This window comes from Donghicola eburneus (assembly GCF_900115865.1).
Taxonomy (GTDB): domain Bacteria; phylum Pseudomonadota; class Alphaproteobacteria; order Rhodobacterales; family Rhodobacteraceae; genus Donghicola; species Donghicola eburneus.
Window position 1 is genome coordinate 1 of sequence record NZ_FOXY01000011.1, and the last position, 57,671, is coordinate 57,671.

Genomic DNA, 57,671 nt, shown 5'->3' on the forward strand with positions numbered 1-57,671 from the left:
TACTTCCACATTCTCTTCGACCGGCACGAAATCGTATTTTCCAACGGGGCCGCGACGGAGAGCTTGTTCACAGGCCCCGAAGCGTTGAAGGCCGTTTCAGAAGATGCCCGCGCCGAAATTCTGCAGCTCTTCCCCGACATTGCGCAGCAGACTGAACGGACGGCGGCGCGGTACATCCCGACCAAAGGCCAAAGGGTGCTGCGCCTGATCGCGCGCCATGCGAAAAACAACAAGGCCCTGGTGGATCGGTCGGTGGCATAACGCGCCAAGGAAAAGGCGGCCCCCAGAGGGCAAGGGCCGCCTTGGTGCTGTCGGGCGGTTGACGCTCGACAGTGCACTCACGTTATCGGAGCATTTCCAAATATTTCGTTTCGACCCAGCCGGTCGAGCAGGGGCCAATGTAGGGCTGAAACAAATCATCAGGGCGAAGCACACAGGCCGACACAACGCCTTGGGTCAGGGCCACGGCGCTGAAGGCGCCCATGCGGTCGATCACATCGACATCCCACCCGTCATAGAGCCGCGCCCATCGGGGCGTTGATGCATTGGGCTGGCTGCTGGCGTAGACGGCGATACCGTCGTCTGGCGCGGACACGCGGGCGCGGCCGACCAACGATGGTTCGGGCAGAATATTTTCGGTCGAATAGAACTGTCCCTTCGGCCCGCGATCCAAAGTCAGGTCGAACAGTACGTCAGGATCATACTGCACGGTGTTCGGACGGCACAGCACTTGGTCCACCTGCTGCTGGAAGTCGGGGCTTTGCACCAACATTTCCATGGGGCCGTTTATGTCCACGTCATCGGCCTCGTCATCCCATCCGGCGCGAAATTGTAGGATCGCAGCGGTGTCGCGGTTCGGATCCCAGAAGCCCATGGCAATCGATAGACCGGTGCCTTCGGTCACCTCCTCGACATAGTAATCGCGGGTCGGGTCCATGATCAGGGGCGGGTCATAATACATCGTGCCTGTGTCGCGGGTGTGCCGGCTGAGAAAGGCGATATCCCCATCGCGGCACACGGTGATCTGATCGGCCCCGTCAGGCGCGACGGCGCATTGAAAGACCATATCATTGCCGCTGGCGCAGATTGCCAAAGCGGGGACGGCCTGCAAAATCGCGAAGGCACAGACGAGCGCACCGCGTGATCGGCGTATCATAGAAATAAACATCTTGGTCAGAGCGTTATGGTGAAACCTGTGCGATCTCGACCGCCTCGATCAAGGTCGCCAAATTCTGCTCGACCGAGCCTGCATCGCAGGTCAGATCCGCCAAGACCGCGCCGTTTTGAGTGACGGTGATCCCGCCCTCGAGCATAGCGTCTTCGGTACGTTCTGTGGACCACCAGATCTCGTAGCCGTACTCGCCGGAATAGAAGGTGACGGCCTCCCAAATCGAACGGCCAACACCGCTCCATGGTGTGGCGATCAGGCTGGCTTTGTCAGTGATGATCTCTTTCTCGATCGCGCCGCCACGCTTGTAAAAGCCATAGGACGCGTTGTCGCCGTCGGCCCAGTAGTTGGTGTCACACACCTCGACCGCCTTGGCGCCGTTGTTGAACGTGCAGGTGAACATGACGCTTTCGTCGAGGGTACAGTATTCGCCCGCTTGGGCGGCGCTGGTCATGGCGCCAAGCAAAACGGCGGTCAGGGCAATGTGTGTCATTAGAAGTCCTTTATTTCAGAAAACTCGGGCGTTTTGCGGGTGTGTCTATCGGACGTCAGGTGCCGCTGCTCCGGCGCAGATCGCTTGTCCCGACTGCGGCCTCTGGCACACCAAGCCATTCGTTGATCAGCCGTGCGGTGATCATAGACTTACGGTTCGGTGAAAATCCGTGGCTGATGATCAGGCGCTCGTGGCTCTCATTCTGCTGCGCCACTAGCACAAGCCGATAGGTTGTGCCCTTGTTCTTGCCTTGGCGGATGTCCACGTCAGCCTGACGGATGTCGGAGAGGGACACGTCGTATCGATGTGCGCCGTGGAGCATGCGTTTGGACACAGACGCGGAATTGGCACCGCGATCCAGCGTCACCTCTGTCTGATGGAACAGAACCCAACAGGTCGCGGTGCCGAATACCAAAATCGTAGCTGATGCGATGTAGAAGCGGGGTGATAGCTTGATCCCCGCGTAGACGCTGATTGCAAATGCGAAAACAAAAATGGTCGCGATCAGCGCGGTCGCAAAACCGCTGGATCCATGCAGCCTGAAAAGCTGGCAAGAATTGGTATGAATATTCATCGCGCCATCAAAGATTTTTACTTGATGGTCAAAGGTCTAGGGAAGTTGACCTAGCGTGAGCAAGAAATTTGTTTCCATTTAGATGGGGAAGTCCGGTTTTCCGGACCATTTGATATTATTTTCTGAACATGAACCGAGCCGTTCGGAAAAGGTGCAATAAAGACAGCTATTTTAAATAGCTTTCTTCTTTCAGAGGCTTGCATGCGATCAAGAGCTATGCGCGCCGCTGATAACGCTTTTTGAACCTTATATAACAGAGGCGTGCGGACATATCCGAGGCATAAATCGTTTGATCTATTCTATGGCACAGGACTTCGCGGCCTGCGCGACACACCGCGCAATTTTCCGCGAATCCTCGAAAGTTTTGGAAAACAACGCCGCCTTTGCGTCTGCATGCCCACGAAGATACGCGCGTGCGATGGTCGAAATCCTAGCCTTCGCACAGCGGCGGCTCATGGAAAGGAGCGCTTACTCCCACTCCATCTGTTCATACACCATTTGTGCGTTTCGTTTTGCGAGCGCGTCGAATTGGTTCAGATAGGAAAACGCGGATTGGTCGACCTCGACCGACGAAATGATATCGCCGCCTTCGTCGATATGCGCGCCGATTTGCGTCCGCAAGTTCTGAAGGTAATCGTAGGTGTCCGCAGTGGCGCGATCGAGCGTGGTGAGTGGCCCGTGGCCAGGGATGACGGCGGTCGGGTTCAGAGCGGCGAGCGCCTCGAAGCTGTGAAGCCAGCTTGCGCTGTCCGAAAACTCCATCACGCCAAGGATGCGCCCCACATAGACGATGTCCCCAGTAAAGATTACGCCGCTGTCTTGCAGCCAGACAAAGCTATCTCCTGGCGTGTGGGCAGCGCCGGGGTGGCGCACCTCGATCTGCCGCGCACCGAGGGTCAGGCTGTACGTGTCGTCAAAGGTGATGTCGGCATAGGAGGGCGCAGTGCCCGTTAGACCGTCCGGCACCAGTTGCGCCAACATCGACAGCTGCATGGAGCCGCGGGCGGTTTGGTCGGCCACAGCGGCGGTCGAGGCGATGACTATCGCGCCTTGATCCTGCCAGTAGCCGTTGCCAAGCCAGCGGTGATCCTGTCCGCCGGTATTGATCACGTATTTGACGGGCTGATTGGTCAGTGTCTGGACCGTTTCGTCCAGCAGCTTCGCGCCCGCCCAAGTCCCGCCGGGATCGACCAGAATGGCGCCTTCTGACGTTTCGATCAGGCCAAAGGTCGCGTTGTTGGCCAAGTTCTCGGGGTTGCGCTGTTCTGCGGGCCCTTCGATGGCCCAAATGCCGGGCGCGGCGGAGTGAATGGTGAACAGCTCTGCCAAAGCGGGCAGAGGGAGCAGCGCAGCAACACAAGTTATCACGGCAAGAGGTGTTTTCATCAGCGGTGTCCTCGGCTCTCAGATGGCTTGCGCCGTTTGCCACCGACGCTTGATCGCACCGTCGTTCAGGAAGGTCCCGAATGGGATAAGCGAGGCGAGGCTGGCGCGAATGACATCGGCGTTGGTCCATGGGACCTTGCGCATCAGCACTGCCATCAGCGCGATGTAGAGCAGAAAGGCGTAGCCATGCAGCGGGCCAACGATCTGCACCCAGAGCGGATCGTGAAGCATGTATTTGATCGGCATGGCGACGAAGAACAGCGCGAGGGTGGTGATCCCTTCGACGATCGCGGCAATGCGAAATGCGGTGAATAGCATGCGGTCGGCCATATCTTATAGGTTCAGAAATTTGAATGTGTCCGGCAGGAATAGAGGGTGCTTGGCGAAAGCTCAACGCTTTTGCGGCAGAGCGAGAGGTTTTGTCGCAAAGCGCGTTGGGTCAGTCATCGGTCAAAACAGGCGCAACCGTCTGTGCGATCAGGGCAGAGCCTTTGGCAGAGGGATGCATGCGATCGCTGGCAAAAAGCGACAGGTCGCCCGAGCGAAAGGTCCGGTCCAAGTCCACAAGCGTCACCCCGGCGTCCCGTGCCGCCATGCGGGACAGGCGCGTTTCCAGCATGTCATAAGGGGCCTCGCAGGTGGTGCCTGCATAGCGCGGTGCGGTGTAGTAATCGACCCAAGCGACCTTGGTGCCCTTAGCCCGCAGGCTGGACACCAGATCAGGGATAGCGCCAGAGGTGCCATCAGGCGACACCAACCGATCCAGCACAGGCGCACAGTCCGAACACCCGCAATTCCGGCTCAGGTCATTGGCCCCGCCGTTCAGGACGACCCATTCGGGCGCGTAGCCGTCGATCTGTTCGGGAATGTTCAGCGGGCCGATGCCGCCGTCCACCTGCGCCAGCGACAGGGACACATCACCTACCGGCTCGTCCAAGATACGCTGTAGCTGCGCCGCGACATTCTGTTCACTGCCATTCCATGCCATCACGGAGTCGCCCGCGACAATGATCCGCGCGTTTCGGGGAACCTCGGCGGTGCAGGCGGCCAAGAGCAATAGCAGGGGAATGATGAGAATACGCATATCTCATAGCTAGATGGCGTTGCGTCTGCGGCAAACTAACTTAGACGTGAAGGGCGAACTGACTGAGACCAAGGATAGGACTGGAATGGCAGGCAAAGCGCTGAACAAGGCAAATCTGATGGCGCTGGGGACCGAAACCTTGGCAGAGCTGCTGCTCGAAACGGTCAAGGGCGATGCGGCCCGCCAGCGCCGTGTTCGGCTCGTTCTGGCGGCAGGGCAGGGGGCCGAAGCGGTTGCCGTTGATGTGCGCAAACGCTTTGCTACGATCCGCAAGGCGCGCAGTTATATCTCTCGGAAAAGGCAAAGAACTCTGGCCAAGGAGCTGTCCGAACTGACCGAGCTGATCGAAACGCGGATTGCCGAGTCCGCGCCGGATCCGGCGTTTGACCTTTTGTGGGAACAGTTGCATCTGGCACGCGGTATTCTGGAGCGCACCGATGACGCGTGGAGCGCGATTGGCGACGTGATGCACCAAGCGATGGAGGCTGTGGCGCGGCTGTCGGCAAAACTGACGAAACCCCCCGAGGATTTGGCCGAAGACGTGTTTGATGCGGTGGTCGGGGATGTTTTTGGAACGTTCGAACATGCGGTGCGGGCAACGTCAGACGCGTTGGGGGCATCGGGTATGGCGCGCCTGAAAACGCTGGCGCGAGAAGCGGCCGAAGCCCCTGCACTCGAGGCAGAGATCGCGCTCTATGCTGTGCTGACAGGCGCATCGCGATCCGAGGCACGGGCCAAGGCCGCCCGCCAGCGCCGTATCCATCTGCTTCTACAGGATCTTGCTGATCTAGAGGGGGACGTGGACGCATGGCTCGCCCAATACACGCCGCAGCAATTGACGGCCGAGACAGTCGCGCCCGCCGCTGCCGACCGCTTGCTGCAGGCAGTACGGGCAGAAGAGGCGCTGGCGCTGGTCGAGGCCGCGCTGGAACGGCGCGAGGGCAGCACGCGGGATCGCCCCGATCTGGACGAGGCACATTTTGCGTGTCTCGAAGCATTGGGGCGCAAGGATGACCTGATCGCCGCGCTTTGGGAGCGGTTCGAAACCCGCCTGTGTCCGGCAGCGTTGCAACGGCACCTGAAACTCCTGCCTGATTTTGAGGATATCGAGGCCGAAGACCGCGCACGTGCGCACATTCTGGGCTATCACCCGATCCAGTCCGCGTTGCTGTATTGCCAACGGGCGCCCGACCTGTCTCTCGCTGCGCAGCTGGTGCTGGCGCGCTATGACGAAATCGACGGAGAGGCCTACGAGCTGCTCTCTCCGCTCGCCGACGCCCTATCAGCGCATCACCCACTGCCAGCGGTTCTACTTTGGCGTGCGATGATTGACTTTGCCCTGCGCCGCGGCCGTACGGGGCGCTACGGCCATGCCGCGCGCCACCTAATGGCGTGCACCACCGCCGACATGAGCATCGAAGACTACGCGGGCCACCCGTCGCACTACGCCTATGTCGAGGGCCTGCGCAGAAATTACGGGCGCAAGGCGGCGTTCTGGGAAAGGTTGGACGACGGGCATTAATTTCTAAATACTGTCCTTTACCCGATCCCATGTGTTCCGAATGTGCGTCGCCATCGCCTCTCCTAGGGCTTTGCCATCCCGCTTCTTCAAAGCGGCAACCATAGTCTCGTGATCGGCAACCGCACCGGCCCAGTATTCGGGCTTTTCATTTCCGATGTAGCGGATTCGCTTGAGCCGTGCTTGAAGGTTGGATTGCATTTCCTGCAAGGATCCGTTCTTAGATAGGGCTGTCAGACGAGAGTGAAACTCTTGGTTCAACTTGTAATAAGGCATCCGATCGCGCGCTAGGTAATGCTTCATCATCTGGTTGTGTAGATCGACGAGTGCTGCGACCTCGTCTTCACTGGCGCGGGCACAGGCGAGCTCTCCCGCCAGTTGTTCAAGGTGTCCCAGAACTTCTAGCATCGACTTTACGTCTTCTCGGGTCAGCTTGCGCACTGTGCTCCCGCGCGAGGGGCGGACAATTACCAGTCCTTCAGCTGCGAGAGTGCGCAGTGCTTCGCGGAATGGAGTGCGGGAAACACCCAACCTCTGGATTAAATCAGCCTCATCGATTCGCGCGCCTGGTTCCAGTGCGCCCTCAATAATCAGATCTCTTACTCTGCTGACGACCTGATCATGCAGCGATCGATTTTCGATTTCCAGTGACGTTCCCATGGTAACTCGTTGTTTTTATTGTTCGTTGGTTGTTCTCAGTCAATTTATCAAGAAATCAATTGCTCGTCGATACTTTATACTTGTATACAAAATACATGATGAGGATATCCGAAAGGGCACCTCGTCTCTGGAGGAGGAAAATCATGAAATATACTCGCACCCGCCTGACCGCGGGCATTTTGGCCTGCACTGTCTCAGCCTTGGCTCTGCCGGCGATGGCGGAAACCTACATCGTCGCGGTGGGAGCAGCGTCAAACAGTCTGCAAGGCCGCAGCGCTGCAAAGTTCGCTGAAGATTTGCAGGCGGAGCTAGGCGACGCACACACGGTCGAGTTCTATGCAGATGGTCAGCTTGGCGATGAAAAGGAACTGATGCAGAAGCTCCGGCTTGGCACGGTCCAGTTCACATTGATCTCTTCGATCATGACCAATGTTGCGCCGGAATTTGCTCTGTTCGATATGCCTTTCTTGGTGCAAGACCGTGCGCATCTCAAAGCAATCAACGCAGAGATCGTTCAAACCGATCTTGCCCCCAAAGCCGAAGAAGCTGGTCTCAAAGTTCTGTCGACTTGGGAGAATGGGTTCCGCCAGATCACCAACAACACACGGCCGATCAACACGCCCGCCGATCTGGAAGGGCTAAAAATCCGCACACCCTCGTCCGAATGGCGCGTCGCGATGTTCAAGGAGTGGGGCGCAAATCCGACACCGATGGCGTTCTCCGAGGTTTTTGTCGCGCTTCAAACCGGAACCATGGACGGCCAGGAAAATCCGCTGACCAACATCACGGGCGCGAACTTCCAAGAGGTTCAGAAATACCTGAGCCTGACCGGCCACGTCTATTCGCCCACCTATCTGACCACCGGCCTTGGTACGTGGAATGACCTGCCCGAGGACGTTCAAGCTGCCGCCACCACTGTCGCCGCATCCGTTCAGAATTGGTCTCTGGCACAGGGCGAAGCCGCGGATAACGAATTGGTCGACAAGGTCAAGGCGGCGGGCATGGAAGTAAACACCGCTGACAAGGTGGCTTTTATCGAAGCTTCTGCTCCGATCTACGCCAGCTTTGCGGACTCCGTAAATGGCGGCGATGAGCTTGTCAGCCGCGCTCAGGCTCTGGCCGAGTAATCCACCCTACAGACGCCTCGGGCAGCGCTGCGTTGCCCGAGGCTCTCTAGAAGGAGACCGGGATTTGGTCGCAACATTTGAAAAATTGCTCTTGTGGGTGATCGAAACGATCTGCCTTGTGCTGCTGGTGACGCTGGCGGTCGCGGTGATCTACTCGACGACCATGCGCTACCTTGGCGCCTCGCCGTCTTGGTATGACGAAATCGCCAGCGTGCTCTTGGCCTGGCTGACCTATTTTGGCGCGACCTACGCGCTGTTCCTGCGCCAGCACATGAGCTTTGGTGGTCTCGTGACAGCCCTGCCGCGCCAAGCCGCCGTTGCTTTGGCCCTGTTTTCCGAACTGCTGGTGATCGCGTTTTTCGCGGTCGTGGCGTGGTACGGCAATGCAATTCTGGCCGTGGCCAAATGGGACTCGCTGCTCAGTATCCGCTGGATGACGCTAGATATCGTGCAGTCGATCATCCCGATCAGCGCAGTTCTGATGATTGTTGGAACTATCCTGACCATGCCGCGCGCCCTGCGTAATGCCGCCGAAGGCATCGACGCCGACCACGCCGAAATTGAGCACGCAATTGCGGAAGCAGAACGCGAGAACGCGGCCCAAAAGGACGATCGGACATGATCCTATTACTGACAACCGTCGTGTTGATCGGGTTGATCCTGATTAACGTGCCCATCGCTGTGGCGATCGGGATCGTCGCTCTTGGCGGACTGGTTCTGACGCCGGGCGGCGCGACACTCTATGATATGGCGATTGCGCTTTATTCGGGTGCGACCTCGTTCCCGCTCATTGCGATCCCACTGTTCATTCTGGCCGGTAATCTGATGAACACCTCTGGGATTTCAGTGCGCCTAATTAACTTTGTTTCTGCGCTGATCGGCTTTGTCCGTGGCGGCTTGGGGATGGTGAACATCGGTGTCTCGATGGTCTTTGCCGAGATTTCGGGATCTGCCGTGGCAGACGTCGCAGCCACAGGCACCGTTCTAATTCCCGAGATGAAGAAACGTGGCTATTCCCGCACCTTGGCGGCGGCGATCACATCGTCCTCTGCGTCGCTGGCGATCATAATCCCGCCGTCTATCCCGATGATCCTGTACGGCGCGATTGCCGAGGTGTCGGTGTTGAAGCTCTTCGTCGCAGGCATCGTTCCCGGCATCATGGGTGGCGGTCTGCTGATGCTGATCACCTACCTGCTGGCCGTGCGCTATGACCTGCCGCGCGCCGAAGGGTTCGACCTCTGCCATGTTTGGCGCAGCTTCAAACAAGCGTTCTGGGCTTTGACCATGCCTGTGATCATCCTTGGCGGCATCTTCTCCGGCATCGTGACCGCGACCGAGGGGGCAGGACTGGCCGTGCTGGCCGCGCTTGTCATCGGGATCTTCATTTACCGTGATCTTGATGTCTCGAAGCTGCGCAAAGTCATGCTCGAAGGCGTCAGCCAGACCGGCGTTGTGATGCTACTGGTGGCCACGTCCGCTGCGCTGGGTCTCTTTCTGACCCAAGCCCAAGTACCGCAACAACTGGCGCAACAGATCACCGAACTGACCACTAATCCGCTGATTGTTCTGGCGCTATTGAACCTGCTGCTCTTGGTGCTTGGGATGTTCCTGCACGGGGCCGCAGCGATCATTCTGGTGGTACCCGTCGTCATGCCGCTGGTGAACGCAGTTGGCATCGACCCGATCCATTTCGGGATCATGGTGACGCTCAACCTTGCCATCGGTCAGCAGACGCCGCCTGTCGCGTCGGTTCTGATCACATCCTGCTCGATCGCGAAGTCGGGCATCTGGGAAACCTCTCGCACGAACCTGCCGTTCATCGGCGTCCTCGCCTTCATCCTGCTACTGGTGACCTATGTCCCGCAGGTGTCGCTCGCTCTGACTGGGTACCTTCAATGACACACGAAAAACCACGCATCGCCATCATCCCCGGAGACCCGTCGGGGATCGGACCGGAGCTGATCGCCAAGCTTCTGAATGCCGAAGGCGTGACGGAAAGCGCAAATATTGTCCTGATTGGTGACGAGCATGTCTGGCAACAAGGCGCCACCCAAGCGGATTTGCCGATCGCTCTGGAAGAGATTGCCGAGGCCGACATCGCGACCCAACAGGGCCTGTCATGGCTGCCCATGTCGACCATCGCGCCAGAGGATGTGAAGGTCGCCGAAGTCACGGTTGCGGGTGGCACCTGCAGCCTAAGGTGCCTCGACAAAGCCTTGGATCTTGCGACCGCAGGGTTGGTGGATGGCGTGCTCTTTGGCCCGTTCAACAAGGTCGCGCTGACGTCTGCCGGTCTGAATGCCGAGGATGAGCACCGCTATATGGCCCGCTATCTAGGGTTCACAGGCTATCACAGCGAAATCAACGTCTTGGACGATCTGATGACCACACGCGTAACCAGCCACATTGGTCTGAAAGAGGTTGCTGAACGCATCACGCCAGAGGCCGTGAACAAAGCAATCTCTTTGGCCGAAGGTACCTTAAAGCGCGCAGGCAAACAGCGGCCACATATCGCCGTGGCAGCCTTGAACCCTCACGCAGGGGACAATGGCAAGTTTGGCCGAGAAGAGATCGACATCCTCGAACCGGTGGTCAGAGCAGCGCAGGACAAGCAGATGAATGTTACTGGTCCCTGGCCGTCGGACACCGTGTTCCTCAAGGCCAAGCGGGGCGAGGTTGATGCCGTCGTGACCATGTATCACGATCAAGGCCAGATCGCGATCAAGCTCATGGGCTTTGAACGCGGCGTGACCGTTGCGGGCGGCTTGCCGATCCCTGTTGCGACGCCGGCCCACGGCACAGCCTTTGACATTGCGGGACAGAACAATGCCAATGTCGGGGCGACGCTCCAAGCGTTCAACTTGCTCGTGCGGATGGCTACCAATCATCGGGCCAATCGCGCAGAGTCCTAAAATCATAAAACGATCTGAGTTGCGACCGAGTGAGAAGGGTAGGGGGCCTAAGGCCCGTCGCCTTTGGGAGCGCAACTGGGGTCGAGAGGAGAATTACCGAATGAGAGTATTGATTATCGGTGCCGCTGGCATGGTCGGGCGCAAGCTGTTGGACAAAATTGCCTTGGAACCCGCCATTTTGGGATCAGAGGTTACCGCGCTGACGCTCGTCGACGTGATTGAACCCACAGCGCCCGCCGCACTGGCCAGCATCGCGACTTGCAAAGCCTTGGACCTGTCGACCTCAGGCGCGGCAGACGAATTGATCGCGGACCGTCCCGACATGATCTACAATCTTGCCGCCGTGGTGTCGGGCGAGGCGGAGGCCGACTTCGACAAAGGCTACCGCGTTAACCTTGACGGTGGCCGCGCTCTTTTGGATGCCATCCGCGCCGAAGGCCTGAAAGAGCCGTACCGCCCCCGGTTTATCTTTGCGTCGTCGGTCGCCGTATTTGGCGCTCCCTTCCCCGAGAAGATCGGGGACGAGTTCTTTACCACTCCGCTTACCAGCTACGGCACGCAAAAGGCGATTATCGAGCTGCTTATAGCGGATTACTCGCGCCGCGGCATCTTTGACGGGATCAGCATTCGCTTGCCGACTATCTGCGTCCGTCCGGGCAAACCGAACGCGGCGGCCTCGGGCTTCTTCTCGAACATCATTCGCGAGCCTTTGGTCGGCCTGGAGGCTGTGCTGCCTGTCGATGAGAGCGTGCGCCACTGGTTCGCCAGCCCTCGCGCCGCCGTCGGGTTCTTTACCCACGCTGCGACACTTGATCTGGAGCAGGTCGGCCCCCGTCGCAGCCTGATGATGCCAGGTCTGTCGGTCACCGTAGCAGAGCAGATTGCTGCGCTAGAGAAGATTGCAGGACCGAAGGCTGTGGCCCTGATCCGCAACGAACCGGACCATGTGATCAAGGAGATCGTCGACGGCTGGTCCCGCGATTTTGCCCCGAAGCGGGCGATCGCGTTGGGCTTCACCGCTGAAAGCGATTTCGAAGAGATCATTCGTATCCACATCGAAGACGAATTGGACGGAAAGATCGGAGTTTAACGGATGAAACAGCCTCTCTACACCCGCCACAACTGGCCAATCGCCGCAGCAATGATCAACTATCCTGGGATTCTGCCCGATGGCACCCGTGTCTTTGATCAATCCGCCGAAGATTGGGCCGAGACGCTCGAAGATATCGTGGACGCGGGGTTCACCGAACTCGACCCCACGGATTCATGGCTGCGCATCGCGGACCTGAGCGAAGAGCGCCTGCAGGAATTCATGGATGTTGTTCATGCCAAAGGCCTCACGATTCCTGCGATCTCGACCTCGCGCAACAATCTGATCTGCCCCGAGAATGGCGAGGGGAACCTCGCCTATGCGCACCGCGTGATCGACACCGCGGCGAAAATCGGCGCGACCTCGGTCTGCTTTGGCTTCTTTGGCCCACTGTCTGATGCGCAAAAGCAAGCACTGTGGTTCTGGACGGTGCCGAACCCTCCGATGTCCGAAGACCCCGAAGAGTGGAAGCTTGCTGTGGCTCGCACACAAGAGCTTGGGGACCACGCGGCCGAGCTTGGCATCGAAGTCGCGCTCGAAATGTACGAGGACAGTTTCCTTGGCACCGCTGATAGTTCCGTAAAGTTCGTCCAGGATGTGGCTCGCCCTAACGTGGGCATCTGTGCGGATATCGGGAACTTGGTTCGTCTGCACCGTCCGGTCGAGCATTGGGCGACTATGATCGACAAGATTGCGCCTTATGCCAAATACTGGCACGTCAAAAACTACGCTCGCACCGAGGACGCCCTGACCGGCGCGATTGTGACTGCCCCGACCGCGTTAGAATTCGGGATCATCAATTACCGTGCCGCGATCCGCAAAGCGATGGAATACGGGTTCAACAGCCCGTTCCTTTGCGAGCACTACGGCGGCGATGGCCTGAGCGTGTCTGCCACCAATATGCGGTACCTACGCCGCATCCTGCCGCGAGAACGCAAGCAGGGTTAAGCCGTACCAGCCCTGCCAGAGCGCATCTGGCGGGGCTTTGTTTCCGGAAATTCAGGGGCACCCATGACCGACACCTACACCAAGAAGCTGATGAATGCGCCCGAGGCGATCATTCCTGAGATGATCGAAGGCATGATCTACGCCCATCCCAACATAGTCAAACTCGAAGGTGCAACGGGCCGCGCTGTTGTCGCCGTGGATGGTCCGCGGGACGGCAAGGTTGGGATCGTGATTGGCGGTGGGTCAGGGCATGAACCAGCCTTTGCAGGATATGTGGGCCGCGGGTTGGCGGATGCAGCAGCGGTCGGGAATGTCTTTGCTTCGCCCTCGCCAGAGCACATCAAAGAGGCTGCGATGGCTGTAGATGGCGGCGCGGGTGTGGTCCTGCTCTATGGGAATTACACTGGAGATGTCTTGAACTTCGACATGGCCGCCGAAGAATGCGCGGCAATCGGGATAGACGCCCGTTCCGTCGCGGTAATTGACGATGTGGCCAGTGCGCCGAAGGACCGTGCAGAAGAGAGGCGCGGGATAGCGGGCGACTTCTTTGTGTTCAAGGTCGCTGGGGCTGCTGCGGATATGGGGCTATCACTGGATCAGGTCGAAGCGGCCGCACAGAAAGCCAACCGCAACACGCTTTCAATGGGCGTGGCTCTGTCAGCCTGCTCTATGCCGCAAACCTTAAAGCCAAACTTCGAGATTGGATCCGACGAGATGGAAATCGGGATGGGACTGCATGGAGAACCCGGCATGCGCCGTACTAAAGTCGCGAGCGCGGATGCCGTCACGGACGAGATGATGGGGCTGATTTTGGATGAAATGGCTCTGGATGCTGGCGCCGAGGTGGGCGTACTAGTGAACGGGCTAGGGGCGACTGGGTTGATGGAGCTTTATCTGATCAATCGCCGCGTCGCACAAATTCTCGGGTCGCGCGGGGTCGAGGTTTGGCAAACGTGGGTTGGCGAATACTGTACTTCGATGGAGATGGCCGGAGCGTCGATCACGCTGATAAAGCTGGATGATGAGTTGAAGCAGTTCCTTGCACATCCGTGCCGGACTCCTGCTTTGATGGTCGGGTCTGCGCCCGAACCGATCGCTGGCGCGATGCTGACAAAGCGTGACTATGTGCAAACGTCTAAGGGCAATGGCGTCGACCGTTCTGCGCTGGCGACCGATGGCGCGATCACGCCCGCTATGTTCAGAGCTATGATGCTGGCCGCCGGTGCCGCGATTGCACGGGACAGGGACTATCTGTCCGAACTCGACGGAGTTATTGGCGACGGCGATCATGGTGTCACCATGAGTATTGGCTGGAACGCAGTGGCTAAAGCGCTCGAAGCGGCCCCTGAAAGTGACACCATCACAGAGACTTGTGAAAAGGCGGCCAAAGCATTTCTGGATGCCGTCGGCGCGTCCTCGGGTCCGCTCTATGCAGGCGCTTTCACCAGTGCGGGGCGGGCGGTTGCGGATCGCTTGAACCTGAACGCAGAGGCGATGTCGGCATGGGTCGGCGGGATGCTTGACGGGATCCTTAGCCGTGGCGGCGCGAGTGTCGGTGACAAAACCATGATTGATGCCTGGCACCCTGCCGCAACGGCGGCCCGGGAGGCCGCCTTCTCTGGGGATGCAATTGTCGTGCTGGCCGCAGCGGCTGAAGGGGCGCGTTTGGGTGTCGAAGCGACGCGCGATATGGAAAGTCGCCGTGGGCGGTCAAAGAAGTTGGGGGAGCGCTCGGTCGGTCATGTTGATCCGGGGGCGGCATCGGCCCATGTGATCCTTCAGGCGATGCTCGACGTGTTGCGGTCCTAAGCCCGTCCCGCTTGCCACTGCTCGAAATCGCGCTCTGCGGTTTCGAGCGTCTCGACGTTCAAGGTCCGTGTCACCAAAGCACGGTTTAAAGCGCGGACTCGTTTATTGATCGGGGTGTCGCCGTCCGTCGCGTCTTCGACCCCAAGCTTGTCATAGAGCGACAGGAGCCGGTTTTGCACGGTTCGCAAAGACATCCCGCGCCGCTCTGCGATCATGCGATCTTGCAGGCCAAGCCCCAAATCCACCAGCACGGCAAATTCGCTGTCATCGAGTGTATTCCGCGGCGATGCTGTGCGGCGCTGCAGACGGTGAATTTCGCGGTCCACCATGATCTGACCTTCGACCAGCACAGCGCGCAGGGCTAATTTCAAGCGGTCGCGGGGCGCCGTTTTTAGCAGATAACCATAGGCGCTGTCCTCGGGGACGATGGCGCTGATCCCGCGCAGGTAGGCTTCGTCCGCGTAGTTCGACCAGAACAGGATGCGGGTGTCTGCGCGCTCTTGCCAAAGGGTTTGCGCTGCCTCTATCCCGTTGCGTTGTGACATGCGCAAGTCCATCACCACGGCGTCAATCGCCATGACGCGGGCCTCGCGTTCAGCCTCTAGCCCGTTTACCGCGTGAAATATCTGGGTGACCTCGGGCAGGGACTCGACCAAAACATCCTCCATATAGGAAGCGTGAAACTGGTCATCTTCGACGAGGAGAACTTTCATCGTCTATCCTTTGGCTCTTGGGAGCGCGTGGGGATGCGCAAGGTCGCGCGGACAGTGGTGCCTTGGTCCGGCAGAATTTCCAGATCGGCCGAGATCAGGCGCGCACGGGTCCGCATGTGCAGCAGCCCGGACTGACGCGAAGGCGCAGCGGGAATGCCGCAGCCATTGTCGGATACGGTAATAGCCAAGGTCGCCTGGGTGGGTTGGTTGATGCGCACCGTGATCCGGCTTGCGCCAGCATGGCGCGTTGCGTTGTTGATTGCCTCTTGGGTAATGTGAAAGAGGGCACTTCTGACGGTGGGGCCAAGAGTATCGGGCAGCCCATGGGTCAGGTCCTGTACGTCGAGAATCGTACTGTCCTCGTGACAAGCGCGCTCCAGATGCACTCGCACTGCATGGGTGAAGCCGAAGAGGTCGAGCAAGGTCGGCACCGCCATGTCGATGATCCGCCGCAGGCCCGTGATCGTCTCTCGTAAATGATCGGCGAGGGCCTCGCGAGGCAGGGGCGTTTCAGCGGTCACTTCTCGCAGGAGCCGAGACAGATCGGCGAGGGTCTGGTCATGCAAGTCCATCCCGATCCGTTGTCGCTCCAACTCCATCGCTTGGGTCAATTCGAGCGCGCCGCGGCGCAGCCCTTCTTCGCTACCAAGGCCAGATGCTGGGGTGCGATTCCGGCGTTCGGCCTGTTCGGCAAGGTGCAGGATGTGAAACCATGGGGCCAAAACGTCGGCGATCTGCTGCGCCTGTGCCACAGTCTGAAGGGAGTAGCGCGCAACCTTCGTGTCAGACAGGTTCAAAGAGCCAATCAACCTGCCCTTGCATCGTAAGGGCACGTGAACGCGGCTGCGTAAGCCGTGGTTCAAGATCGGTTCGCACGCCGCACCGGGGTAGGTGAAGCGGGCGTCGTTGATTGCGTCATCGGTTAGCATGTAGGGGCATTGTTCATACAGCACCTCGCGGATCGGCGCATGGTCTATCCGGCCCGATGCGCGGGACCAGCGTGTGCGAATGCCGACCTCATGACTGATCACCCAGCCGGGGCGGTCCAACAGGCAAACATCACAATGAACAAAGGGGATGACCGCTGCGATATCGTCTTTGATCAACGGCAGCGCCTCTGAGATATCAGTCTGGTCGGCCAGTCGCCCGGACATGCGCGCCAGAACGGTGTCGCAGCTGGTTTCTTGCGCGGTGTGCAAAGTCATGTGTCTCCCCCGTCGCGCAGGCATCTCTCCCCAGAGCATTGCGCGATCCCGCAAGTGTGCGCCGCCAAAGATTAAAAGGAAATACCCAAACCCGCAGGTCTGTTGCGGGTTCCCGCAACAACTCTGCGGCTGGCTGCCTTTACAACTATTGGGCGCAATCGCAGGGTTGAGGCAGGTTTCGGCACAAGGCGGGGGAGACGCCAGCAGGGACCGACAGAGCGCTGCGGCGCAAGGGAGGAAAATCTATGACATCCATTTTGATGGGGGCGGCAACGCTCGCCCTGATGGCGGGTGCTGTGCATGCCGACAGCCACAGCGCGGCCACTGCGGACAAACGTATTGCCTTGTCCAACAACTACGCGGGAAATTCGTGGCGTCAGGCCATGCTGCAAACCTACGAAGAGACGGCAGAGGCAGCAGTCGCTGACGGTGTGGTTGCGGCGGCGGATGCATTTACCACGTCAGAAAACCAAACAACCGAGCAAGCGGCGCAGATTCAGAACATGATCTTGCAGGGCTATGACGCCATTCTGCTGAACGCTGCGTCGCCCACCGCCCTGAATGGCGCGGTCAAAGAAGCCTGCGACGCGGGTGTGAAAGTCATCAGCTTTGACAGCATCGTGACAGAGCCTTGTGCATGGCGGATCGCAGTTGATTTCGTTGAGATGGGTCGCCAAGAGGTGGATTATCTGGCCACCCGCCTGCCCGAGGGCGGCAACCTGCTGGAAATCCGCGGACTTGCGGGCGTATCTACGGATGATGCCATCAGCCAAGGCATCCACGAGGGCGTAGAAAAGCATTCGCAGTTCAAGATCGTCGGGTCTGTCCACGGGGATTGGGCGCAGGATGTGGCCCAAAAAGCCGTCGCGGGCATTCTGCCCTCCCTCCCCGAAGTGGTGGGTGTCGTGACCCAAGGCGGAGACGGGTACGGCGCAGCCGAAGCCTTTGCCGCCGCGGGCCGCCCCACGCCGCTCATCATCCTTGGCAATCGTCAGGACGAGCTGAAGTGGTGGGCTGAGCAGCGGGATGCGAATGGATACGAGACTTTGTCCCTGTCGATCGCCCCGGGTGTGGCCTCGCTCGCGTTTTGGGTCGGTCAGCAGATTTTGGCTGGTGAAGATGTGCCCAAGGATCTGACCGTGCCCTTCCTGACCATCACCCAAGATGATCTGGACAGTGCGCTGGAAACCACGCCCGAAGGGTCTGTCGCGAATGTCAGCTACACCCTTGAGGATGCTCAGGCTGTGATCGCAGGCGCGAAGTAAACGCCTTGAGGTGACTTGCCCTGCGTGCGAGCGGGGCAGGGGCCGCAATCGCGGACGATCGGAGAATTCATGTCAGATTTGGAACGGACCCCCGTCGTGGCCTTGCGCGACGCGGCAAAACACTTTGGCCCGGTCAAGGCGCTGAACGGCGTGTCCTTGTCAGTGGCCCCGGGCGAGTGCCTCGGGCTTGTGGGGCACAACGGCGCGGGGAAATCGACGCTGGTGAACTTGGTGAACGGGACGTTCCCCGCGTCTGCGGGTGAAGTTACATTCCCGGACGGTACCGAAGGCGTGCGCTCGGTATTTCAAGAGCTGTCGCTCTGTCCCAATTTGTCTGTGGCCGAGAACCTGTCGATTGCGCATCCCGATCTAAAGGGCTTTGGCTGGCGCGGTCCCGCGCGGGCTGAAATTCTGGCAAGCCTTGATCAGGTGTTCCCCAATCATGGAATTGACCCCGATACAGAAGTAGATCAGCTGACGATTGCAGAGCGACAAATGGTCGAGATCGCCATCGGCTTTGCTCCACGTGGTGGGGTGGCAAGGCTGGTTATTTTGGACGAACCCACGTCATCCTTGGACGAAGGAATCGCGCGCCAACTGCTGTCCCATGTCAAAGCGTTTTGTGCTGCTGGTGGGGCGGTAATCTTTATTTCCCACATGTTGGGTGAGATTTTTGATGTGTCCTCGCGGATCGTTGTTTTGAAAGACGGACTGGTCGTCGCGGACCGCCCTGCTGCGGAGTTTGACCGCCAAGGTTTGGTCGACGCGATGGGGCATGTCGCCGCCGAAGGCCCTCAGACAGAGACGACCCGCGCCGCCCTCGGCGAGGTTGTGATCCGCGCCGAAGGACTGGAAGCGCGGCGCGGCGAGATTGTGGGATTGTCAGGATTGGCAGGACACGGTCAAGCTGCCGCTTTGGCGCGGCTCTATCTGGCACAAACCTCGGATTGGCGGGCAGGGCGTGGAATTCGCGCTGTGTTTGTTGCCGGAGACCGCCCCCGCGACGGGGTGCTGCCGCTCTGGTCAATTCTGCGGAACATGTCGGTATCGGTACTCGGGCGCGATGCCAAAAGTGGTTTGGTCGATACAGGGGCCGAGAGACGCTTGGCCGAGGATTGGAAAAAGCGGATCGGTATTCGGACCAGCGATTTGACGAATCCGATCTTGTCCCTATCTGGCGGCAACCAGCAAAAGGTGCTCTTTGCACGCGCTTTGGCCTCTGATGCGACCGTTATCGTGATGGACGACCCCATGCGCGGCGTCGATGTGGGCACGAAACAGGATGTCTACGCCATTGTCCGAGCCGAAGCGGCCAAGGGCCGGACTTTTCTGTGGTACTCGACCGAGACCGAGGAAGTCTGCCAATGCGATCGCGTGTTCGTTTTCCGAAACGGCGAAATCAGCGCCGAACTGACCGGAGACGAGATCACTGAAGAAAAGATCCTCGAAGCATCCTTTGAAATGCAGGAGGCGTCGTGATGTTGGCGCGATACCGTATTCTGTTGCCCGTCATTTCTCTGGCGTTGCTGCTGTGTCTGACTTTCTGGATGCAGCCACGCGCCATGAGCTATTTCGGGCTAAATCTGCTGTTCAATCTGGCGGTGCCGATCGCACTGGCGACCATCGCGCAGATGATGATTATCATGGTGAACGACATCGACTTGTCGTTGGGGGCGTTTGTCAGTTTGGTCGCGTGCGTGACCGCGACGTGGCTGAACGATGCGCCGCTGATCGGGGTGTTGATCCTACTGGCGCTGATCGCGAGCTATGCCGCGATGGGTGCCGTCATCCATACGCTGGAACTCCCCGCGATTGTGGTGACGCTCGGGATGTCCTTTGTCTGGGGCGGGCTGGCGCTGTTTCTGCTGCCGACGCCGGGCGGAGCGTCTCCGGGATGGATCCGAGCCTTGATGACGGTCAAGCCACCACTGATCCCGATGGCTGTAGTCGCCGCGATCCTGATCGCCGCGCTGACCCATATTCTGGTGATCCGGTCCAAGATCGGCACGGTACTGCGCGGGATAGGCGGTAACACGCGCTCCATCGCGCGGGCGGGATGGAACGTGACCGCGTTAAAGGCGACGGCTTATGGCCTGTCAGGGCTGTTCGGTGTTCTAGCAGGAATGGCATTGGTCGGACTGACGACCTCTGCGGATGCCAATATCGCGCTGCGTTACACGCTTTTGTCGATTGCGGGTGTGATCCTTGGGGGCGGTGAGTTTACGGGCGGAAAGGTATCTCCTGTCGGTGCTGTAATCGGCGCGCTGACCCTGACGCTGGCTGCCTCTTTCCTATCCTTTCTCAGGCTGTCGCCAGACTGGCAGATCGGAGCACAGGGCGCGATCCTGATCCTTGTTCTGACCGCGCGCCTGCTGTTTTCGCGCAAGGGGGCTGCAACATGACCATGAGACCTTGGGTTTGGGCGTGGGCTGCGGCCGGATTGGCCTTTGTCATCACTCTGATGTTGACCTCGGGGCGGGGTGCCGGAGAGCTGGCGTATGCCGCTTTGTCCTTCGGAGCTTTCGCCGCGATCGTCGGACTGGGACAAATGCTGGTCATCACATTGGGGCCGGGTAATGTGGATCTGTCGATCCCTGCGTGCATGACACTGTCGGGCACACTGGCGCTGAAGACGATGGGTTCGGACCCGAATACTGCGCTTCTTGGGCTGGTTGTGGCTTTGGCTACTGGTTTTGGCGTCGGCTGCGTGAATTTCCTGCTGATCTGGCTGCTGCGTTTGCCGCCCATCATCGCAACTCTTGCGGCCTCGCTGATTTATCAATCGCTCGCCATCTGGTCCAATCGTGGCCTGCGGATCAAACCGCCCGAAGGTCTTGCCGATTTCGCCACGGGCCGCTTTGTCGGGGTGCCGAATGTGGCTTGGGTCGCACTGATCCTCGCTGTCATCGTCTGGGTGACCCTAGAGCGCGCGGTCTGGGGCCGATGGCTGCTGGCATCCGGTCAGAACGCCCGTGCGGCTCGCTTGGCTGGCATTCCGGTCGAGGCTGTGCGTGCCGCGACCTACCTGTCCGTTTCGGTTTTCGCAGCCCTCGCAGGCTACTTGCTGGCCAGCTTTTCTGGGGGTGCCGCGCTCAATATGGGGGCCGAATACCTGCTGACCTCAATCGCTGTGGTCGTTATCGGCGGGTCATCTATCGCAGGCGGGAATTCAAACGTCCCGGGCGTGATCGGCGCAGCGCTGTTCATGTTCCTCGTGGTGTCCATGCTGAACAGCTACGGCGCTGGGGCAGGTATCAAGAGCGTCCTGACCGGCACCATCATCATTGCAATCGTCATCGCAGCCAGCACTCGGAGGAGCCGCCAATGATCACCCTTCCCCCGCATCTTGAGGTCCATGATGACCGGTTTCGCGCTTTGACGCACCCTATCTCTCAGTTGGAGCGGATTGCCCAAGGTTTCACATGGACCGAAGGGCCGGTCTGGTTTGGCGACCGCGACGTCTTGCTGTTTTCCGACATCCCCTCGCGCCGGATCATGCAGTGGTCCGAGACGACGGGCGTATCCCTTTACCGCGCCGAGTCCGGCTTCAACAATGGCAATACCCGCGACCGCCAAGGTCGCCTGATCGGTTGCCGCCACGGCGCGCGGGATGTGGTGCGGACAGAATACGACGGCTCAATCACAGTCTTGGCTGACCAATTCGAGGGTAAACGCCTGAACTCCCCGAATGACGTGGTGGTGTCTTCGGACGGTGTGATCTGGTTCACTGACCCGACCTACGGCATCATCTCAGATTTCGAGGGCTATCGCGCCACACCAGTACAACCCACCCAAAACGTGTATCGGTTGTCGCCCGAGGGCGCGCTAACCATTGCGGTCAGTGACTTCACACAGCCCAATGGTCTGTGCTTTTCGCCAGACGAAACGATCCTATACATCGCCGAGAGTGGGTCCAGCCACGATGACTCAGTGGCCTCCGTAATCCGTCAATTCAAGGTTGAAGGTGGGGTGCTAATCGACGAAGGCGTCTTTGCCACCATCGACCAAGGCTTGCCCGATGGCATGCGCTGCGATGCGGCCGGCAACCTCTGGTCCTCAGCTGCGGACGGCGTCCATTGCTTTGCCCCCGATGGTACGCTTTTGGGAAAGATATTGGTGCCGGAAATCGTGTCGAACCTATGTTTCGGCGGGCCGGACGGTCGGCGAATGTTCATTACCGGGACGACGTCTGTCTATCGCGTTTTTGTCGATACAGAAGGTGCGGAGAGTTGGACGCGGGGGCGGATGAGCCGATGCTAGCTCTGTGTGCTCAATGTTGTCGCCTCGGTAAGTGAGATGCCGCTTTAAGGTGCATGGAGACATAGGCGACACTCCGATTATGGGGATGAGGAGTACCACATTGACTGATCGTTATGTACCTGTCGGCCAGGATGTTCGCATAGAGCCTAAGGACGGCGCTGCGCAAAGTCCCTTGGGACTACCGACGCTTGCCAATGGGAACCTCATATCAATATGGAAAAGAGTAAGCGACAACGAAGCTGGTACGACATACTATAGTCAGTTGGCTCTGATGATGTGATAACGCACGGAGGAGCTTCGGTTCTGACTCTTGTAATCAACGCTACAGCCGATTTGAACGCGGGCGATTTCATCTTTTAAGAGCACTTGCCTGAAATGGGCCTGTTGTCTTAAGCATGTCGCTTCTTTCGCTTCGGAGCCCGATAGTTTAAACTGAATCTATGGAGATCCCATTATCGATGGGATTGCCCGCCAACGAAGCAGGCGTTCGCGCGATTTTTATAGCTGAATTATTTCTGTGCGACTTAATCCGCGCGAGACCCAGAAAACCGCACCTCACCACAGGGGGGAGGTAATTTCAAGTAGAAATAAAGAACGGACCTCGCTCATCTATTGCTACTTTCGTGACGGAATATGGCATTAAATTTTCTTCCGCAACTCGGCGCTCAATTTCATCAAGCGCCGTGCCTGGGTTGTTAAATGGAACACCCTCCAGCTGCCAAGGAGCATATTGCCACCACCGAATCCGAAGGAATCTCTTGCGTAAACTTTCATCAAAACGATATCTGATAAGTTTTGCCGGAACGCCGCCAACAATTGCAAAGGGTGGGACGTCTTTTGTTACCACAGCGTTGGCGCCGATGACTGCACCGTCACCGATTGTGACACCCGCAGTCACTTTAACTCCGTTTCCAATCCAAACATCATTTCCGATGGTGGTCACTCGGCTTAAGTCGCGTGTCGCTTGCCGTGATAATGCGGGATCTGGGGAGGTCTCTTCGTATTCTTTTTTGAACGGGAAAAATTGACCGGATTTCAATTTGAACGTCTGCTGAAATTGAAACGGACTTGTCGAAAGCCAAGTCATTGTATGATTGAACTGTCCAATGTTAACCCCACGTGCAATTGAGCAATATCTCCCGATGTGTGTTGCATAAGCGTCGCCTGACACGGAGTAGGAGAATGCTCCCATAGAGCATTCACCATGCATAGCCATGTCTGAAAGTCGCAGTGGTGGCTCACCTTGAAAACGGGGACCCATGATGTTTACCGCCCTCTCTGAGGCGTCAATGCCATATTCAATGAGGCCAAGTCGTCGCTCTCGGGGCTTCATAACTTTTGCATTCCTTCGAGCTTCTGCCTGCCGGGAATCGCGGCACCAAAGACGCAATCTTTCCGTTTCTTCGTCCCAGCTTTGTAAATCGCGACCCAGAATACCCTTGAGAAAGGCTATATCATGCTCATAGGCATCGAGAAGAAACTCTATATCTTCAACCCCAATCGGTGTCGGGTGCCCCTTCACAGAGATGCTACCCAAATCCATAGCTCGCTTGACACCAGAATTTGATGACTTTGTCAGACTCTGAGGCGTGAAGCTTTCATCCACTTCTAGAAATCTACAAATTTTTCTGAATCCGTTGTATGGATCTTTTGCGATGTCATCCTCGAAAATAAGAACTTCGATACGTTCTAGGCCAACTTTCTGAACCCAGTGATAAAGATGTGATCCATAGAAACCAATATCGAGGATACCAAGCCTTTCCGACGCGGCACGTAGACCCTGATCTGCTGGGATACGGTTGCGTTTGACATGGTGGCCAAAAGCAGAAATTGCACGCCAAACAGGATGTCTCAATGAGACAATGAAGTCGACGTTTGTTCCAAGAATGCTTTTTACTGCACCAGGAATATCTGGGTTATGGCTCTCCGGTGGCTGTGATATTGAGCGTGCACGATCTGTTGTCCAAAAATAGCCAGGAGTCTTTTCTCCTACACGTTTATATGTGTCAGCATCTGAAAAGTGCTGCTCGTAGCCGCGCAGTATTTCAGCATCTTTAAAATTTGGTTTGTTGAAGTAGAGCAGTTCCACGGCTTCGGGCATGAATACTTCCGGGTGCTCTTTGAGGCAGTCATAAATCCAAGTCGACCCTGCTTTTTGGGCACCTAGGACGAGGAAATCGGGAAGTTTCATGGTACTAACCTTTGATCTGGTTGCTGTCACAGGTGTTTTTGGTTGCTCGTTTGGCCGAGGCGCCACAAGCGCCAAGTGCTGGCCTCAGCATGCTGTTTCGGATTGTCAATTATTTCAATCCTTTGGCTAGCTTTCAGCTATCAATACCTATCCGAGGTCTAGTTTCAATCCAATTCTGCGGTTTAAGAGTGGCTTCTGTCTAAGACTTACCTGATGCCCTTCTGCCGATGCGCATCTATCAGCATTATAGGGGGCGGTTACAGCATGCAGAGCTGCATGGTGTGCGTACAGTGATTTTAAGGTTATCATTCCGCCTTGAATATTGGCTCGCGACCAATCCAGCCACACAGTTTCTACGATAACTCGGCAGGCTCAATCTTTTTGTCCAGTACGTCTTGCTAGTCTTCCTATGCAATCACCACCGGGCCTCAGCCTCAAGAAAAAAGCGCAGCTATTCCTCGAAAGACCACAACCAACGGATGATCTCTGAGCCAGCCTCTATTTTTTTACCTTGTTTTTAAAGCCGGCAACCAATCAGAATAAATTCCTTTATACTCACCCGCCATCCACTCGGTATTGTGCTCTATTCCAATAGTCGCCTGCCAAGTATCAACAAATTGACTCCGATGTCGAATCTCCTCAGGATCGACAAGAATGCGTTCAATCAGCTCAGCGGCCGACTTAATTACCTGTTGCGGTGATATCAACCAACCAGCGCCAGTCTCTTGGATCCGTTCACCCACTGCCCCTAACTCCACTCCGAGTACTGGCAAACCTGCTGCCCAAAGTTCAGTAAGCGTATGGCAATAGGTTTCCGGCCAGATCGAAAAAATTGCCCCAAGATGAATGTCGGGACACGCATCTTCTACTCGACTAACGAAATTATCCCGATCATATGGGCCGTGATTGACAAGGTTGCGCATCGGAAGAAGAGCATTGGAAATATTTCCTAATAGATGAAACTCTACCGATTTGTCGAAGTGTTCAGACAAGGCTTTGAGTACTGCGCCCCCCTTGGCATGATTAATCCCACCCGGTACAAGGATTCGCAACGGCCCCTTACCATCCCATTTCGCAGTGGGCGCTCTCATCCGTTGGAAATCGCGTCCATGAGGAATGACTCGAAAATCTTTCCTCTTCACCGTTGGTAGGATGGATTGTACTAGGTCGCGAGCGTAGATAGAGGTCGTCACCAAGGTATCGCAGCGGGATAGCACTTCGGTCGTCTGGCCACGCCAATCATAGATCGCGTGATGCTTAAGCGGAGGCAAACCATCATGTTTCCAGAGATCATAGCTGCAATCCCCGTCGGAATTCGTGCAGTTTCCCGCACAATATTTGCGCTCATTGTCGAGCAACTTTACGGTCGGACAAAGCATGTAAAAATCATGTAGGGAAAAGACAACCGGAAAACCTGTCGCCTTGAGATGCCCGATTAGTGACGTACTGTGAAACGCCAAATGTCGATAATGCAATAGATCGATCCCATATCGCAGACACCAATCTAGAACGACTGCATCGTATTCGTCCGAAAGATGCGGCGAGAAGCGAATGGTTTCGCTGAGATGATGCTCTTCCAACAGCACATTTTCGCCATTGTGAAAGAAGAATAATTTCAACGTGCTTCCGTCACTCTGCAGTAGAAATGGCTGACAGAATGCACTTGCTTGCTGCATCAGATCACGGTTCGTCTGCGGCGTTCCTCCCTTCGCCCCCAACTTAGGTAACACGTATAGAAGTCGAGGCCCAGCAGCATCCAGCACTGGATCGTATCCGGCGATAGCCCGTTCGGCCTGCCGTTGGTTTTCAGCCAGTTCTTGGGACTTAACAAACGCGCGGACTAAACCAGTATATTCGGGATATCTTCGGTCTACTTCGGCACGTCCTGCAGAGATCAACTCGGTCTTAGAGGCGCCAAAACTCGCGGTCCGGACGTGGAATACGTATGTAGCATCATCGATGATATGGGTCCAACCGGCACGGCCTGCACGCATGCAGAAGTCATTCTCCTCACCATACCCACGCGGAAACGCTTTGACATCCAGTTGACCTATCTCGTCGATGCAGGCTCTCCGAACATAGAGGCAGAATCCGTTTCCAGTCGGCGCTTCAAGATATATTCTCTGAGATTGACGGGCCAAACTGCGGCTGAATGCTGCCAAACCCATCTCTGGTACTTCATTCTCGCCGGTCTGTGGCACAGAAAAGGCGCCAGCATTGTTTGAAACCGGCGTCACGGTTGCAACCTTGGGGGCTGAATACGCTGCTATGCGCAACCGTTGAGTCCAGCCTGCGCTGACCTCCGTGTCAGAATTCAAAAATATAACGTCACAGGGTGCTGCGAGTTCTATAGCTCGGTTAATCGTCCCAGTGAAGCCACGGTTCTTGCTGTTATAGTAGGCTTCGATGTTCTTGAAACGCCGCCCGTAGTCCTCGAGGATCTCTCTAATTCTCTGATCAGGACTCTTGTCATCGATCACGACTATTCGGACGTCCTCCGGGGTATGCTGCACTACTGAATCGAGACAGCGGATCACCTCGTCGGCAGCATTGTAAACCGGTATCGCGATGGCAAGCCCGGGAAATATCTCGGCTTGTCGACGCGCGGCTTCTATTGGCCTAAAGTCAGATGGCTTGCCCACCTGTTGTGTATGTCTGGGCAAACCCAATTCCCGAGGAGACTGAGGTGGACAGGGCAGCAAGCCCTTGTCGCGTCCGATCCGTAAATAATGCAAAATTGGCGACATGCCCGCCAGTTCATTGGCGGTTACTTGCGAGAGGTAGTGTTTCGTGTCGAATTTCGGGCTTGGGTTCCGACCGATTTTCATGCCTATGCGGACGAAATGCGAAATCGGCTCAATTTTAGACAAAGCGACATCACGGTAAGTCGCCAGATACCATTCCTTGTCAAACAACCCAGACGCCTTTATTTCGTCGGCAATGCTCATGTTACTTTTCCTGTTCATGTACTTTGTCGGGCCACCTGTCGCAGCGGCCAGCGTCTATCGTTTCAACATCATGGAGAGCCGCCGCAGCGGCGCGGTTAATTTCCAAGAAGTGCTGCGGAGGAGCGCCTGACGCTCACCTTCTGCTGCAGCCAAGTCATGAGATCGTGCCTCAAGCTCTTTCCTGGCGCGCTCCAAGTCTTGCCGCAGCGATGTCACCTCCGCTTGGGCTTGATGAGCGTCCGAATTGCGGCGTTTGAGCACCTCTTCCTTTTCTAGGATTAACTGAGCCATCTGCGCCATCTCACCGGCTTGCGCTGCCGCCTCCTTATCAAGGCGGTCATTTCCCTCGTTCAGCTTTGTGATCGCATTATCGCGATCTTTCAATGTTAGATGAGCTTGCTTCAACTCAGTCTGTAGGTCTTCGATCTGGCCTACATTCGCCCTTCGGGTATCCTCTGCCTTCGCCAGAGCCTGCTGCAGAGCATTTTTCGCTTGCTCAAGTTCGCTTATCTGGCTGTGCGCTGCCGTCAACGCGGCTTCGGTTTCTTCAGTTTCGTGACTGCGCTGTTCAAGCTGGCGGATTTGTGCCTGAGCTACTGTCAAGGCTTGGGCAGTTTCTTCCGCTTCGTGGCTTCGCTGTTCAAGCTCGCTGCGTAGGGTATGCAGCTTGCCCTGCAAATCGTCGATGACCGCATCTCGAGACTCAAGCTCACTTGCGAGTTGGGTATTTTCCGAGCGCAGCCGATTACCTTCTGCGCTCGCTTGGGTCAACTGTGCCTGAGTCGCCGCGACTTTGGAGGTCATTTCTTCCGCCTCATGGCTGCGCTGTTCCAGTGTGCTTTTCAGGCTGCTAAGTTTGCTCTGCAGATCTTCAATGACCTCGTCTCGGGCTGGGAGCTCATGTGCTAGTCTGGTATTTTCTCGATCCTGTTCTTCGAGCGCTGCACGAGCTTTGGTTAGCTCTTCTTCGGTCTCGCGGTTATTTTCAGACAAGCTGGCTATTTGGGCCACCTGCTGCTTCAATTCATCTGCCTGTGAAGTAACAATCTTGACCATCTGGTGTAGCGGCCCAGCGAGAGCGTTCAGCTTGGCGCGCACTGCATCCAACGACGGGTGATCGACTCTCTTCTCGCCCTCCCGGCTCCAACGCACGAAGATCTCATAGACCTCATCTAACCACTCACGGAATTCCGGTGCTCGCGATAGTTTCAATTCCGCAGCGGCATTATGATGGCGCAATGATGGATTTATGTAATCGCGGATGGCATCAGCCTGTAATTCTGACAAACTTGGCCAGAACAAATCAAGTTCGTCTTGCAGGCTTTCTGCAATCCCGAGCGGGTCTTGCATTAATCTGTCAAACGAGACAACAGCCCTCTTCATCCCACGCGTTTCAGCTTCTGCCTCCAGCATGTGTCGCAGCCAAAGTAGCAAGCCAAGAAGTATGGGTATCCCATTGTCTTTGCGTCGCTCAAGAGAGGCCGCAACCTCCTGAGGATGGCGCACAGTTAGAATAATCTTTGGTTTAATCTTAGCGGCAGCAAATGTATCGCGCCAGAATGGGAAGATACGACAAACCCGAGGATCTTTGAAAACAAACAGACTCGAAGAGCCGAATTCATCCTGTAAGACTTTCAGTGCACGAGTTCGAAATTCAGCCGGTTTGGGGGTTTTATACCAATTGTCGCTGAATGCCTGCCAGTCCTGCCACTGCGACCCGCCCGATGCCAAAATATCATCGTTCAGCGCCCTGATTTCGACTGATTCCCAATGCCCAGTGGGATTAGTCTCATTACCTAGCATCAGGGTCTTCGGTAAATCGCAGCCTAGTAGGCTCAATATGCGCGAAAGCGCGCTTGAGCCGCTGCGATGCATGGGTAAGACAACAACTGCTTCCCTGTTGACCTGCGCGTTGGCCGCTTGCGTCTCGGGAGGTGTGCCCGTCTTTTCAGTTCTCTTAGATTTTGCCATGTCCGTTATCTTCCATCCCTACTGCTTGCAAGTGTCCGCACGCACTGACGCGTCGCCTCTCCAAGAGGGACACTTTGGTCAACGTTGCTAGATATCTTTGCATAATGGCCAGGCCGCTGCATCGTGCTCTTTCAATTTTCTTTTGAAAGCATCCTGATTTCGTTTCAGTTTTTGATGAGTCCTTGGAGGTATTTTCCGTACTCGGTTTTTTTGTAGGTTTCGGCGTGCTGGCGCATGTGGTCGTCGGTGATCCAGCCCTGCAGGTAGGCGATTTCTTCGGGGCAGCCGGATTGCATGCCTTGGCGGACCGATAGGGTCCGGACAAAGTTGCCTGCGTCGAGCAGGGAGCCATGGGTTCCAGTATCGAGCCACGCGTAACCCCGGCCCATCTTTTCCACCGTCAGAGTGCCCTCATTGAGATAGCTTTCAAGCAGCGTCACGATCTCTAACTCACCGCGAGGGGAGGGTTTGACCTCTTTTGCGCGGGCAGGGGCTTCGCCGTCGAGGAAGTAGAGGCCGGTGACCGCGTAGTTTGAGGGAGGGACCTCTGGCTTTTCAATAATCTCCTGCGCGGTGCCGTTTCCGTCGAAAGAGACCACGCCGTAGCGCTCGGGATCGGTCACGTGATAGCCGAACACCGTGCCGCCGGTCTGTTGGGCGTCGGCGTTTTGGAGCATCTCGGGCAGGCCATGGCCAAAAAAGATATTGTCCCCGAGGACCAGAGCGGAGGGCGCGCCATCAAGGAAGTCTTCGGCCAAGATATAGGCCTGCGCGAGGCCATCGGGCGAGGGCTGTACAACATACTCGAGGCGCATGCCCCACTGGCTGCCATCGCCGAGCAGGCGCTGGAACTGGGATTGGTCTGCGGGGGTGGTGATGATGCAGATCTCGCGGATGCCAGCGAGCATCAGGACCGACAGCGGGTAGTAGATCATCGGCTTGTCGTAGACGGGCATCAGCTGTTTTGACACAGCGAGGGTCAATGGGTAGAGCCGCGTGCCGGAACCACCGGCGAGGATAATGCCTTTGCGCTGGGTCATTTGATGACCTCCAATTCTTCTAAAACTGTGGTCAAACCAGCCTTCCAATCAGGCCGGTTGAGGGTAAAATTCCGCAGAATCTCGCAGTCCATCCGCGAATTCAGAGGGCGCTTGGCAGGGGTTGGAAAGTCGGATGTGGGAATATCGTTGACGGTCACCTTGCGGCCCGCCTGACGGAAAATCTCGCGGGCGAAGTCGGCCCAGGACACGTCGGGGGCGCCCGAGAAGTGGTAGGTGCCAGTGCGCGTGGGGTCGACCATCAGTGCCTCGGCCATGGCCATGGCGGCATAGGCGATATCGCGGGCGGGGGTCGGGCCGCCGATTTGGTCCGAGACCACGTTCAGCATGTCCCGCGTGTCCGACAGGCGCAGCATGGTTTTGACAAAGTTGTTCCCGTGCGAGGAAAACACCCAAGAGGTCCGCATGATCGCATGCGCACAGCCACTGGCGCGGATGCCCTCTTCGCCGACCAGTTTGCTGCGGCCGTAAGCGTTTGCTGGGGCGGTAGCCTCCTCCGGACCGCGCGGGTCCGTGCCGCTGCCGTCGAACACATAGTCGGTCGAGATATGAACCAGCGGGATATGCAGCTCGTCGCAGGTGCGGGCCATGGCAGCGGGGGCGTGGCCGTTGATGACCGTGGCCAGCTCTTCTTCGCTCTCGGCCTTGTCCACGGCGGTGTAGGCCGCGGCGTTGATCACCGCACGGGGGCGATTGTAGAGGATCGCGTCGATGCAGTTGGTCGGCGCGCTCAGATCACAGGCCGCGCGGTCCAAAAACGTCGCGTCGGGAATCAGCCGCCCCAACTCACGCGCCACCTGTCCTGATTGGCCAAAGACGAGGATCATGCCTTGACCCCCAGACGCTCGCCCACCCCGTGGCGGTCTTGCAGGGCGCGCCACCAGCTCTCGTTGTCCAGATACCAGTCAACAGTTTGCGCCAGCCCCTCTTCGACAGTGACGCTTGGGCGCCACCCCAGTTCTTCGCGGATGCGCGAGGGGTCGATGGCGTAACGGGCATCATGGCCCGGGCGGTCCGTGACAAAGGTGATCTGGTCCGCATAGCTGCCCACCTCTTTGGGGCGCTTCTGATCGAGAATGGCGCAGAGGGTTTTGACCAGCTCCAGATTGGTGCGCTCGTTCTCGCCGCCAATGTTGTAGCTGCGGCCCACGGCGCCCTTTTCCACCGCCAGAAGCAGCGCGTCCGCATGATCCTCGACATAGAGCCAATCGCGGATGTTCGAGCCATCGCCATAGATCGGCAGCGCCTTGCCCGCCAGCGCGTTCAGGATGATCACGGGGATCAGCTTCTCGGGGAAGTGATAGGGTCCGTAATTGTTCGAGCAGTTGGTTAACACCACCGGCAGGCCATAGGTCTCGTGCCAGGCGCGAACCAGATGATCACTGCTGGCCTTGGACGCCGAATAGGGGCTGCGCGGATCGTAAGGCGTGTCTTCGGTGAACTGCACGCTGGGATCATTGGGCAGAGATCCAAAGACCTCGTCCGTCGAGATATGGTGGAAGCGGAAACTGTCCGGTTTGCCTTGCGCGGTCCAGTAGGTGCGCGCGGCCTCCAGCATGTTGAAGGTGCCGGTGACGTTCGTCTCGATAAAGTCCGCCGGGCCGTCGATGGACCGGTCCACGTGGCTCTCGGCCGCCAGATGCATCACCGCATCGGGCATGTGCTTGGAAAACACCGCATCCAGCGCGGCGCGGTCGCGGATATCCACCTGCTCGAAGGCATAATCGGGGCTGTCTGCCACCATCGCCACATTATCGAGGCAGGCCGCATAGGTCAGCGCGTCCACATTCACGACCTGATGGCCGCGGGTCATGGCCAGCCGCACCACGGCAGAGCCGATAAATCCTGCACCGCCTGTGACGAGAAGCTTCATGGGAATTCCTTGGTCTTAAAACGGGGTTTTGAACTCGGAGAGCGGCACGGCGACCGCGTCTTTCTCGGACAAGACGGGGGCAATGCCCACATCGGGCCACTCGATCCCGCAACTGTCCCAGCGCACGGCGCCGTCACATTCGGGGGCGTAGAAATCTGTGCATTTGTAGATGATCTCGCTGTCGGGCTCGAGGGTCATGAACCCATGCAGAAACCCAGCAGGGATCATGAGCTGTTTGCCATTTTCAAAGCTCAGCTCAACCCCGAACCACTGCCCATAGGTCGCGCTGCCCGATCGCACATCGACCGCCACATCAAAGATCCGCCCACGCCCGCAGCGCACCAACTTAGCCTGTGCATGAGGCGGGCTTTGGTAATGCAGACCCCGCACGGTTCCGACCTGCGACGACAGCGAATGATTGTCCTGCACAAAGGTGTAGTCCAGACCCTGCTCGGCAAACGCACGCGCACTCCAACTCTCCGAGAAAAAACCGCGGTGGTCCCCAAATCGGCGGGGTGTCATGACTAAAATGCCGTCGAGATCGGTTTTCTCTAAATGCATCTCTTCTTTCCAAGTCTTGTTATGAAACTTCCCTAGCTGAACACCATAACTATGACAACTGCACAAGGATTGCCGCCCAAAATGTAGATCGCGACTTGCTATGAGAGGGATCTAGCTCATAAGTTGATCTCCGTGTTATGGTTTTTTACAAACTGCTTCACCCGTCGCATGTGCTCAACTTTATGTAAGAAATTTTAAGGTTAAGAGTTTCGTGATTTGGATAAAAATGTCCCGCAAGAGGCTAGCCTTTTTATGACACCTTCGAAAGCTAGGTCCCTCTTAGTGAATAAGAGGCAACTTTCGGAAAAGCTGACGTTTCTCGCTAATGCATCGTCACAGGAAGTGCAAAGCGCTGTAGATTGGCTCTTGGGTCCAAATGAACATGGGGATTGGCCGTGCGTTCTTGAGCCATACCAGCAGTTTTGTCGCGACAAAGGTACTTTGCTGCACCTCCTCACTTTCTACCAAGAGGAGGCGTCTGAGGGGATGAGGCTTCTCGAGCATTTGGATGGAGGTTGGCGGACCGGTGGGTCCGTTGCTCCATGGTTCGATCCTTCGTCTTATGAAGCGGTTTGTGCACGTCGTCGGTTTCCTGATGAAGCCGCTATTTTGCACTTTGCAAGAGAAGGTTATGCCGCAGGCCTGTCTCCCGATCCCCTTGGAACTTGTTCGCTCTCTACATTGCGGGCCGACCTGATTTTGCATGCGCAATCAGTTTTTGATGAGAAGTCGGCTCTCGAGGTGTTCAAAAGGTACTATGACCCAGGTGTAGATGAAGCAACATGGATGCTTTTAGATGCCTCACCGGGAAGCGTTGTCGCGCGGGCATTTGCAGTAGATTTCCCATCAGAAGTAAGTCGTGGCAAATTGAGGCTGGTTTGTACAGATCAATGCGAAAGCATGGCTTCTCTCGCGAGGCTTGCCCAAAGTGAAGCGTGTTCAGAACGCCAAATTTTAGTGCCCTTTGGTGAGTTGAGTAGATCGGCGGTGAGCCGTCCCTCTGCACCCGCTGCACTGTCGGTTCGACGAAAGTTTCTAAGAGATGGTGACGTTTCTCCAAAGATTACAATCAGGTGTCCGGCGCCCGACGCAGAACGTGCACATCGATGGGGCGATTTTCATTTTGCAGAGAGCCTCTCTGAAGCTTTCGGTAGGTTAGGAGTGGCGGCCAAAATCGTCTTGGCAGACGAGTGGGCGGACAACGATGACTTTGATCCAGATGCAACCATTTTATTGCGCGGCGTGCGACGCAGGAGGCCTGAGCGCGGGCCAGTAAATTTGATGTGGATGTTGAGCCATCCGGATCGTGTAGAACTCGAAGAGTTGCACAGGTATGATCATGTTTTTGTATCATCATATTTGCACGCGAAGCGCCTTACCTCTGACTTAGGGAGCAAGGTCTCGCCCTTGCTGCAATGCAGCGATTCAATGCGTTTTGATCCAATAATGGCGGGCAAAGCTTCCCAGAGCACCCAGCGCCACGAACTGTTGTTCGTAGGGAATTCTCGTAAGTCTGAGCGTTGGGTTATCGCTAATGCGATAAGGTATGGCCATCACCTGTCGATCTATGGATCTGAATGGGAAGGGACCATTGCAGAAGACCACGTAATCGCTGAGAATCTACCTAATCGGGAATTAGGTCATTACTACAGAAACGCGGATATTGTCCTGAACGATCATTGGCCGGACATGGCAGAGCGTGGTTTCGTATCAAACCGCATCTTTGATATCGGCATGTCTGGGGGGTTCGTTATCTCGGACAGCTTCTTAGGGGCCGGAATGTTTTTCGGGGCAGTGCCCTTAGCGCGAGACCCAGAGGAGCTGAATAGGATGATCTGCTACTACCGAGATCATCCCCTTGAGCGAGAGGCTCGTGCTTTAGCCCTGCATAAGCTTGTGCGTGAGCGTCACACCTTTGATAATCGCGCTGCCACTATCCTATCTCGTCTGAGAGAGCTGTTCTAAATGATCCTCATGATTGACAACTAAAAGGCCTGCCAGCTATCCACGTGTCCAAGCAGCCTTGTTTTACACATACTTAGAGAGGCGAAGAATGCCCCATGATCTTGACCTCGGCCCTGAAGCCGAAGGGAATTCAAAGCTCGCAGTCCTGAAAGAGCTTGATCGACCAGTCAACAAATTGGCTTCCGGAGAAGAGATTGTTCCTGGTGTTTTCATGGCGTTTGATCCTGACGCACCAACGTCGGCTGATGTGCAAAGCGAACCGGGTAAGCTGATCTCAGCAAAGTTCAAAGTTGAAGGTGCCGCTCGGTGGCTGGGTCTGCATGTCAAGCTCGGTGACATGGATTTGTCCAGAAGCATGATCTTCGGGATCGCCTGTCGGTCCAAAGCTCCAAGCTCCACGACTTTCCGGCCATGCCTACGGAGTGGTGGTCCCAATGGGTTTAAGGATACCTTCTTCAAGAAGGTTGCCATCGCATACGCAGAGGAAAGTTTACACCTCGATGCGCTTCAGATTGATCAGCATGCTGATTTGATGACATCCGCAGTGTGGCGGGAGTTGATCTTGTTTATTCGGCCTGAATCTGGAGAGCTGGAGATAAACGACCTTCGCTTGTTTACTGTTTGACGGTTGTAAATGTCCCATCCCTCAGAAAAATTTACGCTGGCAGTCGTTGTCCCAGTTTGGAACGATTTGGAGGGTCTTCGGCGTCTCTTGCCACAACTCCTGTCGATTTCATCCATTGTGCAGGTGGTAGTTGTTGACGATGCATCTGATCCACCCTGCAATGCGGAAACTATCGAAATCGGTGATTTTTCAAGTGATGAGCGTTTGACGTGGCTTCGAAGTGATGAGCGGCTAGGCGCTGGTTACGCGAGAAACTTTGGCCTCGAGGTCGTCGACGCGAGCCACGTTCTGTATTTCGACTCCGATGATATAATATTGCCAGATTTCAATGAGTTGATCTCAGACATTGCCGACGCAGAGACGCCAAAATTCGATTTCTGCATGTTTCGCCATGTAGATAGCCGTCGCAGAGCGTTAGGAATCGAAGAGCCATTGGCCAGTGATCAATTTCATTGGAATATGATTGATGTGTCAAGCGAGGCTCGTTTTATCACTGCGACTGAAGCCGCCAGATTGTGTCGTGTTTCGGCCTATCCGTGGAATAAAATTTACAATACCGAGTTCTTGAGAAGCAATCATATCAAGTGCACGGAAATCATGGTGCACAACGATGTTGAGTTGCATTGGACAAGCTTTTTGCGGGGTTCAAATGTTATGGCCTCGTCTCGTGTGTGCTGTGAACATTTTGTATCTCCCCAGGGCACGCGTCTGACTAATCGATCAGGTGAAGATAGACTGCAGGTGTTCGATGCGCTGATCAAAGTTCATAATGCCTTACTGTCTGCTCCGGAGCGCATGGTAGCTTTCGCAGATGCAGCGTTGGAGTTTTATTTGAACTTATTTCAGTGGATCGATGGTTTGCTAGATGAAAAATTGCGGCAAACATTCATGTCGAGGGCGCGCGACTTTTTGCTTTCTAATATGACAGTAGCCTTTGTGACTCTTGCTGCTTCAAATGACCCTGATCTTGTGCGTCGGCTAAACGTCTTTCTCTCTAGGTCTATGACATGAAGACAACTTTCATTGTAACCACTTACAATGTACTCCCCTATCTTGAACGCTGCTTCAAATCATTGGCGGAGAGCGTGGAGGATGGCGATCGTGTGATCGTTGTTGACGATGGTTCTACTGATGGTAGTGCAGACCAGATAGAAGAGCTTTTGCAGCAAAGCGGGCTCGGGCCTGAGGTTTCGTCGAAAGTTATCCTATTGGGCACCAACACATTTGGCGGTGTTGGGGTGGCAGGCAATGTCGGTCTTTACGAGGCGCTGAGCGACCCGACTTGCGAAACTATTTTTTTTGTGGATGGCGACGACTGGATGGAGCCTAGCGGCTTTCTAGACTGCCGCAGGAAATTTGAGCGCGAACAACCCGACGTCCTTATAGGTGGGTATGTCGAGTATAACGAGTTGGAAGACTCTTTTCGGCAACCAGCTGATACAAAACTCTGGTCAGAGGTAAAAGAGTTCGCTCCAAACGATTATGGGGCTGCGCGGAATCACGCACTGCGCATGATTGCGGTTCCGTGGCGCAAATTCTACCGTGCTGATTTTCTCCGAGATACTGGATTACGCTTCCCAGAAGGCAACTTTTTTTTCGAGGATAACCCTTTTCATTGGCGTGTGTGCCTAAAGGCAGGAAGTGTTCTTTTCTGCGATGCAATTTTGTGCGCGCACCGGTTTAATCGACCAGGTCAAACCATGACCTCAACAGGGTATGAGTTATCTGCATTTTTTGCGCATTTTGAAACAATTCATGCAGATATCCGCGCAGTAAATCCCACTGGCGATCCCGACTTGGAAGTCTTGGCCTTGGTTTGGCTGCTAAACAACATGTCATGGCATATTGAGCGTCTGCAGGTTGATGCACACTGGCCTTATGCCGCGCGTGCCGCTCAAACATTGGCAGTGCCAAATGATCACGTCTGGACTAAAGCATTAGAGACGCTTCCAAAATCTCAGATTGGACCTATGGCAACTGAACTTCGAAAGGGAAATGTTTCGGGTGTCGTCGGGTCTTGGGCGCAGACTTCTTATGTGAGGGCATTGGAAACCCGCCTAGCTATTGTTGAAGAGCAGTTATCGGCAATCCAACCTGTAATTAAAGAAGCCGCTGAAAGTGTATCTTCGCTTTCAGAGATTAAAAAATTTGAAGCTCTTCAAGCGCTTTACTTTGCTAAGAGTGGGTAAGTTTATCCGAAATCTAAAATCCGAAGTTTGTTTTCGAGTTTGACCGCTCGCTCATGTAATATTGAGAGGTCCCGCAAATACTGATCGTTGAGAAGTTTCGTCTCTGACGGCGTCCACGGCGAAAAGCCCGGTCGCCTCGAGTTTTTTGGTAGCGCCTTGACCGCCGATCGGACATCTGCTCTGGAAATTTTTCTGAACTTTGAGGTCTCATGTAGCCAATCTACGGCTTCTTGCGAAAATCCAAGGCGCTCAGGGTTCTTCAAAAGTTTAAATGGACTATGCCTAATCCCAGTCACTTCGCTCAATAATAGTCTCTCACGGCCTTGGAGACCTTCTGCCTGATACAGAAGCATCTCACTATCGGGAAAAGCTTCTCTCAGTCTATTAATGAGTGGTAGCCAGCTCATTTCAGAAAGGCCTAAAGAGCAGAAGCGCTCGAAGGTCTTAAAAGGCGTCGATTTGAGCGACTCACAATAAAGGGACGGTATCATCCCTGTAAAGTTTCGGAGGCCGAGTACGATCCGTGGCTGCGTCATTTTGAAGTGGTTTGCAATGATCAGGGCTCTTTCAGCACCGTCTGGGTATAGGCCGCGTGGTGTAACCGCATGCTGTACTAGAGACAAAATGTTCTCATCAAAGATCAGTCTCCATTTCGCTGTGTCTGGCATGCTAATAGGTGCCGGCTCTGAAGTATGGTTGTCGTACAGAAGGGGGCGCGTCCAAGAAGCTCTGAATTCTTCAAGCCCTACATAGTGTATTTTTGCCGAACTCAATGTGTCTGCTGACAGATCCAGTGATTTCTGCAGGAAAGTTGTTCCAGTTTTGTGCAACCCAAGCCAAAGGACGTCGTGAGTATGGCTTTTAGTCTTAGTTTGAAAGAGGCTATTGAAAAGCATGTGTCTTCATAGCTCCAGTATTGCTGCGTGGCCGCGTATATTTACAAAAGAGCGTGGTGACCTTCGCATTCACTAAAGAAGACGTGCCAGCATCCTTTTGAGGTATCAGGGCCATCCTAGTTGCGAATAGACAGCGCGCGCTGGTGAAATTGATAGCCCATCCTTGCTCGCCTCGAAATGCCTTCGTTCAGGTTGCCAAGTTTGATTAAATGCGGTTCGTCCACATTCAACCAAGCTAGTTCGGTCAGCTTATGTTGGATTGCTAAAGAAAGCTGGGACTGTCCCGTTTGACTGCTTTGCTGCGACAAAACCTCTGGCTGTGTCCAAAGCCTCACGGATTGTAACGTCCATATCTAAATAGCGATAAGTCCCAAGGCGTCCTACAAACGTGACGCCATTGGTAGAGTTCGCTAGTTCGACGTACTCACTGAGGAGGGCTTTCTCTTTCACCTGACGAATGGGGTAATAGGGGATGTCCTCTGGTTCAGCGGCGCGAGAGAACTCGCGGTAGCATACTGAACCTTCATGGCTTTCCCACGGGGCAAAATGCTTGTGCTCTGTTATACGCGTAAATGGCACGTCGACTTCGCCGTAGTTCATAACCGCGCAGCCCTGATAGTCGCCCTCGTAGGTGAAGCGCTCAAAGTCCAAAGTTCGGTAGCCAAGACGGCCCAGTTTGTAATCGAAGTAACCGTCCAAAGGACCTGCGTAGAACACGTGATCATAGCCCTCGGCCATGTCTTGGGTGAATGTTGTATTCAGCTGAACGGTAATGCCGGGGCAATCAAGCATCCGCTCAATCATCACAGTATACCCATTTTCGGGCATGCCCTGAAATTTATGGAAGAAGTAGTTGTCGTCGTAGTTAAAACGCACCGGAAGACGCTTCAGGATTGATGCGGGCAGTTCGCTGGGATGACAACCCCACTGCTTCATCGTGTAGCCCTTGAAAAACGCTTCGTACAAATCCTTGCCTACAAAGCGCATGGCCTGCTCTTCGAAGGTCTGCGGATCTGTGATCGTGGTGTCCGCTTGCTCCTCAGTGATAAAAGCGCGCGCCTCGTCGGGGCGCATCGTTTTGCCGAAGAACTGGTTGATCGTGTGCAAGTTCACTGGAAGGGAAAAGACTTGGCCTTTCGAGGTGGTCTTTACACGGTTCTTGTAGGGCATGAAGGTCTCGAACTCGTTGACGTAGTTCCAAACTTCTTCATCATCTGTGTGAAAGATGTGTGGTCCGTATACGTGAACCATCACACCAGAGTCTGCGTCACGCTCTGTGTGGCAGTTGCCGCCGATGTGATCACGGCTGTCAACGATTGTGATCTGGTAGCCTTCCTGCGCTAGCTGGCGCCCAATCACAGCACCGGATAGTCCTGCTCCGACAATCAGAATTTTTCCCTCAGCTTTTGCGCTGGTCATAGTGCGGTGTCCCATTCGTCTTTTTCGGCCTTGTTAAATCCGATCTCCGTCATTGAGACAACCTCAAACGCATTTCTGCGAAGCGGGGGCTGCTTGAGCGAGGCAAACAGGTGGTTAATCGCCGATCTTTAACAGACAGAGTAGGAGCGTGAGAAGGTGGCTCTTTTAATTTATTCGCGACCTCGTAAGGTCTCTCTGGTGTATGCGTCTGAACTTACTGGAGAATGGAATGACCAAGGTTGTCTTACATGTTGGCATGCCGAAGTGTGCTTCCAGTTCGATACAGGCCCACTTTGCTGATCACTATCAGACCTATTGTGGCCAAGGTTTACTGTATCCGAAAACGGGGAGAGAAACGAAGGGGTACCGAAGCCACCGACCGCTTCATCATGCAAGTGCCGAAGAGTACCCAGAGCTGCTTAAGCAGATTGCGGATGAAGCTCGAGAGCAGCGCTGCCGAAACATCCTTCTGTCCTCCGAAGAGTTAGCGAATTCGCGCATACAGAAGAGCGACACACAAGCTCTCATTCGTAGTTTGCAAAATCTATTTGGCTCCGAAAATGTAGAGATATTGTTCCTGATCAGGGATCATTTATCATTCATTCGATCCAGTTTTGCTCAGTACCTGAAGGGTGGTTTGTTTCGTGTCTCTGACGCGGATTTTTTCGCCAGAGATGTCCCATCGATCCGGACCTATGCTGACTGCTTCTTCGAAAAAAACCAATTTGAAGTCTTTAGTTTCAGTGCGTTCTTCCAACAATTTCAAACGATTGCAAATGGTGCGCGGATCAACCTGATGTCGATTAAGGAACCCAATATGGGGCCGTTGCTCAAACGAGTCTGTGAACTCTTTGATGCACCGTTTGTAGGCGAAGATACCCGCCAGAACGAACGCTTTTCGCAACATCAACTCTTTTGCTTGCTGCATGCGCGGAAGAAATATGGCCGTGAAAAGACCAAGGCGAAGCGGCGCTTCTTGGCCAAGGGCATGATCGCTGACCCAGAGTTTCACTCCTCGCTATTCGACGTGGACGCGTCATTGGCTGAGCGTCTCACGCAGACAGCGATACAGGACCTGAACTACTTCAAGCCTTTCTCCGATGTTTATATTGCGACGGCATTCTCAGCTGATGCTAAGCCTACATGTGAACAAGACAGTATCGAAGTACCAGAAAATCTGCTTCGGTTCATAGACCGGATCATGGAAATCGAAGACCTTAAGATGCCTCGCGCAAAGCGTGTCGGAAAGCGGTTTATGTCGGTCTAAAGGCACAATACAGGTCCCACTTTCGTGCTGGCTCATTAAACGGGCTAGCGTCGCCCGCCAATAATGTTCACCCAACGATTGGCCCTAGGGTTTCCGGTAAAGGCCTGCGAGACAATCATGCCGTCCGGTGCGCGGAGCAGCAGACATTCGCCTTCGTTGTTGAGGATGGCGCGGGGGGGACCGGAGGTGTTGCTGAGCCAGTTATGTGTGATCTCTGGGCCGGATGCGCCTACCGTGACCGTGACGGAGGTCCCGGCGCGTAATTTTTCGCGTTCTGCAAAGGTGTAGGTGTGGCCATATGCGTCGGACAGAGTGTGGCCCTGCAGCTCAATGGTAAGGTCTTCGGTCGTATTCTCGATGACCACGGTTTCGCGATCAATGGGATCGGTGCGTACAGCATCGCGGTGATCATTGCCTTGGGTGTTAATGACGGAACTCTCGCGGTCGATCTGAATGCCGTCAGAGGGCGGAACTTCTGAGTTGGGCGCTGACCAGAAGATGACGTGCCGCACAATGGCAGGGGAGTCTGCGCGCGCTGTTGAAAAGGTAAGGAGCAGGTCGTTTTGACCTGTCTTCAGCAGGTCGCTCGACAAATAACCGCTTAGATAGGGGCCGTTCTGGCGTAACCGGCTGGCATCAAGCTCTTTGCCGTTCAGAAACAGACGCATGTCCACGAGTGGATTTGGAAGAGTGTTAAAGTCCCCGCGCTGTGCCTTGAGAATGGCCGATTGGCGGATCAGCCCCACGTTGGTCGGGTCTTGGCCGATCAGGGCGTCGAAGGGGATGCGTTTGTCTGTATTCAGATGCGCGGGATCAAGTTCGCCCATGTCGATCTCGACATAGACCCAATCGCCAAAGATTGGCAGGCGCGCTTGGTCTGGGTCGACGGATGTCGGGCTGGTGAAACGGATGCCTTGCGCCGCACGGGTAATGCCCTGTAGGTCGCGCTGACGCTCTAGCCGGTTCAGCGCTTTGCTGTGCACATCGATTAATTCTTTTGCACGACTGTGCCGATTGTTCGCGCTCTCGCGTGCCATCTCAGAGCGCTGGATACGTTCGATCCGTGCTCTTAAGGCGTCTTTCGTGGCTTTCGCCAAATCAAGGGGGCCAAATATCCCATTCGCAACATCGGTATGGATGGGGATATTCCGAAGAACATCGAGATCATCGTCGGACAGGATGGCAGCGCGGATGGCTGCAAAGTTCGTGGCCTCCGCCGTCCGGCCGATGGTCAAGATTTCTACTTGTAATGCTGCCAGCGCCGGGGGCAGGCCGCTGCCATTGGGCAGTTTGAGCCGTTCTTTGGCCCGTTCCTTGATGCTTTCCAGCGCTTTGCGGGCCTTCTCCTCGTCCGTTGTGCCAAACAGTTGGTCCCACAGGTTTCCTAGAAATGCGATGAGATCATCTAGGTCGTCAACCTTGAGGCGGGCTTCGATTTCGTCAATGAGCGCGGTGACATAGGCATCAAGTTCGGCGACCAGCGCCTCCATCGCGGCTCTGATCTCCTCTGCCGCGGCTTCTAGTTTTGCAGCATTATCGGCCAGCGCCCTTTTGGCGTCTTCCAGAGCGGCCTCTACCCGTGCGGCGGCGGCATCAAGAACCTCTTGCACGCCTTCCAGCGCGGCCTCGATCGCGGTCGAGACGATGATCCGAGTGACATCCTGTACAAGCGCGGCGACCAGCGGGGGCATATCCTGCGCGATCAGGCGGAATTGGGCGGTGCCGATCTCTCTTTGCACTCTGATCAGCTTGTCAGCAGCATGCCGGTTGATTTGGGGCAGGAAGCTGCATTCCCGCAGTCCGAGCAGTTCCCTGTCCAGCTCTTCGCGGGGCTTCAGCCGATAGTCCAATGTCTCGCCTTCGGCACCTGTGATCAGCGCCACGATCCCCTCGGCGACGTCGTCGAGCCGCTGCTCGGACCAAGTCGTCGGGCCAAAAGCGCGGCGCCCCGCACCAAAGGCCGCGATGGCAAAGGTCTCTAGTACCTCGGTCAACTCGGCCTCTGCCCCTCGACCTGTCAGGTCGACGGGCAAGGCATTCGACAGGCCTTGTAGGGTTAGGGTGGCCATGCGGCGGATCAGGTCGCTTTCGCCGGTTTCGATCCGGTCGATCATGCGGTCCATCTGCGCGGCAAACCCGCGCGCGGCGCGGTTTGTGACTGATGCCCCCAGCAATGCCACTTGCCGCAGGAAAATGCGCGATAGGATTTGCTGCGCGTGCTCGGCGAGGGTTTGCAGTTCTTCTTTGAGGTTCGGTCCCTGCGCATTCACCAAGCCGGGCAGAATAACGCGGCGCCCTGCAACCACCATTTCCATGATGGCGTCGGCGAGTTCGGGCGGTATATCACCGTTGGTAACGGCTTGGCTGGTGGCGACCTCTAGCTCTGGCTCCACTTCGTTCTCGAGCAGGAGGGCAAGCACAGCGACGGCCAGACCTGCCAGTTGCTTCTTGGCATCCGCGTCGGCATCGGGGGCAATCATGAGGAATAAGTCCGCAGGACTGATGCCCTGATCTGCCGCCGTTTTCAGAATGGCGATGAGGGTATCACCGGCGGGCAGGGGGCGAAGCAGGTCCTCTAGGTCGCGTTGCACCTCTGGACCGGCGAGCAAGAGCGCGGCATCCGCGCGGGACCCGAGGTGATCGCCAGAGACATTCACGTCGTGCAGCGCAGTCCGCACATGCAAGGGCATCGCGTTATCAAAATAGGCCGCTTCGGGCTCGATCATCTTCCACAAGGCATGCGCGTGGACGCTCATTCTGGTCAGGCCCGGAGCTTGGGGCAGATCCTCTTCTGTGGCAAATTCCGTGATCTGGGCCAGTATCCGCAGGGCATCTTCGGCGTCTGTCGCAGCTAGGGCCGAGGTGCTCAGATTCTGGAACCTTGCAAGAGCGGCTGGATCGGTCGCGTTTTGCAGTTCGGAGGCTACGTCGCTTAGTGCCTTGCGCAGCGCGATATCATAGCCTGCGACGGCGCTATCCCATGACATCTCAAACAGCAGCGCGCGCAGACTGTCCGTCATTGCATCGACGGAGCTAATGTCGTCGTCCATTGTATCAATCACCACATCGGTGATCATCTTGATGCCGGCGCGGACAAGCGGGTGGGGGGTGTCGCCGAGCAATTCGTCCAGAATGTCGGTCCGGATATCGCGGAAATAGTCCGGCAGGCTCGCAATGCGCCCCAGCAGCGTGAAGTCACAACTGGTCCCATAGAGGAAGCCTGCGCCACCGCTGACACTGATGTCGAAGCCCGCTGGCGGACGTCCTCTGCCGCCCATTTGCATCCGGCAGACCAGAGTGCCATGGGCGGCGGCTGCGATTTCCGCAGTCGCTTGGATGCCAGCGCGCAGGACCATCTGCTCCAAGAGCCGGTCAAGCAGGCGTCGTTCCAACGGCAAGGGGCGGCTATCATCCAGCAACTCGCCCAAGCGGACATCGAGCGATAGCGAGGCACGCACATAAGCGCGGGCCTCGGCGGCAAACATGGCAGTCAGGCCAAAGGTGTCGGTCAGGTCACCAGAGATTTGCGCGACCAGCTCGGCGCGGACCTTTGCGCCAGCCTCTAGGGTTACGATCGCTTCCAGAAAGCGGGCGATCTCTGCGCCAGCGCTCGCATTTCCGTTGGCCTCGGCGGCCAGAGACAGGCGAATGCCGTGGCAGAACTCGGCGCCGATCTGCAGTCCTGCATCGTATCCAACCCGTGCGAACGCCCGATCCCCATGAGGACCGGCAGAGCCATCTGCGGATAGGTCAATCAAATCTCCGGCCATGTCGGTCCTCCTGAAAAACTCTCAAATGAGTATAGTTTCTGAGGGCAACTTCGGGTCTAGTCAGGTTTCCCTGTACAACTTTTGATTTACTTGCGGCTGTATGTGCCGCTTAGGTCCAATTGTTTGGCTTCAGCCGATAATCGAGTTTCGCGCCGATTCAGCTCTGTGTGCTGGTCGTGCCACGTGGCCGGGTCGTTGTACTGGGGCTGTGTACCGCACCTGACCACATGGACAGCTTTCGCGACATTTCCAAAGAGGTCGAGATCGTGATTTCGGTGTTCTTTTCGATGCCGGAATTCGAGATGGCAATCAGGGCGCTGGATGCGGGCACCTACGCGCCGCAGCATCTAGTTTCGGACACAGTGAGCTTGGACGAGATGCCCAAAGCGTTCGAAGCCCTCCGCCAGAGGACGACGCAATGCAAGGTGCTGTTCGCGCCTTAGAGTGCGCGGTTAACACGATTGCCTTGAAGAAAGGCGCGCCGTCCTTTGGCGCGTCTTCCACAAGAGCTGGTGGTCGCACGTAGGACTGCGCGGGTTGTTGGCTAGAAAAACTCGATCCCGAGCGAGAGGGAGTCCAAGTCTTCCTCGGAAACCCCTCTGAATTCGACTGAATTCTCGGCTGAGAATACCAAGACGACGTTTCCTTGGCTGTTGAGTTCCGAATAGGTGCTGATCACGTGCGCGCCATCCGCCAAGCCGCCGACGAGGGCGCTTTCAATGCGAAGGATGTCTGAGCGAAGGTTGAAGTCAAAGATTGTGTCATTGCCGTTGTTCTCATGAAACGTAAAGACATCAGCGCCTTTGCCGCCAAACAAGCGGTCATCGCCGCTGCCGCCCCTTAGGGTGTCATTGCCTTGGCCCGCGCGGATTGTGTCGTTGCCAGCGCCGCCAGCGGACAATTCATTGCCACTTCTGCTGACGATCCTGTCGTCCCCGTCACCGCCAAAGAGTTGGTCGCGCTTGGAGCGAGAGTACAGAGTGTCATTCCCGCTCCCCCCGTACATTTTCGCGCGTACATTACCGTATGTGCTCAGGGAGTGGAGTTCGTCGTTTCCATCGTCCCCGCGCATGATGGTGTTCTTAGACCCTTCGTCGGTAATTGTATCGTCACCGTCACCACCTCGTAGGATACGTGTCGCTTCCTCGTCTGGGATACCCGCAGTAATTTCATCGTCCCCCGCGCCACCAAGCAGAGTGTCCGAACCTTTGTTCGTGTAAAGATAGTCATCGCCAAGGCCTCCCCGCAGGAGGTCGTCATTGTTGCTCCAACCAAAGCCGGCAGACAGGTGGTCATCCCCCCGGCCGCCAATCAGGGTGTCGTTTCCAGCATTCCCGGCCAAATGGTCATCTTTGCCACCGCCAAGAATGCGGTCATCACCATCAAGTCCAAACAATTGGTCCTGACCGTTCCCGCCGATCAACGTATCGTTCCCTGCGGCCCCTTTGATGTAATCCCGCGCCGGTCCTCCATTGATCAGGTCCGCCTTTGGCGATCCATACACACGGTCGGTCAAAGACGAGAGTGTTCCCTCCGAAATGGCGAAAGTTTCGATGAGGTCGCGTAGGGTCGGGGACGCGAACTCATCCACAACATAAGGAGAACGGATCGGAATTTTCGTTTGCTCATTCTCAAACGCCAACGTCCACGAAGCACCCGTCGTACTGTCGGAAAAGACAATCGCTGTGATCAATGCCGAGTCAGTGTCGGAAAGGTCATCCAGCGACTGCCGTAGATCTCATATTCCAACATACCGCCCGAAAATGTGATCCGGTCTTCGTAGGCGATATCGAATTTCCTGAACTCTGTATCATTCACGAAGCCATATGATGAGAATTCGATTTTTACTTTCTGCAGTTCAGCGTTTTCATCGAGATAGGTTTCACTGCTCCAATTCAGAAACGACCAATCGAGGGTGGCTGGTAGACCTTTGGTTTTTGATAAATCCCATAAAGCGCGCATGAACAGCTCCGATCTCAGAATGTTTGAGGCAACTACTCACGATGGGGCGCGGGTTTTAGGAAGTTTCGGCAATTCTTATTTGTTTTTTTGTTGCAGTTGTGCGGTCACGCGCACCAACTTTGGCCCATGGGTCGCTATCAAAGCCAGCCGCCGGATTCTCGGCAGCTGGCTGAATTTGATTGGCGTTCGTTACATTCGTTCGTATTTCCGAAGGATCTCGGCAATTTTTGCGTCCTGGTCGGGGTCCGGCAGCAAGGCGGGTTGGCGCGATGCGCCGACTGAATTGTCCTGCAGATATAGCGCGCGTTTTACCAGCGCGGGCGGATACCCCAGCGCATAAAGGTCTGTGCGGAAGGCCGTATAGATTTCTTGGGCCTTGGCCGCGCCTTCGCTATCGCCCGCATTCACGCAGGACACGATATCTGCCAGCACGTCGGGCAACACATTCCCAAGGCCCGAAATGCAGCCCTTCGCTCCGTTTTCAAGCGCCCATTGCACCAGATGATCAGGGCCTGAATAGACGTCGAAACCACTTTGGTCGCGGCCAATCGCCATATAGGCCTCGAGCGTCTCTTGGGCGCCGCCAGAGTCCTTGATGCCAGCGATATTCCCATGATCGGACAAAACGCGTGCAGTTTCGGGTTCGATGTGGTTCTGGGTGCGCGCTGGAATGTCATAGAGAAACACTGGCGTTTTCACCGCATCGGCCACAGAGGTGAAGTGGCGGATCAGACCGTCTTGCGTGCAAGCGATGAAAAACGGGGTGATGACGGCAATCCCGTCCACACCGATTGCGTCAAATTCGCGCGCGAGTTGGATCGTTTCAAAGGTCGCGGGCATGCCAGCGTTCACGATGACCTTGGCTTGGCCATTCATCTCTTCGACCACCTCGCGGCACAGGCGGACTTTTTCATCAAAAGTTAGCGCAGAGAAATCCCCGTTGGTGCCTGCGCACATAATGTGATTGCCCGCGGCCACTTGGCGGCGCACCTGCGCACGGGTGGCCTCATAGTTGATAGTCTCGTCAGCATTAAAACAGGTGACGAGCGCGACGAAGGCTTCTTTGTGGTCGGTCACTGGATTATCCCCGCTTCGCGTTGGCCATCTTTGCCGCATAATCAAGGGCGCAGAGCATGTTGTCGTGGTTGGCTTTGTTTTGGCCCGCGATGTCAAAAGCGGTGCCGTGGTCGACTGAGCAGCGGTCAATCGGCAGCCCGAGCGAGACGTTTACGGCGGTGTCAAAGGCCACCAATTTGATCGGGATGTGGCCCTGATCGTGGTACTGCGCGATCACCAGATCAAAGCCGCCCTGATACGCGCGGTGGTAAACGGTGTCGGCGGAAATCGGACCTTGGACATTAATGCCTTCGGCTTGAGCCGCGGCGACGGCGGGCGCGATGGTAACGTCATCTTCATTGCCGAACAGGCCGTTCTCGCCACAGTGGGGATTGATCCCTGCGACTGCGATCCGTGGCTCCTTTAGCCCCATGCGGCGCAGATGCTTGTGCCCCATACGAATGGTTTCTAAGACCCGCTCAGTGGTGGCGCGCCCGATGGCGTCGCGCAGAGAAACATGGGTGGACACGTGCACAACGTTCAGCCGCTCTGACGCGAGCAGCATCCAAGAGGATTTCGAGCCTGTCAGGTGCGCCAGCATCCCTGTGTGGCCGTCGAAGTGGTGACCAGCGGCGTTTAGCGCTTCCTTGTTGATAGGCGCGGTGACGATGCAGGCGGCTTCGCCCCCCATTGTCAGTTCAACCGCGCGCGCGATGTAGCGATAGCTGGCCTCGCCGCAGGCGGGCGATAGAACGCCGAATTTTCCGGGCAGATCGTCGACCTGAACGTGATCGACGCGAATACCGTCCCCGTCTGCGTCAGGGGCGATGATCGGCAGGGTGATCCCACAAATGGTGGCGGCGCGCTGTAGCGTGTCGCGGTCGCCAATAACGATGGTTCGCTCACGCAAACTGGCATCCTGTCCAGCCAGGGCTTTGACAGTGACCTCGGCCCCAACACCCGAAGGATCCCCCATCGTTATAACAATCTTCTCACTCATTGCAGGTCTCCTCCGAACGGTCAGTGCATCATTCAATTAACCTATAGGTAAAAATACATCAACAAAAGAGGCGTGTAACTGGGAGATTTCTCTCGAATAGTGAAATTTCCTATAGAAATTAGGGGTGTCTTGCGCGTAGTGTTTTTTACAACAAGATGATAATAGGTAAAGTATGGGCGAGAAGGTTCTGATTGTTGCAGATGACCTGACAGGGGCGCTCGACTCGGCTGTCGGCTTTGCCGCTGCCGGGCGTACCGTGCGGGTGGCGCGGCACCCAGAGGGCGCGGCGCGCGTTTGGTCCGAGGGATGCGATGTGCTTGCGGTCAACACAGGCAGTCGGGAGGTGCCTACTGATCTGGCATATGCACGCGTATCTGAGGCGTTGAATGGCCTAAATCCCAAAGATTTCAACATTATCATCAAGAAGGTCGACTCTCGGCTTAAAGGGCATGTCGGCGCAGAGACCGAGGTTTTGCTTGCGTGGAGCGGTGCGGAGAAGGTGGTTGCTGCGCCAGCGATCCCCACTATGGGGCGGCTTGTGAAAGATGGCGCATTAACCGGGGCGGGCGTGGATCAGCCCATACCGGTCTCGGACCGTTTTACAAGTTCGGTCACGGTGCCAGACGTTGGATCCGACACGGATTTGGACCGGATCGTGGAGACGAACAGAGGGGCGCTTTGGGTTGGCGCGCGTGGATTGACTTTTGCTTTGGCGCGGGCATCGGGTGTCTCGGCACCCGAAACCGGGGCGTTGCGCGATCCGGTAATGATCGCCAATGGCTCTCGGGACCCTGTGACCACGGCGCAAATTACCGCAGTTGAGGTCATCGCGCCGGTGCTTCACGCGCCAAATGGGGTGCTATTGGGCGATCCGTCGCCGGATGGTCCTGTGATCCTGTCCATCGCACAGGGCGATGAGATAATTTCTGGCGCGCAGGCCGCCGCACAATTTGCACAGAGCGTTTTGGCATGTGTCAGGCGGTGCGAACCGGCATCACTTCTGATTTGCGGGGGCGAGTCCGCGCAAGCAGCTCTGGACCTGCTTGGCGTCGAGAGTTTACAAGTGATCTCAGAATTGCGTCCCGGTTTACCATTGTGCGAGGTCGAGGCCCCTTGGGGTCCCCTTAAAATAGTGACCAAATCCGGAGGCTTCGGGGATACCGCGCTCCTGCGCGAGGTTCTGCAAAACGCGCAAGAGAAGTTGTAAAGGAAACGGGAATGGACCAGCACACCTCAGCGGGAAGCCAAGGTCGCGGCGGGCGTCCGCCTTTGTCAGAGAAGGTATATGCCGCTCTGAAGTCGCGGATCACGCGCGGGGATTATGGTCCGAACGAAAAGCTGCCCGCCGAAAAGGATTTGTCGGCGCAATACGGTGTATCCCGCCCTGTTTTGCGCGTGGCGCTGGAGCAGCTCCGCGAAGAAGGATTGATTGTTTCGCGCCAAGGCGCGGGAAATTTTGTGCGGGTGAAACGCGAAGCTGCCCTTGGCTACACGCCCGTAGAAACCATCGCCGACATTCAGCGCTGCTATGAGTTCCGTCTGACGATCGAGGTGGACGCCGCCGGTTTGGCCGCGCAACGCCGCAATCAGAGCATTCTGGATGAAATGGAGCAGGCTCTTGATCTGTTGTCCGATGCGACAGGCTCTCGGCTGCACCGCGAAGATGCGGATTTCACCTTTCACCTTGCCATCGCGCGGGCGTCGAACAACCAGTATTACGCCGAGACGCTCAAGGCGTTGCGGGACCATATCTACGTGGGAATGAAGATGCACGGTGACGCGTTGATGTCTGATGGGGCGTCTGCGCTGGAAAATGTGCTCGAGGAGCATCGGGGCATCTGTCAGGCGATTGCTGATCGTGATCCCGATCGCGCCCGTGCGGTCATGCGCCAGCACGTGTCCCATTCGCGGGAGCGTCTGTTCGGCGCTGGGGTGATGGACCTGTCAATGCAGTAAAGGGCGCACGACCGTGTGGCGGTCGCGCAGTCAGAGTTAATAGGCGTCGCGGTAGATGGCGGTCACATCCTCGACGCTCATGTCGCGCGGATTATTGTCCATCAGGCGGCGGATCGCATGCGCTTCGGCTGCCCATTGGGGGAGGTCGGCTTCGTTCGCACCGTGGGCGCTCAGGTGCATCTCGATCCCCAAACTCTTGCAGAACTCGAAGGCCGCAGCCTTTAGCCTGTCAACCGAGTCCGCGCCTTGCAGGCCTAGGGCAGTCGCGACTTCGGCGGTTTTTTCGGGCGCGACGGGCTGGTTAAAGGCCAAGACGTGCGGAAAAATGATCGCGTTTGCCAGCCCGTGGGGCAGGGATAGACGCGTGCCTAGGGGATAGGCCAGCGCGTGGCCCGCAGCAGTGTTCACAGGACCAAGGCAGATGCCGCCGTAGTACGAGGCCAGCATCATGCCTGCTCGGGCCTCGCTGTCTTTGCCATTCTGAACGGCGCGCTGCAGGTATTTGCCAACTAGATTGAACCCCATGCGGGCATACCCATCAATGAGATCGTGCGCGCGAATATTGGTGAAAGCCTCAACGCAGTGGGCCATAGCATCGACGCCTGTGGCCGCAGTCACGGCTGGCGGGACCGAATAGGTCAACTCAGGGTCCAAAACCGCGAGGTCTGCGATTAGGTGGGGGCTTTCGACGGCGATCTTGGACTTTGTCTCGGGGTCGGTCACGAGCGCGCGAATGCCTGCCTCTGACCCCGTCCCTGCAGTGGTGGCAACCTGAAAGAGCGGCGTTTGGCGTCCCGCGACCTTGTTGGGGCCGGCGACATCGCGCAGGGATTCCGCGCTGTCCCAGAGCGCCGCGACCAGTTTCGCAATGTCCAAAACAGATCCCCCGCCAAGGCCGATCACAAGGTCGGGCTGATGTGCGCGCGCTTGTTCCAGAACCTTCTCGAATGCGGGTAGGTCGGGTTCCGGCGGCACATCATCAATCACCAGAATGCTGCCCTTCAGTCCCAGCCGCTCCGCATATTGCAGGGTGGGGGCGGACGTAATGACCAGAGGGCGTTCTGCGCCAGCAGCATGGTCCGCCACGGTCCCCGCAGCGCCAACGCCGATTTCCAGCCGCTTTGGTTGATGAATGGTAATCAATCTGTCCATCGTAGACATTGCGGCTTCCTTTCAGGTCGTTTTTTCAATGAGGCGCGCGAGGGTGCTCGCGTTCAGCCGCACGTGCCGGATGGCCCGGCGATATAGGGTGTAGGCCACGTCCAACCCGCCATCCGCGCGAGGCAGGAGAACGGGGTAGGACAGCTCTTTGTTGCGGCCGTCAGTCGAATTGTTGGACAGGCATGTTCCGGTGCTATCCTCGATCACATACCGCGTGGGGAAGGTCCGGCCTCCGTCGGCGGACAGGCACAAGGTCAGCGGCGCGCGCTCGACACCCCAAATGGGCTGGCAGCCTTCTTTGGCTTCGGGACGGCCATCGTTCTCTTCGAGTTCATCGTAAAGCGAGGCGCGGCGCGACTCCGATTGTGCGGCTGAAATCGGATTGCAGACCATCGCGACCATGCCATTTGACAAGGTAACTACGCCAATTGAGCTGTTGTTGTTGGGGACATCCGTGGGTTCTGGCGCGCTCCAGCTGTGCCCGCCATCGGTGCTGGTCGAACGGTGCACAAAATCGGCCTGACGGCGACGATAGAAGGCTGCCATCTCGTCGCCTTCCAGAGACACAGGTGTCATATGGACGGCGCCGGGGGAATTGGGAACCTCTGATACATTCCACGTTTTGCCGTTGTCTTGGCTGATAGCAATCGCGGCGGTGTCGAACGCGCCTGTCCAGCGAATGCCGGGCCGAGGATGGCAGCGGAACAGAGGCAGGACCCAAGCGCCGTCGTCCCTGACAAACGGCCGCGCACGAATAAAGGTGCCCGCGGGCAGGCCGATGTCGCGCGCCTCTCCCGAGGTCAGGGTTGCGCCGTCGCGCTGAACGGGGCGCATGTAGACGCGCGATTCATCTTGGTTTCCAGCGGGTTGTGCGGTGTTGAACAGCCAGAGTTGACCGTTGGGATCGGTGAAAAGAACAGGGTTCTGTTCGGACCGTTCCGTGTCAAAGGTCAGCTGCGCAGCTGGCCCCCATGACGGCGCGCCGTCCTCGAGGATGGATGCGTAGATCGAAATGTCAGACTTGCCTTCCAGAGTGCCACCAAACCATGCGCAGGCAACCGCACCATCGGGTAAATCCGTCAGAAACGCAGCGTGGTTCTGAATCGTGGGCGCTGGCAGAATGGCCCAATCCCCATCTTCACGCGGCGTTAAAGCGCCGGTCATCTGGGTTGCGATGTCTTCTGGCGTCATCTGCCATTCCTCCTCACTGTGCAGGTTTGAAAGTTGTCAAATGGCGGATAAGTTGTCAAGTTGCGCAACTGATGTGTGGTGAGATTTTTGAATTTTCTGCGACTGACGTAGGAAAATATAAGTAAAACAGAGATATATATGGCTTCTAACTTTTTCCTCCTTAATGTTTGACAACACTTTTCAAGTTTACCAATATGATTTGGCGAATCCGGTTAAACGGTGTGCAGACGGGTGAGACACGCGGCTGCTCGCAACAAGGGGCGGGGTGCCATGTGTGCGTTGCTCAAGGAGAGGGGCTCAGCCCTCAGGGAGGAAAAATGAAACATTCTATGCTATGGGCGGGCGCGCTATTGGCCACGACTGCCCTGTCGCCAGCTTATGCTCAGGATAGCGCTGTCACGATCGTTCTCGGAGAGGAGCCGGATCTGGTCGAGCCTTGTATGGCGACGCGTTCAAACATTGGCCGCATCGTTCTGGGAAACATCAGCGAAACCCTGACCGAGCTGGACGTGCGCGGTGACGAGGGTCTGAAGCCGCGTCTGGCCGAGAGCTGGGAGTTGGTGAACGACAACACGTGGCGTTTCAAGCTGCGCGAAGGCGTGACATTCTCGGACGGCAGCACATTTGACGCCGCAGATGTGAAGCATTCGTTTGATCGTGCCAAGAGTGATCAGATCACTTGTGAAATCTCGCGCTATTACGAAGGCATTGAAATCACGCCGAGTGTTGTTGACGAGCATACCATCGATTTTACAACCGAGCCGGCGCAGCCCATCCTGCCGCTGCTTTTGTCGCTGCTGACCATCGTTCCTTCGGAGACCGCGATTGAGTTCACCCGTGAACCCGTTGGCACTGGTCCCTATGTGATGTCGAACTGGGCTCCGGGTCAGAGCATCACGCTAGAGCGCCGCGATGATTACTGGGGTGAGGCACCCGCAGTGTCGACTGCAAACTATGTGTTCCGCGCTGATCCGTCGGTGCGCGCTGCAATGGTGCAAGCGGGCGAGGCGGACATCGCGCCTTCGATCTCTGCGATTGATGCGACCACGGATATGGATGCGTCCTACCCCAACTCGGAAACCACGTACCTGCGGATTGACCACTCGGTCGCGCCGCTGGATGACAAGCGGGTTCGCGAAGCGCTGAATATCGGTATCGACCGCGAAGCCTTTGTTGGCACAATTCTGGCGGACGGCACTCAGGTCGCGACGGCACTGAACGTGCCCACCACGTTGGGTTGGAACGCGGATACCGAGGCGCGCCCCTACGATCCCGAACGTGCCAAGGCACTGTTGGAAGAAGCCAAAGCAGATGGCGTCCCCGTGGACACCGAAATTCTGCTGGTTGGCCGGACCGGCAACTTCCCGGGTGCTACTGAAACCTACGAAGCGATCCAGTCCATGCTGTCCGAGGTCGGGTTTAACATCCGCCTGCAAATGGTCGAAGTCGCCGAGCACGAGCAGTACTACTCCAAGCCCTATGTTCAGGATCAACCGGTTCTGGTGGGCGCGCAGCACGACAACTCGCGCGGTGATCCGGTTTTCTCGATGTACTTCAAGTACCATTCCGAGGGCCGCCAGTCGGGCATCGCAGACGTCAAGGCGGATGATCTGATCACCCGTGCGACCGCCGCCACCGGCGACGAGCGTGTGGCTCTGTGGTCCGAACTATTTGGCTACCTGCATGACGAGGTGATCGCGGACGCACTCCTGTTCCATATGGTGGGCCATGCCCGCGTGGGCAATGATGTCGAGTTCACACCGACCATCGCGACCAACAGCCAGCTCCAGCTTTCGGAAATTGGCCTGAAGTAATCGGTTTCCTCTGACCCAGTGCGCGGCATATGCCTGTGCCGCGCACGTACTTGTTCCAAGGAGCTTCTCATGAAAACGATGCTTGGGAAGAGGGCAGTATCGAGTCTGATCTCGCTGTTTGTTCTGATCGTGATGGTGTTCTTCCTGTCGCGTCTGACGGGCGACCCGGCCGCCCTGTACCTGCCAGTCGACGCCTCCGAAGAAATGCGTCAGAATTTTCGCGAAATCCACGGTCTGAATGATCCCGTGATTGTGCAGTTTGGCCGCTATATCGGCGACCTCGTACAACTCGATTTCGGTGAGAGCCTGCGCAAGGCCCGCCCCGCCATTGATGTCGTCCTCGAGGCGTTTGTCTGGACCCTTTGGCTTGCCCTGATCACCATGGCGTTGGTGTCCGTGGCGGCGATTGTGGTCGGCTCCATCGCGGCCTTCAACGTGGGCCGCCCGTTTGATCGCGTGGCGTCTGTCTTGTCGCTCATCGGTGCCTCGGCACCCGATTTCTGGATCGCGATTGTTGGCATCGTTGTCTTTTCTGTCAGCTACGGATTGCTGCCGACCAGTGGCACTGGCACCGTCTGGCACTGGATTTTGCCCATCGCCGTTCTCTTTATCCGCCCGTTCGGGCTGATCCTGCAGATCGTGCGCGGATCAATGATCAACGCGCTTGGCTCACCATATGTGAAGACCGCGCGGGCCAAAGGGGTCAAGAACCGCCCCGTGATCTTTGTCCACACGCTGCGCAATGCCATGCTGCCCGTGATCACCGTGATCGGTGATCAAGCGGCGGCGCTGCTCAATGGCGCTGTGGTGGTCGAGACGATTTTCGGTTTCCCTGGCGTGGGCAAGCTGATGATCGACTCCATCCTGCAGCGGGATTTTAACGTCATCTTGGCGGCGATCATGGTCACGGCGATTGCGATCTTCCTGATGAATATCCTGATCGACATCGCCTATGCGCTGCTCGACCCCCGCATCCGGACCTGAAAGCATGACTATGACTGACACTTCCGACACTGTCCGCGCCGAAGAAGATCCCGCCAAGCCCGTCAGCGGTCTGCGCCGCGTAATCGCGATGCTGTGGGCGGACAAACTGGCCTTTGTCGCTGCGCTGTTTTTGCTGGTCATCGTGCTCTGCGCGGTTTTCGGCCCGATGTTTCTGCAGGACATGGCGGCCAAAACGAACCTGCGCGCGCGCAATGCTCCGCCTTTTGAGCTAGAGCGCGGGTTTTTCTTTATCCTTGGCGGAGACGCTTTGGGGCGGCCTTTGCTGGCGCGGATCATCGTCGCCGCGCAGAACACCATGATGGTGGCGGCAGGTGCAGTTGTCGCCTCGATGATCATCGGGTCAGCGCTGGGATTGATCGCTGGCTACACCGGCCGTTGGGTGGGCGAGGCGATTATGCGTCTGGCCGACGTGATCATGTCCTTCCCCTCGCTGCTGCTCGCAGTGATCGTGCTTTATATGCTGTCGCCGTCGATTGCGAACCTCGTGCTGGTGCTGGCGATCACGCGCATTCCAATTTACCTGCGCACCACCCGCGCCGAAGTACTGGAGGTGCGCCAACGCATGTTCGTCCAAGCGGCGATTGTTATGGGTGCGTCAAACTTCCGGATCGTGTTCAAGCATATCCTGCCCGTGATCCTGCCCACGCTGTTGACCATTGCGACGCTTGATTTTGCCTTTGTCATGCTGGCGGAATCCTCGCTCTCCTTCCTCGGGATCGGCATCCAGCCTCCAGAGATCACATGGGGCCTGATGGTGAGCCAAGGCCGCCAGTACCTGACCTCTGCTTGGTGGCTCGCCTTTTGGCCCGGTCTTGCGATCATCCTGACCACCATGTCCCTGAACCTGCTGTCCAGCTGGATGCGTATCGCCCTGAACCCAACCCAACGTTGGCGCCTCGAAATCGGAGCAAAGAAGAATGGCTGATCATCTGCTTGAAGTCCGCGATCTGTCTGTCCGCTTTCACACGGCCCAAGGGATCGTCAACGCGGTTAACGGCATCAGTTGGCATCTGGACCGCGGCGAAACGCTGGCCATCTTGGGGGAAAGTGGGTCCGGAAAATCGGTTTCTGCCTCCGCGATCATGAACCTGATCGACATGCCTCCGGGCGAAATTACGAGCGGTCAAATCCTGTTCGATGGGGTCGACCTGCTGAAAAAATCCGAAGAGGACCGCCGCCGCCTGAACGGTAAGCGCATTTCAATGATTTTTCAGGACCCGCTTGGGCACCTGAACCCTGTCTATCCGGTGGGCTGGCAGATCGCCGAAACAGCGATGGCCCACGGCAAACCCAAAGACGAGGCTTATGCTCGTGCTTTGGCTTTGATGGAGCGCGTGGGTATTCCCGATCCCAAGGCGTCGATGGACAAGTACCCGCATCAATTCTCGGGCGGACAACGACAGCGCCTGATGATTGCGATGGCCTTGGTTCTGAAGCCGGACATTTTGATCGCGGACGAACCCACGACGGCATTGGACGTCACCGTTCAGGCCGAGGTGCTGTCCCTGCTCGAAGAGCTGCAAGAAGAAACGGGGATGGGCCTGCTGTTAATCACCCATGACCTTGGCGTCGTGGCCGAA

Annotated in this window: 51 protein-coding genes (1 of these 51 running past the window's edge); 26 read left to right on the plus strand and 25 right to left on the minus strand. The window is 56.6% G+C overall.

Annotated features, from left to right (window positions below; translation table 11 throughout):
• Window positions 1-261, plus strand: a 261-nt coding sequence (locus BM225_RS21865; RefSeq protein WP_218157067.1) for a Hint domain-containing protein, incomplete at its 5' end; no start/stop codon positions are given.
• An 82-nt stretch (window positions 262-343) separates the two neighbouring features.
• On the opposite strand, the gene BM225_RS16965 is transcribed toward BM225_RS21865, so the two are convergent.
• The 6 genes from BM225_RS16965 to BM225_RS16990 all read right to left on the minus strand — a co-directional run bounded on the left by BM225_RS16965 (window position 344) and on the right by BM225_RS16990 (window position 4,705).
• A complete protein-coding gene (locus tag BM225_RS16965; protein ID WP_092465014.1) occupies window positions 344-1,156 on the minus strand; it encodes a hypothetical protein in 813 nt (270 codons plus the stop codon).
• A gap of 25 nt (window positions 1,157-1,181) precedes the next feature.
• Window positions 1,182-1,661 carry a hypothetical protein gene (locus BM225_RS16970; RefSeq protein ID WP_092465015.1) on the minus strand — a complete coding sequence of 160 codons (480 nt, stop codon included), beginning with the start codon at window positions 1,659-1,661 and terminating at the stop codon, window positions 1,182-1,184.
• A gap of 55 nt (window positions 1,662-1,716) precedes the next feature.
• Window positions 1,717-2,235: a hypothetical protein gene (locus tag BM225_RS16975; RefSeq protein WP_092465016.1), complete on the minus strand. Its 519-nt coding sequence runs from the start codon at window positions 2,233-2,235 to the stop codon at window positions 1,717-1,719.
• Window positions 2,236-2,703: 468 nt separating this feature from the next.
• The gene (locus tag BM225_RS16980) at window positions 2,704-3,621 is read right to left on the minus strand and encodes an MBL fold metallo-hydrolase (protein WP_092465017.1); all 918 of its coding nucleotides are present in this window, start codon (window positions 3,619-3,621) and stop codon (window positions 2,704-2,706) included.
• A gap of 18 nt (window positions 3,622-3,639) precedes the next feature.
• Window positions 3,640-3,951, minus strand: a complete 312-nt coding sequence (locus tag BM225_RS16985; RefSeq protein ID WP_092465018.1) for a DUF3817 domain-containing protein — start codon at window positions 3,949-3,951, stop codon at window positions 3,640-3,642.
• A 109-nt stretch (window positions 3,952-4,060) separates the two neighbouring features.
• Complete coding sequence (locus BM225_RS16990; protein WP_092465019.1) at window positions 4,061-4,705, minus strand: SGNH/GDSL hydrolase family protein; 645 nt, start codon at window positions 4,703-4,705, stop codon at window positions 4,061-4,063.
• An 85-nt stretch (window positions 4,706-4,790) separates the two neighbouring features.
• On the opposite strand from BM225_RS16990, the gene BM225_RS16995 reads away from it, so the two are divergent.
• Window positions 4,791-6,227, plus strand: a complete 1,437-nt coding sequence (locus BM225_RS16995; RefSeq protein ID WP_092465020.1) for a DUF6880 family protein — start codon at window positions 4,791-4,793, stop codon at window positions 6,225-6,227.
• Window positions 6,228-6,230: 3 nt separating this feature from the next.
• On the opposite strand, the gene BM225_RS17000 is transcribed toward BM225_RS16995, so the two are convergent.
• Entirely contained in the window at window positions 6,231-6,884 is a 654-nt protein-coding gene (locus BM225_RS17000; protein ID WP_092465021.1) for a GntR family transcriptional regulator, read from the minus strand.
• 143 nt (window positions 6,885-7,027) lie between these two features.
• On the opposite strand from BM225_RS17000, the gene BM225_RS17005 reads away from it, so the two are divergent.
• From BM225_RS17005 to dhaL, 7 genes are all read left to right on the plus strand, one after another.
• Complete coding sequence (locus BM225_RS17005; protein ID WP_092465022.1) at window positions 7,028-8,011, plus strand: TRAP transporter substrate-binding protein; 984 nt, start codon at window positions 7,028-7,030, stop codon at window positions 8,009-8,011.
• Window positions 8,012-8,075: 64 nt separating this feature from the next.
• On the plus strand, window positions 8,076-8,633 hold the full coding sequence (locus BM225_RS17010) for a TRAP transporter small permease (protein WP_092465023.1): 558 nt from the start codon (window positions 8,076-8,078) through the stop codon (window positions 8,631-8,633).
• Complete coding sequence (locus BM225_RS17015) at window positions 8,630-9,910, plus strand: TRAP transporter large permease (RefSeq protein WP_092465024.1); 1,281 nt, start codon at window positions 8,630-8,632, stop codon at window positions 9,908-9,910. Before BM225_RS17010 ends, BM225_RS17015 begins: the two co-directional genes overlap by 4 nt.
• On the plus strand, window positions 9,907-10,923 hold the full coding sequence (locus tag BM225_RS17020) for a 4-hydroxythreonine-4-phosphate dehydrogenase PdxA (RefSeq protein WP_092465025.1): 1,017 nt from the start codon (window positions 9,907-9,909) through the stop codon (window positions 10,921-10,923). Before BM225_RS17015 ends, BM225_RS17020 begins: the two co-directional genes overlap by 4 nt.
• Window positions 10,924-11,023: 100 nt before the next feature.
• Window positions 11,024-12,013 carry a D-erythronate dehydrogenase gene (denD, locus tag BM225_RS17025; protein WP_092465026.1) on the plus strand — a complete coding sequence of 330 codons (990 nt, stop codon included), beginning with the start codon at window positions 11,024-11,026 and terminating at the stop codon, window positions 12,011-12,013.
• 3 nt (window positions 12,014-12,016) lie between these two features.
• Window positions 12,017-12,961 (plus strand): sugar phosphate isomerase/epimerase family protein, encoded by a 945-nt coding sequence (locus BM225_RS17030; RefSeq protein WP_092465027.1) that lies wholly within the window; start codon window positions 12,017-12,019, stop codon window positions 12,959-12,961.
• A 63-nt stretch (window positions 12,962-13,024) separates the two neighbouring features.
• Entirely contained in the window at window positions 13,025-14,770 is a 1,746-nt protein-coding gene (gene dhaL / locus BM225_RS17035; RefSeq protein ID WP_092465028.1) for a dihydroxyacetone kinase subunit DhaL, read from the plus strand.
• Here dhaL and BM225_RS17040 read toward each other — a convergent pair.
• Both BM225_RS17040 and BM225_RS17045 read right to left on the minus strand, forming a co-directional pair.
• Entirely contained in the window at window positions 14,767-15,483 is a 717-nt protein-coding gene (locus BM225_RS17040; RefSeq protein WP_092465029.1) for a response regulator transcription factor, read from the minus strand. The genes dhaL and BM225_RS17040 overlap by 4 nt on opposite strands.
• Window positions 15,480-16,688: a GAF domain-containing sensor histidine kinase gene (locus BM225_RS17045; protein ID WP_092465030.1), complete on the minus strand. Its 1,209-nt coding sequence runs from the start codon at window positions 16,686-16,688 to the stop codon at window positions 15,480-15,482. The genes BM225_RS17040 and BM225_RS17045 overlap by 4 nt, the downstream gene beginning before the upstream one ends.
• A 245-nt stretch (window positions 16,689-16,933) precedes the next feature.
• Here BM225_RS17045 and BM225_RS17050 point away from each other — a divergent pair, with 245 nt between their 5' ends.
• The 5 genes from BM225_RS17050 to BM225_RS17070 all read left to right on the plus strand — a co-directional run bounded on the left by BM225_RS17050 (window position 16,934) and on the right by BM225_RS17070 (window position 22,213).
• Entirely contained in the window at window positions 16,934-17,953 is a 1,020-nt protein-coding gene (locus BM225_RS17050; RefSeq protein ID WP_092465031.1) for an ABC transporter substrate-binding protein, read from the plus strand.
• Window positions 17,954-18,022: 69 nt separating this feature from the next.
• Complete coding sequence (locus BM225_RS17055; protein WP_092465032.1) at window positions 18,023-19,432, plus strand: sugar ABC transporter ATP-binding protein; 1,410 nt, start codon at window positions 18,023-18,025, stop codon at window positions 19,430-19,432.
• Window positions 19,432-20,355 (plus strand): ABC transporter permease, encoded by a 924-nt coding sequence (locus BM225_RS17060; RefSeq protein ID WP_092465033.1) that lies wholly within the window; start codon window positions 19,432-19,434, stop codon window positions 20,353-20,355. The genes BM225_RS17055 and BM225_RS17060 overlap by 1 nt, the downstream gene beginning before the upstream one ends.
• The gene (locus BM225_RS17065; RefSeq protein ID WP_092465034.1) at window positions 20,352-21,281 is read left to right on the plus strand and encodes an ABC transporter permease; all 930 of its coding nucleotides are present in this window, start codon (window positions 20,352-20,354) and stop codon (window positions 21,279-21,281) included. The genes BM225_RS17060 and BM225_RS17065 overlap by 4 nt, the downstream gene beginning before the upstream one ends.
• On the plus strand, window positions 21,278-22,213 hold the full coding sequence (locus BM225_RS17070) for an SMP-30/gluconolactonase/LRE family protein (RefSeq protein WP_092465035.1): 936 nt from the start codon (window positions 21,278-21,280) through the stop codon (window positions 22,211-22,213). Before BM225_RS17065 ends, BM225_RS17070 begins: the two co-directional genes overlap by 4 nt.
• A gap of 577 nt (window positions 22,214-22,790) precedes the next feature.
• Here the strand turns inward: BM225_RS17070 and BM225_RS22330 are convergent.
• From BM225_RS22330 to rfbC, 7 genes are all read right to left on the minus strand, one after another.
• Entirely contained in the window at window positions 22,791-24,404 is a 1,614-nt protein-coding gene (locus BM225_RS22330) for a sulfotransferase domain-containing protein (RefSeq protein WP_092465036.1), read from the minus strand.
• Window positions 24,405-24,910: 506 nt separating this feature from the next.
• Window positions 24,911-27,352, minus strand: a complete 2,442-nt coding sequence (locus BM225_RS17080; protein WP_177218649.1) for a glycosyltransferase — start codon at window positions 27,350-27,352, stop codon at window positions 24,911-24,913.
• 54 nt (window positions 27,353-27,406) lie between these two features.
• A complete protein-coding gene (locus BM225_RS17085; protein WP_092465038.1) occupies window positions 27,407-29,323 on the minus strand; it encodes a hypothetical protein in 1,917 nt (638 codons plus the stop codon).
• Window positions 29,324-29,487: 164 nt separating this feature from the next.
• Window positions 29,488-30,363, minus strand: coding sequence for a glucose-1-phosphate thymidylyltransferase RfbA (rfbA, locus tag BM225_RS17090; protein WP_092465039.1), 876 nt, complete (start codon window positions 30,361-30,363; stop codon window positions 29,488-29,490).
• A complete protein-coding gene (gene rfbD / locus BM225_RS17095; RefSeq protein ID WP_092465040.1) occupies window positions 30,360-31,208 on the minus strand; it encodes a dTDP-4-dehydrorhamnose reductase in 849 nt (282 codons plus the stop codon). The genes rfbA and rfbD overlap by 4 nt, the downstream gene beginning before the upstream one ends.
• Window positions 31,205-32,254: a dTDP-glucose 4,6-dehydratase gene (rfbB, locus tag BM225_RS17100; RefSeq protein WP_092465041.1), complete on the minus strand. Its 1,050-nt coding sequence runs from the start codon at window positions 32,252-32,254 to the stop codon at window positions 31,205-31,207. The genes rfbD and rfbB overlap by 4 nt, the downstream gene beginning before the upstream one ends.
• A 15-nt stretch (window positions 32,255-32,269) precedes the next feature.
• Window positions 32,270-32,815, minus strand: a complete 546-nt coding sequence (rfbC, locus tag BM225_RS17105) for a dTDP-4-dehydrorhamnose 3,5-epimerase (RefSeq protein WP_092465042.1) — start codon at window positions 32,813-32,815, stop codon at window positions 32,270-32,272.
• Between the two features lie 216 nt (window positions 32,816-33,031).
• On the opposite strand from rfbC, the gene BM225_RS17110 reads away from it, so the two are divergent.
• The 4 genes from BM225_RS17110 to BM225_RS17125 all read left to right on the plus strand — a co-directional run bounded on the left by BM225_RS17110 (window position 33,032) and on the right by BM225_RS17125 (window position 37,594).
• Complete coding sequence (locus tag BM225_RS17110; RefSeq protein ID WP_143095408.1) at window positions 33,032-34,780, plus strand: glycosyltransferase family protein; 1,749 nt, start codon at window positions 33,032-33,034, stop codon at window positions 34,778-34,780.
• A gap of 88 nt (window positions 34,781-34,868) precedes the next feature.
• Complete coding sequence (locus BM225_RS17115; RefSeq protein ID WP_092465044.1) at window positions 34,869-35,405, plus strand: hypothetical protein; 537 nt, start codon at window positions 34,869-34,871, stop codon at window positions 35,403-35,405.
• A 9-nt stretch (window positions 35,406-35,414) separates the two neighbouring features.
• The gene (locus BM225_RS17120) at window positions 35,415-36,416 is read left to right on the plus strand and encodes a glycosyltransferase family 2 protein (RefSeq protein ID WP_092465045.1); all 1,002 of its coding nucleotides are present in this window, start codon (window positions 35,415-35,417) and stop codon (window positions 36,414-36,416) included.
• On the plus strand, window positions 36,413-37,594 hold the full coding sequence (locus BM225_RS17125) for a glycosyltransferase family 2 protein (RefSeq protein WP_092465046.1): 1,182 nt from the start codon (window positions 36,413-36,415) through the stop codon (window positions 37,592-37,594). Before BM225_RS17120 ends, BM225_RS17125 begins: the two co-directional genes overlap by 4 nt.
• Window positions 37,595-37,596: 2 nt before the next feature.
• Here the strand turns inward: BM225_RS17125 and BM225_RS17130 are convergent, their stop codons facing one another.
• On the minus strand, window positions 37,597-38,490 hold the full coding sequence (locus tag BM225_RS17130; protein ID WP_092465047.1) for a hypothetical protein: 894 nt from the start codon (window positions 38,488-38,490) through the stop codon (window positions 37,597-37,599).
• Between the two features lie 249 nt (window positions 38,491-38,739).
• Window positions 38,740-39,909, minus strand: a complete 1,170-nt coding sequence (glf, locus tag BM225_RS17135) for a UDP-galactopyranose mutase (protein WP_092465048.1) — start codon at window positions 39,907-39,909, stop codon at window positions 38,740-38,742.
• 229 nt (window positions 39,910-40,138) lie between these two features.
• Here glf and BM225_RS17140 point away from each other — a divergent pair, with 229 nt between their 5' ends.
• The gene (locus BM225_RS17140; RefSeq protein WP_143095409.1) at window positions 40,139-41,176 is read left to right on the plus strand and encodes a hypothetical protein; all 1,038 of its coding nucleotides are present in this window, start codon (window positions 40,139-40,141) and stop codon (window positions 41,174-41,176) included.
• Window positions 41,177-41,220: 44 nt separating this feature from the next.
• On the opposite strand, the gene BM225_RS17145 is transcribed toward BM225_RS17140, so the two are convergent.
• The gene (locus tag BM225_RS17145; RefSeq protein WP_092465050.1) at window positions 41,221-44,946 is read right to left on the minus strand and encodes a lamin tail domain-containing protein; all 3,726 of its coding nucleotides are present in this window, start codon (window positions 44,944-44,946) and stop codon (window positions 41,221-41,223) included.
• 176 nt (window positions 44,947-45,122) lie between these two features.
• Between BM225_RS17145 and BM225_RS17150 the strand changes: the two genes are divergently transcribed.
• Complete coding sequence (locus tag BM225_RS17150) at window positions 45,123-45,389, plus strand: MDR/zinc-dependent alcohol dehydrogenase-like family protein (RefSeq protein WP_177218650.1); 267 nt, start codon at window positions 45,123-45,125, stop codon at window positions 45,387-45,389.
• 101 nt (window positions 45,390-45,490) lie between these two features.
• On the opposite strand, the gene BM225_RS17155 is transcribed toward BM225_RS17150, so the two are convergent.
• The 4 genes from BM225_RS17155 to pdxA all read right to left on the minus strand — a co-directional run bounded on the left by BM225_RS17155 (window position 45,491) and on the right by pdxA (window position 48,964).
• Window positions 45,491-46,462 (minus strand): calcium-binding protein, encoded by a 972-nt coding sequence (locus tag BM225_RS17155; RefSeq protein WP_143095410.1) that lies wholly within the window; start codon window positions 46,460-46,462, stop codon window positions 45,491-45,493.
• Window positions 46,463-46,635: 173 nt separating this feature from the next.
• Window positions 46,636-46,908 (minus strand): hypothetical protein, encoded by a 273-nt coding sequence (locus BM225_RS17160; protein ID WP_092465052.1) that lies wholly within the window; start codon window positions 46,906-46,908, stop codon window positions 46,636-46,638.
• A gap of 189 nt (window positions 46,909-47,097) precedes the next feature.
• Entirely contained in the window at window positions 47,098-47,985 is an 888-nt protein-coding gene (locus BM225_RS17165; protein ID WP_245780529.1) for a dihydrodipicolinate synthase family protein, read from the minus strand.
• 4 nt (window positions 47,986-47,989) lie between these two features.
• Window positions 47,990-48,964 (minus strand): 4-hydroxythreonine-4-phosphate dehydrogenase PdxA, encoded by a 975-nt coding sequence (gene pdxA, locus BM225_RS17170; protein ID WP_092465054.1) that lies wholly within the window; start codon window positions 48,962-48,964, stop codon window positions 47,990-47,992.
• 172 nt (window positions 48,965-49,136) lie between these two features.
• On the opposite strand from pdxA, the gene BM225_RS17175 reads away from it, so the two are divergent.
• Together BM225_RS17175 and BM225_RS17180 are read left to right on the plus strand one after the other, a co-directional pair.
• Window positions 49,137-50,171 (plus strand): four-carbon acid sugar kinase family protein, encoded by a 1,035-nt coding sequence (locus tag BM225_RS17175; protein ID WP_092465055.1) that lies wholly within the window; start codon window positions 49,137-49,139, stop codon window positions 50,169-50,171.
• A gap of 11 nt (window positions 50,172-50,182) precedes the next feature.
• A complete protein-coding gene (locus BM225_RS17180) occupies window positions 50,183-50,920 on the plus strand; it encodes a FadR/GntR family transcriptional regulator (protein WP_092465056.1) in 738 nt (245 codons plus the stop codon).
• A 36-nt stretch (window positions 50,921-50,956) separates the two neighbouring features.
• Here the strand turns inward: BM225_RS17180 and BM225_RS17185 are convergent, their stop codons facing one another.
• Window positions 50,957-52,081: an iron-containing alcohol dehydrogenase gene (locus tag BM225_RS17185; protein WP_092465057.1), complete on the minus strand. Its 1,125-nt coding sequence runs from the start codon at window positions 52,079-52,081 to the stop codon at window positions 50,957-50,959.
• A 12-nt stretch (window positions 52,082-52,093) separates the two neighbouring features.
• On the minus strand, window positions 52,094-53,272 hold the full coding sequence (locus BM225_RS17190) for a sialidase family protein (RefSeq protein ID WP_092465058.1): 1,179 nt from the start codon (window positions 53,270-53,272) through the stop codon (window positions 52,094-52,096).
• Between the two features lie 317 nt (window positions 53,273-53,589).
• Between BM225_RS17190 and BM225_RS17195 the strand changes: the two genes are divergently transcribed.
• From BM225_RS17195 to BM225_RS17210, 4 genes are all read left to right on the plus strand, one after another.
• On the plus strand, window positions 53,590-55,086 hold the full coding sequence (locus BM225_RS17195; RefSeq protein WP_092465059.1) for an ABC transporter substrate-binding protein: 1,497 nt from the start codon (window positions 53,590-53,592) through the stop codon (window positions 55,084-55,086).
• A 69-nt stretch (window positions 55,087-55,155) separates the two neighbouring features.
• Window positions 55,156-56,070 carry an ABC transporter permease gene (locus BM225_RS17200; RefSeq protein ID WP_092465060.1) on the plus strand — a complete coding sequence of 305 codons (915 nt, stop codon included), beginning with the start codon at window positions 55,156-55,158 and terminating at the stop codon, window positions 56,068-56,070.
• 10 nt (window positions 56,071-56,080) lie between these two features.
• Window positions 56,081-57,016 (plus strand): ABC transporter permease, encoded by a 936-nt coding sequence (locus BM225_RS17205; protein WP_218157068.1) that lies wholly within the window; start codon window positions 56,081-56,083, stop codon window positions 57,014-57,016.
• Window positions 57,009-57,671, plus strand: partial view of a dipeptide ABC transporter ATP-binding protein gene (locus tag BM225_RS17210; RefSeq protein WP_092465062.1) — the 5' end (the start) only. The gene runs 966 nt beyond the window's last position; the window shows 663 of its 1,629 coding nt (coding positions 1-663); it begins with the start codon at window positions 57,009-57,011; the stop codon falls past the right edge of the window. The genes BM225_RS17205 and BM225_RS17210 overlap by 8 nt, the downstream gene beginning before the upstream one ends.

Bases quoted from the DNA above. Each gene is read 5' to 3' on its own strand.
- BM225_RS17175 (WP_092465055.1), top strand. From the start codon at position 49,137: ATGGGCGAGAAGGTTCTGATTGTTGCAGATGACCTGACAGGGGCGCTC.
- BM225_RS17115 (WP_092465044.1), top strand. From the start codon at position 34,869: ATGCCCCATGATCTTGACCTCGGCCCTGAAGCCGAAGGGAATTCAAAG.
- BM225_RS17015 (WP_092465024.1), top strand. From the start codon at position 8,630: ATGATCCTATTACTGACAACCGTCGTGTTGATCGGGTTGATCCTGATT.
- BM225_RS17180 (WP_092465056.1), top strand. From the start codon at position 50,183: ATGGACCAGCACACCTCAGCGGGAAGCCAAGGTCGCGGCGGGCGTCCG.
- BM225_RS17145 (WP_092465050.1), bottom strand. From the start codon at position 44,946: ATGGCCGGAGATTTGATTGACCTATCCGCAGATGGCTCTGCCGGTCCT.
- dhaL (WP_092465028.1), top strand. From the start codon at position 13,025: ATGACCGACACCTACACCAAGAAGCTGATGAATGCGCCCGAGGCGATC.
- BM225_RS16975 (WP_092465016.1), bottom strand. From the start codon at position 2,235: ATGAATATTCATACCAATTCTTGCCAGCTTTTCAGGCTGCATGGATCC.
- BM225_RS17200 (WP_092465060.1), top strand. From the start codon at position 55,156: ATGAAAACGATGCTTGGGAAGAGGGCAGTATCGAGTCTGATCTCGCTG.
- rfbA (WP_092465039.1), bottom strand. From the start codon at position 30,363: ATGACCCAGCGCAAAGGCATTATCCTCGCCGGTGGTTCCGGCACGCGG.
- BM225_RS17055 (WP_092465032.1), top strand. From the start codon at position 18,023: ATGTCAGATTTGGAACGGACCCCCGTCGTGGCCTTGCGCGACGCGGCA.
- BM225_RS17080 (WP_177218649.1), bottom strand. From the start codon at position 27,352: ATGAGCATTGCCGACGAAATAAAGGCGTCTGGGTTGTTTGACAAGGAA.
- BM225_RS17070 (WP_092465035.1), top strand. From the start codon at position 21,278: ATGATCACCCTTCCCCCGCATCTTGAGGTCCATGATGACCGGTTTCGC.
- BM225_RS22330 (WP_092465036.1), bottom strand. From the start codon at position 24,404: ATGAAACTTCCCGATTTCCTCGTCCTAGGTGCCCAAAAAGCAGGGTCG.
- BM225_RS17020 (WP_092465025.1), top strand. From the start codon at position 9,907: ATGACACACGAAAAACCACGCATCGCCATCATCCCCGGAGACCCGTCG.
- rfbC (WP_092465042.1), bottom strand. From the start codon at position 32,815: ATGCATTTAGAGAAAACCGATCTCGACGGCATTTTAGTCATGACACCC.
- BM225_RS16990 (WP_092465019.1), bottom strand. From the start codon at position 4,705: ATGCGTATTCTCATCATTCCCCTGCTATTGCTCTTGGCCGCCTGCACC.
- BM225_RS17085 (WP_092465038.1), bottom strand. From the start codon at position 29,323: ATGGCAAAATCTAAGAGAACTGAAAAGACGGGCACACCTCCCGAGACG.
- BM225_RS17060 (WP_092465033.1), top strand. From the start codon at position 19,432: ATGTTGGCGCGATACCGTATTCTGTTGCCCGTCATTTCTCTGGCGTTG.
- pdxA (WP_092465054.1), bottom strand. From the start codon at position 48,964: ATGAGTGAGAAGATTGTTATAACGATGGGGGATCCTTCGGGTGTTGGG.
- BM225_RS17040 (WP_092465029.1), bottom strand. From the start codon at position 15,483: ATGAAAGTTCTCCTCGTCGAAGATGACCAGTTTCACGCTTCCTATATG.
- BM225_RS17160 (WP_092465052.1), bottom strand. From the start codon at position 46,908: ATGCGCGCTTTATGGGATTTATCAAAAACCAAAGGTCTACCAGCCACC.
- BM225_RS17185 (WP_092465057.1), bottom strand. From the start codon at position 52,081: ATGTCTACGATGGACAGATTGATTACCATTCATCAACCAAAGCGGCTG.
- BM225_RS16995 (WP_092465020.1), top strand. From the start codon at position 4,791: ATGGCAGGCAAAGCGCTGAACAAGGCAAATCTGATGGCGCTGGGGACC.
- glf (WP_092465048.1), bottom strand. From the start codon at position 39,909: ATGACCAGCGCAAAAGCTGAGGGAAAAATTCTGATTGTCGGAGCAGGA.
- BM225_RS17120 (WP_092465045.1), top strand. From the start codon at position 35,415: ATGTCCCATCCCTCAGAAAAATTTACGCTGGCAGTCGTTGTCCCAGTT.
- BM225_RS16970 (WP_092465015.1), bottom strand. From the start codon at position 1,661: ATGACACACATTGCCCTGACCGCCGTTTTGCTTGGCGCCATGACCAGC.
- BM225_RS17205 (WP_218157068.1), top strand. From the start codon at position 56,081: ATGACTGACACTTCCGACACTGTCCGCGCCGAAGAAGATCCCGCCAAG.
- denD (WP_092465026.1), top strand. From the start codon at position 11,024: ATGAGAGTATTGATTATCGGTGCCGCTGGCATGGTCGGGCGCAAGCTG.
- BM225_RS17140 (WP_143095409.1), top strand. From the start codon at position 40,139: ATGACCAAGGTTGTCTTACATGTTGGCATGCCGAAGTGTGCTTCCAGT.
- BM225_RS17190 (WP_092465058.1), bottom strand. From the start codon at position 53,272: ATGACGCCAGAAGACATCGCAACCCAGATGACCGGCGCTTTAACGCCG.
- BM225_RS17195 (WP_092465059.1), top strand. From the start codon at position 53,590: ATGAAACATTCTATGCTATGGGCGGGCGCGCTATTGGCCACGACTGCC.
- BM225_RS17050 (WP_092465031.1), top strand. From the start codon at position 16,934: ATGACATCCATTTTGATGGGGGCGGCAACGCTCGCCCTGATGGCGGGT.
- BM225_RS17045 (WP_092465030.1), bottom strand. From the start codon at position 16,688: ATGACTTTGCACACCGCGCAAGAAACCAGCTGCGACACCGTTCTGGCG.
- BM225_RS17125 (WP_092465046.1), top strand. From the start codon at position 36,413: ATGAAGACAACTTTCATTGTAACCACTTACAATGTACTCCCCTATCTT.
- BM225_RS16985 (WP_092465018.1), bottom strand. From the start codon at position 3,951: ATGGCCGACCGCATGCTATTCACCGCATTTCGCATTGCCGCGATCGTC.
- BM225_RS17065 (WP_092465034.1), top strand. From the start codon at position 20,352: ATGACCATGAGACCTTGGGTTTGGGCGTGGGCTGCGGCCGGATTGGCC.
- BM225_RS17005 (WP_092465022.1), top strand. From the start codon at position 7,028: ATGAAATATACTCGCACCCGCCTGACCGCGGGCATTTTGGCCTGCACT.
- BM225_RS17130 (WP_092465047.1), bottom strand. From the start codon at position 38,490: ATGCTTTTCAATAGCCTCTTTCAAACTAAGACTAAAAGCCATACTCAC.
- BM225_RS17030 (WP_092465027.1), top strand. From the start codon at position 12,017: ATGAAACAGCCTCTCTACACCCGCCACAACTGGCCAATCGCCGCAGCA.
- BM225_RS16980 (WP_092465017.1), bottom strand. From the start codon at position 3,621: ATGAAAACACCTCTTGCCGTGATAACTTGTGTTGCTGCGCTGCTCCCT.
- rfbB (WP_092465041.1), bottom strand. From the start codon at position 32,254: ATGAAGCTTCTCGTCACAGGCGGTGCAGGATTTATCGGCTCTGCCGTG.
- BM225_RS17000 (WP_092465021.1), bottom strand. From the start codon at position 6,884: ATGGGAACGTCACTGGAAATCGAAAATCGATCGCTGCATGATCAGGTC.
- BM225_RS16965 (WP_092465014.1), bottom strand. From the start codon at position 1,156: ATGATACGCCGATCACGCGGTGCGCTCGTCTGTGCCTTCGCGATTTTG.
- rfbD (WP_092465040.1), bottom strand. From the start codon at position 31,208: ATGATCCTCGTCTTTGGCCAATCAGGACAGGTGGCGCGTGAGTTGGGG.